General features: G+C 59.2%; 53 protein-coding genes and 4 pseudogenes. 34 read left to right on the forward strand and 23 right to left on the reverse strand.

What is annotated here, in order from left to right:
• Positions 1 to 225: 225 nt before the first annotated feature.
• From RID11_RS01165 to RID11_RS01180, 4 genes are all read left to right on the forward strand, one after another.
• Complete coding sequence (locus RID11_RS01165) at positions 226 to 942, forward strand: copper-binding protein (RefSeq protein ID WP_350135231.1); 717 nt, start codon at positions 226 to 228, stop codon at positions 940 to 942.
• Between the two features lie 107 nt (positions 943 to 1,049).
• On the forward strand, positions 1,050 to 1,583 hold the full coding sequence (locus tag RID11_RS01170; protein WP_350135233.1) for a cupredoxin domain-containing protein: 534 nt from the start codon (positions 1,050 to 1,052) through the stop codon (positions 1,581 to 1,583).
• Positions 1,584 to 1,591: 8 nt separating this feature from the next.
• Positions 1,592 to 1,960 (forward strand): hypothetical protein, encoded by a 369-nt coding sequence (locus tag RID11_RS01175; protein WP_350135236.1) that lies wholly within the window; start codon positions 1,592 to 1,594, stop codon positions 1,958 to 1,960.
• Positions 1,957 to 2,340: a hypothetical protein gene (locus tag RID11_RS01180; RefSeq protein ID WP_502949328.1), complete on the forward strand. Its 384-nt coding sequence runs from the start codon at positions 1,957 to 1,959 to the stop codon at positions 2,338 to 2,340. The genes RID11_RS01175 and RID11_RS01180 overlap by 4 nt, the downstream gene beginning before the upstream one ends.
• Before the next feature lie 62 nt (positions 2,341 to 2,402).
• Here RID11_RS01180 and RID11_RS01185 read toward each other — a convergent pair whose 3' ends face one another.
• A complete protein-coding gene (locus RID11_RS01185) occupies positions 2,403 to 3,245 on the reverse strand; it encodes a c-type cytochrome (protein WP_350135239.1) in 843 nt (280 codons plus the stop codon).
• Positions 3,246 to 3,522: 277 nt separating this feature from the next.
• Between RID11_RS01185 and RID11_RS01190 the strand changes: the two genes are divergently transcribed.
• From RID11_RS01190 to RID11_RS01210, 5 genes and pseudogenes are all read left to right on the forward strand, one after another.
• Positions 3,523 to 4,113, forward strand: coding sequence for a L,D-transpeptidase (locus RID11_RS01190; protein WP_151976384.1), 591 nt, complete (start codon positions 3,523 to 3,525; stop codon positions 4,111 to 4,113).
• An 83-nt stretch (positions 4,114 to 4,196) separates the two neighbouring features.
• Positions 4,197 to 4,772: a L,D-transpeptidase gene (locus RID11_RS01195; RefSeq protein ID WP_350135242.1), complete on the forward strand. Its 576-nt coding sequence runs from the start codon at positions 4,197 to 4,199 to the stop codon at positions 4,770 to 4,772.
• A gap of 111 nt (positions 4,773 to 4,883) precedes the next feature.
• On the forward strand, positions 4,884 to 5,618 hold the full coding sequence (locus tag RID11_RS01200) for a DsbA family protein (RefSeq protein WP_350135245.1): 735 nt from the start codon (positions 4,884 to 4,886) through the stop codon (positions 5,616 to 5,618).
• A 142-nt stretch (positions 5,619 to 5,760) separates the two neighbouring features.
• Positions 5,761 to 5,964, forward strand: a pseudogene (locus tag RID11_RS01205) (DUF411 domain-containing protein); the annotation flags it as partial.
• 269 nt (positions 5,965 to 6,233) lie between these two features.
• Positions 6,234 to 6,899 (forward strand): L,D-transpeptidase, encoded by a 666-nt coding sequence (locus RID11_RS01210; RefSeq protein ID WP_151976599.1) that lies wholly within the window; start codon positions 6,234 to 6,236, stop codon positions 6,897 to 6,899.
• 39 nt (positions 6,900 to 6,938) lie between these two features.
• Here RID11_RS01210 and RID11_RS01215 read toward each other — a convergent pair whose 3' ends face one another.
• Positions 6,939 to 7,208 carry a hypothetical protein gene (locus tag RID11_RS01215; protein WP_151976380.1) on the reverse strand — a complete coding sequence of 90 codons (270 nt, stop codon included), beginning with the start codon at positions 7,206 to 7,208 and terminating at the stop codon, positions 6,939 to 6,941.
• Positions 7,209 to 7,377: 169 nt separating this feature from the next.
• On the opposite strand from RID11_RS01215, the gene RID11_RS01220 reads away from it, so the two are divergent.
• On the forward strand, positions 7,378 to 9,774 hold the full coding sequence (locus RID11_RS01220; RefSeq protein ID WP_441347340.1) for a heavy metal translocating P-type ATPase: 2,397 nt from the start codon (positions 7,378 to 7,380) through the stop codon (positions 9,772 to 9,774).
• A gap of 100 nt (positions 9,775 to 9,874) precedes the next feature.
• On the forward strand, positions 9,875 to 10,351 hold the full coding sequence (locus RID11_RS01225; RefSeq protein ID WP_037929730.1) for a L,D-transpeptidase family protein: 477 nt from the start codon (positions 9,875 to 9,877) through the stop codon (positions 10,349 to 10,351).
• 3 nt (positions 10,352 to 10,354) lie between these two features.
• On the opposite strand, the gene phnE is transcribed toward RID11_RS01225, so the two are convergent.
• Genes phnE through RID11_RS01245 form a run of 4 tightly spaced genes read right to left on the reverse strand, consistent with a single transcriptional unit; the run spans position 10,355 to position 14,632 of the window.
• Positions 10,355 to 11,113 (reverse strand): phosphonate ABC transporter, permease protein PhnE, encoded by a 759-nt coding sequence (phnE, locus tag RID11_RS01230; protein WP_350135250.1) that lies wholly within the window; start codon positions 11,111 to 11,113, stop codon positions 10,355 to 10,357.
• Positions 11,113 to 11,895 carry a phosphonate ABC transporter ATP-binding protein gene (locus RID11_RS01235; protein ID WP_350135253.1) on the reverse strand — a complete coding sequence of 261 codons (783 nt, stop codon included), beginning with the start codon at positions 11,893 to 11,895 and terminating at the stop codon, positions 11,113 to 11,115. Before RID11_RS01235 ends, phnE begins: the two co-directional genes overlap by 1 nt.
• Positions 11,892 to 12,761, reverse strand: a complete 870-nt coding sequence (locus tag RID11_RS01240) for a phosphate/phosphite/phosphonate ABC transporter substrate-binding protein (protein ID WP_350135323.1) — start codon at positions 12,759 to 12,761, stop codon at positions 11,892 to 11,894. Before RID11_RS01240 ends, RID11_RS01235 begins: the two co-directional genes overlap by 4 nt.
• 5 nt (positions 12,762 to 12,766) lie before the next feature.
• Positions 12,767 to 14,632: a cytochrome c peroxidase gene (locus RID11_RS01245; RefSeq protein ID WP_350135256.1), complete on the reverse strand. Its 1,866-nt coding sequence runs from the start codon at positions 14,630 to 14,632 to the stop codon at positions 12,767 to 12,769.
• Positions 14,633 to 14,740: 108 nt separating this feature from the next.
• Here RID11_RS01245 and mntR point away from each other — a divergent pair, with 108 nt between their 5' ends.
• From mntR to xrtD, 3 genes and pseudogenes are all read left to right on the forward strand, one after another.
• Positions 14,741 to 15,211 carry a manganese-binding transcriptional regulator MntR gene (gene mntR / locus RID11_RS01250; RefSeq protein ID WP_350135259.1) on the forward strand — a complete coding sequence of 157 codons (471 nt, stop codon included), beginning with the start codon at positions 14,741 to 14,743 and terminating at the stop codon, positions 15,209 to 15,211.
• A 190-nt stretch (positions 15,212 to 15,401) separates the two neighbouring features.
• A pseudogene (locus RID11_RS01255) lies at positions 15,402 to 15,565 on the forward strand (IS1380 family transposase); the annotation flags it as partial.
• A gap of 393 nt (positions 15,566 to 15,958) precedes the next feature.
• Positions 15,959 to 17,554, forward strand: a complete 1,596-nt coding sequence (gene xrtD / locus RID11_RS01260) for a VPLPA-CTERM-specific exosortase XrtD (protein ID WP_350135263.1) — start codon at positions 15,959 to 15,961, stop codon at positions 17,552 to 17,554.
• Between the two features lie 90 nt (positions 17,555 to 17,644).
• On the opposite strand, the pseudogene RID11_RS01265 reads toward xrtD, so the two are convergent.
• From RID11_RS01265 to RID11_RS01335, 15 genes and pseudogenes are all read right to left on the reverse strand, one after another.
• Positions 17,645 to 17,755: pseudogene (locus RID11_RS01265) on the reverse strand (IS481 family transposase); the annotation flags it as partial.
• A 154-nt stretch (positions 17,756 to 17,909) separates the two neighbouring features.
• Positions 17,910 to 18,214 (reverse strand): annotated as a pseudogene (locus tag RID11_RS01270) (IS3 family transposase); the annotation flags it as partial.
• A 429-nt stretch (positions 18,215 to 18,643) separates the two neighbouring features.
• Complete coding sequence (locus tag RID11_RS01275) at positions 18,644 to 19,639, reverse strand: cytochrome c oxidase assembly protein (protein ID WP_350135265.1); 996 nt, start codon at positions 19,637 to 19,639, stop codon at positions 18,644 to 18,646.
• Positions 19,636 to 21,570, reverse strand: a complete 1,935-nt coding sequence (locus tag RID11_RS01280) for a penicillin acylase family protein (protein WP_350135267.1) — start codon at positions 21,568 to 21,570, stop codon at positions 19,636 to 19,638. The genes RID11_RS01275 and RID11_RS01280 overlap by 4 nt, the downstream gene beginning before the upstream one ends.
• A gap of 24 nt (positions 21,571 to 21,594) precedes the next feature.
• Entirely contained in the window at positions 21,595 to 21,762 is a 168-nt protein-coding gene (locus tag RID11_RS01285) for a hypothetical protein (RefSeq protein WP_350135269.1), read from the reverse strand.
• The gene (gene lnt / locus RID11_RS01290) at positions 21,762 to 23,333 is read right to left on the reverse strand and encodes an apolipoprotein N-acyltransferase (RefSeq protein ID WP_350135271.1); all 1,572 of its coding nucleotides are present in this window, start codon (positions 23,331 to 23,333) and stop codon (positions 21,762 to 21,764) included. The genes RID11_RS01285 and lnt overlap by 1 nt, the downstream gene beginning before the upstream one ends.
• Complete coding sequence (gene lspA / locus RID11_RS01295; protein ID WP_502949329.1) at positions 23,330 to 23,824, reverse strand: signal peptidase II; 495 nt, start codon at positions 23,822 to 23,824, stop codon at positions 23,330 to 23,332. The genes lnt and lspA overlap by 4 nt, the downstream gene beginning before the upstream one ends.
• Positions 23,805 to 24,590 carry a ZIP family metal transporter gene (locus RID11_RS01300; protein WP_350135275.1) on the reverse strand — a complete coding sequence of 262 codons (786 nt, stop codon included), beginning with the start codon at positions 24,588 to 24,590 and terminating at the stop codon, positions 23,805 to 23,807. The genes lspA and RID11_RS01300 overlap by 20 nt, the downstream gene beginning before the upstream one ends.
• A 26-nt stretch (positions 24,591 to 24,616) precedes the next feature.
• On the reverse strand, positions 24,617 to 25,072 hold the full coding sequence (locus RID11_RS01305) for a DUF411 domain-containing protein (protein ID WP_088652226.1): 456 nt from the start codon (positions 25,070 to 25,072) through the stop codon (positions 24,617 to 24,619).
• A 3-nt stretch (positions 25,073 to 25,075) separates the two neighbouring features.
• Positions 25,076 to 26,449, reverse strand: a complete 1,374-nt coding sequence (locus tag RID11_RS01310) for a peptidoglycan DD-metalloendopeptidase family protein (RefSeq protein ID WP_350135278.1) — start codon at positions 26,447 to 26,449, stop codon at positions 25,076 to 25,078.
• Positions 26,446 to 27,072, reverse strand: coding sequence for an SCO family protein (locus RID11_RS01315; protein WP_350135279.1), 627 nt, complete (start codon positions 27,070 to 27,072; stop codon positions 26,446 to 26,448). Before RID11_RS01315 ends, RID11_RS01310 begins: the two co-directional genes overlap by 4 nt.
• Positions 27,072 to 27,539 carry a copper chaperone PCu(A)C gene (locus RID11_RS01320; protein ID WP_502949330.1) on the reverse strand — a complete coding sequence of 156 codons (468 nt, stop codon included), beginning with the start codon at positions 27,537 to 27,539 and terminating at the stop codon, positions 27,072 to 27,074. The genes RID11_RS01315 and RID11_RS01320 overlap by 1 nt, the downstream gene beginning before the upstream one ends.
• 28 nt (positions 27,540 to 27,567) lie before the next feature.
• Positions 27,568 to 28,227, reverse strand: a complete 660-nt coding sequence (locus RID11_RS01325; protein WP_350135280.1) for a DsbA family protein — start codon at positions 28,225 to 28,227, stop codon at positions 27,568 to 27,570.
• The gene (locus tag RID11_RS01330) at positions 28,224 to 28,646 is read right to left on the reverse strand and encodes a disulfide bond formation protein B (protein ID WP_350135282.1); all 423 of its coding nucleotides are present in this window, start codon (positions 28,644 to 28,646) and stop codon (positions 28,224 to 28,226) included. The genes RID11_RS01325 and RID11_RS01330 overlap by 4 nt, the downstream gene beginning before the upstream one ends.
• A gap of 5 nt (positions 28,647 to 28,651) precedes the next feature.
• On the reverse strand, positions 28,652 to 29,227 hold the full coding sequence (locus RID11_RS01335) for an SCO family protein (protein ID WP_502949331.1): 576 nt from the start codon (positions 29,225 to 29,227) through the stop codon (positions 28,652 to 28,654).
• Positions 29,228 to 29,814: 587 nt separating this feature from the next.
• Here RID11_RS01335 and RID11_RS01340 point away from each other — a divergent pair.
• From RID11_RS01340 to ccmI, 4 genes are read left to right on the forward strand one after another with little or no spacing between them, the layout of a single operon-like run.
• Positions 29,815 to 31,806 carry a heme lyase CcmF/NrfE family subunit gene (locus RID11_RS01340; protein WP_350135286.1) on the forward strand — a complete coding sequence of 664 codons (1,992 nt, stop codon included), beginning with the start codon at positions 29,815 to 29,817 and terminating at the stop codon, positions 31,804 to 31,806.
• A 1-nt stretch (position 31,807) separates the two neighbouring features.
• The gene (locus RID11_RS01345) at positions 31,808 to 32,362 is read left to right on the forward strand and encodes a DsbE family thiol:disulfide interchange protein (protein WP_425441566.1); all 555 of its coding nucleotides are present in this window, start codon (positions 31,808 to 31,810) and stop codon (positions 32,360 to 32,362) included.
• Complete coding sequence (locus RID11_RS01350; RefSeq protein WP_092838934.1) at positions 32,359 to 32,850, forward strand: cytochrome c-type biogenesis protein; 492 nt, start codon at positions 32,359 to 32,361, stop codon at positions 32,848 to 32,850. Before RID11_RS01345 ends, RID11_RS01350 begins: the two co-directional genes overlap by 4 nt.
• Positions 32,847 to 33,998: a c-type cytochrome biogenesis protein CcmI gene (ccmI, locus tag RID11_RS01355; RefSeq protein WP_350135289.1), complete on the forward strand. Its 1,152-nt coding sequence runs from the start codon at positions 32,847 to 32,849 to the stop codon at positions 33,996 to 33,998. The genes RID11_RS01350 and ccmI overlap by 4 nt, the downstream gene beginning before the upstream one ends.
• A 99-nt stretch (positions 33,999 to 34,097) precedes the next feature.
• Here the strand turns inward: ccmI and RID11_RS01360 are convergent, their stop codons facing one another.
• Positions 34,098 to 36,191 carry a protein-disulfide reductase DsbD family protein gene (locus tag RID11_RS01360; protein ID WP_350135291.1) on the reverse strand — a complete coding sequence of 698 codons (2,094 nt, stop codon included), beginning with the start codon at positions 36,189 to 36,191 and terminating at the stop codon, positions 34,098 to 34,100.
• A 568-nt stretch (positions 36,192 to 36,759) separates the two neighbouring features.
• Between RID11_RS01360 and RID11_RS01365 the strand changes: the two genes are divergently transcribed.
• The 5 genes from RID11_RS01365 to RID11_RS01385 all read left to right on the forward strand — a co-directional run bounded on the left by RID11_RS01365 (position 36,760) and on the right by RID11_RS01385 (position 39,841).
• Positions 36,760 to 37,188 carry a MerR family transcriptional regulator gene (locus RID11_RS01365; RefSeq protein ID WP_009820106.1) on the forward strand — a complete coding sequence of 143 codons (429 nt, stop codon included), beginning with the start codon at positions 36,760 to 36,762 and terminating at the stop codon, positions 37,186 to 37,188.
• A gap of 83 nt (positions 37,189 to 37,271) precedes the next feature.
• Positions 37,272 to 37,892, forward strand: a complete 621-nt coding sequence (locus tag RID11_RS01370) for a cation efflux transmembrane domain-containing protein (RefSeq protein WP_092838943.1) — start codon at positions 37,272 to 37,274, stop codon at positions 37,890 to 37,892.
• Between the two features lie 69 nt (positions 37,893 to 37,961).
• Positions 37,962 to 38,732: a transglutaminase-like domain-containing protein gene (locus RID11_RS01375; RefSeq protein WP_350135294.1), complete on the forward strand. Its 771-nt coding sequence runs from the start codon at positions 37,962 to 37,964 to the stop codon at positions 38,730 to 38,732.
• A complete protein-coding gene (locus tag RID11_RS01380) occupies positions 38,722 to 39,684 on the forward strand; it encodes a cation diffusion facilitator family transporter (RefSeq protein WP_350135296.1) in 963 nt (320 codons plus the stop codon). The genes RID11_RS01375 and RID11_RS01380 overlap by 11 nt, the downstream gene beginning before the upstream one ends.
• Positions 39,656 to 39,841 carry a hypothetical protein gene (locus RID11_RS01385; RefSeq protein ID WP_350135298.1) on the forward strand — a complete coding sequence of 62 codons (186 nt, stop codon included), beginning with the start codon at positions 39,656 to 39,658 and terminating at the stop codon, positions 39,839 to 39,841. The genes RID11_RS01380 and RID11_RS01385 overlap by 29 nt, the downstream gene beginning before the upstream one ends.
• 258 nt (positions 39,842 to 40,099) lie before the next feature.
• Here the strand turns inward: RID11_RS01385 and RID11_RS01390 are convergent, their stop codons facing one another.
• Entirely contained in the window at positions 40,100 to 40,522 is a 423-nt protein-coding gene (locus tag RID11_RS01390) for a MerR family transcriptional regulator (protein ID WP_350135300.1), read from the reverse strand.
• A 75-nt stretch (positions 40,523 to 40,597) separates the two neighbouring features.
• On the opposite strand from RID11_RS01390, the gene RID11_RS01395 reads away from it, so the two are divergent.
• From RID11_RS01395 to RID11_RS01445, 11 genes are all read left to right on the forward strand, one after another.
• Entirely contained in the window at positions 40,598 to 40,987 is a 390-nt protein-coding gene (locus tag RID11_RS01395) for a mercuric transporter MerT family protein (RefSeq protein WP_350135302.1), read from the forward strand.
• Positions 40,988 to 41,005: 18 nt separating this feature from the next.
• Positions 41,006 to 41,311, forward strand: a complete 306-nt coding sequence (locus RID11_RS01400; RefSeq protein ID WP_350135304.1) for a heavy-metal-associated domain-containing protein — start codon at positions 41,006 to 41,008, stop codon at positions 41,309 to 41,311.
• 4 nt (positions 41,312 to 41,315) lie between these two features.
• Entirely contained in the window at positions 41,316 to 41,549 is a 234-nt protein-coding gene (merF, locus tag RID11_RS01405) for a mercury resistance system transport protein MerF (protein WP_350135306.1), read from the forward strand.
• Positions 41,550 to 41,553: 4 nt separating this feature from the next.
• On the forward strand, positions 41,554 to 42,978 hold the full coding sequence (gene merA / locus RID11_RS01410) for a mercury(II) reductase (protein ID WP_350135308.1): 1,425 nt from the start codon (positions 41,554 to 41,556) through the stop codon (positions 42,976 to 42,978).
• A 567-nt stretch (positions 42,979 to 43,545) separates the two neighbouring features.
• Positions 43,546 to 44,994: a multicopper oxidase family protein gene (locus tag RID11_RS01415; protein ID WP_350135310.1), complete on the forward strand. Its 1,449-nt coding sequence runs from the start codon at positions 43,546 to 43,548 to the stop codon at positions 44,992 to 44,994.
• 10 nt (positions 44,995 to 45,004) lie between these two features.
• On the forward strand, positions 45,005 to 45,940 hold the full coding sequence (locus RID11_RS01420) for a WD40/YVTN/BNR-like repeat-containing protein (RefSeq protein ID WP_350135312.1): 936 nt from the start codon (positions 45,005 to 45,007) through the stop codon (positions 45,938 to 45,940).
• A 16-nt stretch (positions 45,941 to 45,956) separates the two neighbouring features.
• Positions 45,957 to 46,430 (forward strand): DUF411 domain-containing protein, encoded by a 474-nt coding sequence (locus RID11_RS01425; RefSeq protein WP_350135314.1) that lies wholly within the window; start codon positions 45,957 to 45,959, stop codon positions 46,428 to 46,430.
• Between the two features lie 28 nt (positions 46,431 to 46,458).
• A complete protein-coding gene (locus tag RID11_RS01430) occupies positions 46,459 to 47,418 on the forward strand; it encodes an IS481 family transposase (RefSeq protein ID WP_350135316.1) in 960 nt (319 codons plus the stop codon).
• Between the two features lie 87 nt (positions 47,419 to 47,505).
• Positions 47,506 to 47,904 carry a hypothetical protein gene (locus tag RID11_RS01435; protein ID WP_350135318.1) on the forward strand — a complete coding sequence of 133 codons (399 nt, stop codon included), beginning with the start codon at positions 47,506 to 47,508 and terminating at the stop codon, positions 47,902 to 47,904.
• Positions 47,905 to 48,208: 304 nt separating this feature from the next.
• Entirely contained in the window at positions 48,209 to 49,669 is a 1,461-nt protein-coding gene (locus RID11_RS01440; protein WP_064260126.1) for a TolC family protein, read from the forward strand.
• A gap of 12 nt (positions 49,670 to 49,681) precedes the next feature.
• Positions 49,682 to 51,040 (forward strand): multicopper oxidase family protein, encoded by a 1,359-nt coding sequence (locus RID11_RS01445; RefSeq protein WP_350135320.1) that lies wholly within the window; start codon positions 49,682 to 49,684, stop codon positions 51,038 to 51,040.
• Positions 51,041 to 51,200: the final 160 nt, after the last annotated feature.

Consider the following 51,200-nt stretch of genomic DNA (forward strand, 5'->3'; position numbering starts at 1 on the left):
GCATGTTTTCGGTCGTGAAGGTGCGGGACGGCATCGACGCGGACGATTACTCCGATCCCGGCTGGTACGAGAATCCTCCGGGCGAGATGGCCTACGAATGGACCGGCGAATTACCCGAATTTGCCTCCAACAACAGCCCCAGGACCATTCTCACACCGAAACCAACCTCGAAGGGCTGAGCGGCCCTTCGTCATCTCCAACCAAACCAACCTACAGGACAATAAAATGAGAAATCTTCTTTTGACGATAAGCTTCGCGATCGCGCTATCCGCACCGGCCTTTGCTGCAGGTACACACGACGGCGGGCATGGGGAGACCAAGCCAGCCGCAATGATGGTCGGCATGCCGGGTGACGCCGCCAAGGTGGACCGCACAATCGACGTCACTTTGCTCGAAAACGATGAGGGCCAGATGCTGATCGAGAGTGAGCCAATGGATATCAAGGAGGGCGAAACCATCCGCTTCAACATCACCAACAAGGGTGAGCTGGAGCATGAATTCGTCCTCGACACGGTAGAGCGTAATGCCGAGCACAAGATCGAAATGGCAAAGATGGACATGGAACACGACGACCCGAACCGTATCCGTCTCGATGCGGGCGCGTCGGGTGAGGTTGTCTGGACTTTCGCGAATTCTGGTACGTTCGAAGCGGCGTGCCTGATCCCGGGCCACTACGAATCCGGCATGCACCGTGAGGTCTCAGTCGGTGACCAGATGGCACAAGCTGACGTGGAATACACGAGCGGCACCATCAAGAAAATCGACGCCAAGGCTGGCAAGGTCACAATCATCCACGGCCCTCTGGTCAACCTCGATATGCCCGCGATGACTATGGTGTTCCGCGCCGACGAAGCAATGATGACCAAGATGGCGGAAGGTCAGGACATCGAGTTCGTTGCCGACCGGGTCAAGGGTAAACTGACCGTCACACAGATCAAGTGATGAAAATCCATGGGGCCAGGGCAAACGCCTTGGCCCCATCGCTTTGAGGCTTGGCCCGAGCAAGCAAGAAGATCCCAAAAAATCAAGCGCTACGGAGGTAGCCGAGCATGACGAATTTCCTGAGAACCTGCACCATCGCGCTTGCGCTCGTCTTTCCGGCTTTTTCAGTGGGCGCTTCCAGTGGCAAGGGCCAGCAGCCTCACGCGCGTACATTCGAAGTGCCTGGCCATGATCCGATCGGGAAACCCGGTGATGGCTCCTCAATCGACACGACGATTGAATTGTCCATCAGGGAGACAGAAAGCGGCTACATGCTTTTCGAGCCGGACGCACTCCACATCGAGAGTAGTTCAGTTGTCCGCTTTTTGATCAGCAATCTGGACGGACTGGATCACGAGTTTTTTCTCGGCTCCTTTGACGAGGTTGCAGAACACCAGCAGTGGATGCGCGAACATCCCGATATGCAGCATGACAGCGCCAACTCGGTTTCGATCCCAAGTGGACAAAATGCCGAGTTAATCTGGGAGTTCTCCGATATGACCAACCTGGAGTTCGTATGCTTGATCCCCGGCCACCGGGAAGCGGGCATGTGGGGCGTCATCATCGTGCACGATCACCTTGCGCCAAAAAACAAGGGTTAGACTTTTCCATGTCACTCTTGGAAAGGTATCATGTGTTTGTACATAACGTATCGGCCGCGTTCGGATACGACTACAACGATGCCACGCCAGACTGGGTGCATCCGTTCATTCATCTCATATTGGTCTTGGCGCCCGCGCTGCTGATCAGTGTCGGCTCATATCTTGCTATTCGCGGCGTTCTGAAGCTTTGGAAGCATCGTCGCACTCCTGAGTTCCATCCTGAACCCATACGAGGGCTTGAAAGGAGCCTTTTCAGCACCGTCTTGCGCTACTCCAGAAGGCAGCAGGCGTTGATGATTCTGGTTAAGGGCCAACCGGGACGACGATGTGCTGGTCCGCTGGAAGCTAGGATCAAGGCGCTCAGATCGGCACGATGACCGCACACGGTCGGCGGTCCTTCGGCATCTTCGTATCTCTCTCCGAACTCGAGAGCAGGCTCATCCGGGAACGGATCATGGCTGGTGTCGCCGCCGCGCGCGTCAGGGGCCGGAAAGGTGGACGAAAGTTTGCGCTGACCAAGGCCTGGCAGCGCACGGCGCAGGCCGCGATGAGCAACCGCGATACCTCCGTCTTCGAGCTGTGCAAGGAACTGAAAGTCAAATCGGTGACGCTCTACCGGTACGTCGGCCCAAAGGGAGAGCTGCGCGAGACCGGGAAGCGAGTCCTCACTGCTTGGCGTAGGATTCCACACTCTCCCGTAAAGGCCCCCGGTTTCACGGCCACTCAAATCGCTACGGATCCGGGCAGCAAACGATGAGACAAGCAGCGGGCCGTTCCTCTCGGCAGAACCCGCCGTGAGCGCAGACTGTCACAGGAGCGTCACCGCGCGATCCGGGACCGTTGCGAATACCAGGCAGATACCGCCTCGATCTGTTCATTCGTCATGGTCCGGGCAATCGCCTCCATTACGGGCGAAAAGGCGGTGCCTCCGCGCTTGCCCTCACGCCAGAGCATAAGGCTCTCGGCGAGATACCACGTCGGCTGCCCGGCAAGCGTCGGAAAGTCAGGGCTTTGCGGCTGTGATCCCTGGCCATGGCAACTTTGGCAGGACGGGATCCCGGCCTCTGCGATGCCGTCGAGGGCAATGCGCTGGCCAAGGGCCAGCAGCGCCTCGGGCGTGGAGGGCGTCCCGCCGGGAGCGGCCATCGGTACCGTGGCATAGCCAAGATCGGTGTCGCCCTCGAGAATCCCGGCCGCGTCCTGTGGCGTGTCGAGCGGCAGGACCAGCGGGCCGGTCGCCCCCGGCGATGCCTCTGCGTCCCTGTCGGCACCCGCGTCGGGGCCGGGTTCCGGCACCGGGCCGGGCTGCCGGGCAAAGTATTCGGCAAGTTCAGCGAGCGTCTGCGCATCATAGCGGCTTGCGGGTGGCTGCATGAAGCCGCTTTCACGCCTGCCTTGCGCGAAGGCCTGTAAGGTCGCGGAGAGATAGGGCGCGGGCTGACCCGCGATGATTGGAAAGGCACCGCTGGCCGCGCCCTGCCCCTGGCCCAGCCCGTCCCGGCCATGGCAGCGGGCACAATTTTCCAATGCGTTCTCGAAAATGCCGTCCAGCGCCTGCCCGCCCGCCTTCAGGTCGTCGTCCACGGCGCCGCCACCGAGTGCAAGATCAGCATAGGCCGCGGCGGTCATGTCGGGCAGGGCGCGCAGAAAGGCCACCTGCATCTTCGCCCTTCAGCGCCTCTAATGCGACCTTGGTCTTAAATTCTGGGCGATGCTGCTTCCGTTTCGACATGTCAGATCTCCTTCGTGTTGAAGATCAGCAGACTACAAATCGCAGCTTACGCCAGTGTCCGAATTTCGGGGAGCATCTCAGACGCTATCACTCGCCTGTCGAAAATCTCAAAATTACTGACCTCACACTTTTGTGATAAAAAATTGGTTGAACCTCCAGTGGGTGAAGGTTGTAGAAACCGGAAAAGTTTAGTTTGAGGGTAGTGGAATGAAGTTTGTAAAAGATGCGGCTATCTCGCGGCGCAGTATCCTGCTTGGAGCAGCGGCGAGCGGCCTCACTCTGAAAGCGGGCACCGCATTTGCCCAAAACACGCCTCCGCTAGCATCACCGGTTGTACGTAGGAACTCGTCCGGTTTTGCTGTCGCGAATTGGGAGGATCACTTCGACAACCTGAAACATGGGGTAATACTCTGCGATATAGATTCCCGAGCGGTGCAGTATTGGTCCGAAGACCAAAGCGTTTATAAGCTTTATCCTTCCAGTGTGCCTGAGTCCGAAGATCTTACCAAACGCGGGTACACTAGCGTGATCAAGAAAGTGGAAGGTCCAAGCTGGCGCCCAACTCCTTCAATGAAAATCCGCAATCCTGAATGGCCCGACTACTTTCCACCTGGTCCTGATAATCCTTTGGGCACGCACGCTCTCTACCTGTCATGGCAGTATTATCGCGTCCACGGGACAGGAGACACGCGGAAGATTGGCCGCCGATCATCAAATGGGTGCATTGGTCTTTATAACGAACATATCAAAGAATTGTTCGCTTTGGCCGAAGTAGGAACACAAGTCAAGCTGTTTTGATCCCGCACTTCGCATGACTTGTTAAAGTCTGATCTCGTGTACCAGCGCTCATTCTACGTTCACTATTCGAAAGCCATAGTTTTATGAAACGAAGAAAATTTCTCCTTGCCACCGGGGCTGTCGGTGCTTTGTGCAGTCAGCCCGTTTCAGCTCATGTAGTGCTGCCAAAGTATGATTTGCCGCCGGAGTATTTGCCTCAAGTAGTAAGCATCCCAGGAGGCGCTGATCCCTACGAAATTCATGTTTTCCCAAGCCAGTTTGCCCTCTTCTGGACCCAACCTGACAACACTGCAATTCGCTATACCGTTGGGATCGGTCGCCCGGGTCTTTATGAGGCAGGCGAATTCTATGTTGGGGCAAAGAAGGAATGGCCCAGCTGGACACCGACCCCGGGCATGTTGCGTCGTGAGCCTCAGAAATATGGTCCCTTACGAAATGGAATGCCTGGCGGTCTGAGCAATCCTCTAGGTGCGCGGGCCCTCTACCTCTTTCAACCGGGTCGTGGCGATACCTTTTTGCGTGTGCATGGCACAAATGACCCAAGCACTATCGGCCGTGCAGTCTCGAACGGGTGCGCCAGATTGGTGAACGATCAGATTGTCCAATTTTATGATAAAGTCCCGCTGGACACCCGTGTGATCCTATACCCCGCAACTTAGAACACTGCCTTGGCGAGATCAGCGTGTTTTGGTAGCTTTTCAGCAGAAGATTTCCTAGGGAAGATAACTCAATCACCCCCGGATCTCTCTCAATCCTAGGAAGGATTCAAGATGTTATTAGCGCGACGCGGCCTGTCGAAAATTGTTCTTGCAACAGTATTAGCAGCATTTCCTGTTACTACTGTGGCCGCACAAGAGCTCAATGAAGCAGATATCAAGCGTCTCGCACTTGAAGCGATCTTGGAAAAACCCGAAATTCTGATCGAAGCGCTTTCAATCCTTCAGGAACGTGAAAATGTAGCGCTCGCCGAAGCGCAGACTGACGCCCTGTCTGAGTTGCGCGATGATTTCGAACAGAATGCTCCGATCTTCGGGAACTTGGATGGCAGCGTCACGCTAGTCGAATTTTTTGATTATAACTGCGGATATTGCCGCCGCGCGGCACCTGAGGTCAAAGCGGTACTGGAGGCAAGCAAGGATGTCCGCATTATTTATCGTGAATTCCCAATCCTAGGGCCCGGTTCCGAAGTTGCGGCGCGCGCGTCACTTGCCTCGAGAAATCAAGGTAAATATCAGCAGTTTCACGAGGCAATGATGGCATTGAACGCGCAAGCCGTTGAAGCAAGCGTTATGAAAATTGCAGGCGATGTGGGGCTCGATCTCGAAGTTTTGAAAACAGACATGCAATCAGAACTCGTGAACGAACACATTGCTGCCTCTCTGCGTTTCGCAGAAGCTTTGGGTATAACTGGAACGCCGACGTTCGTATTGGGTGAGGAAATAATCCCCGGTGTGATCGAGCGCAGCACACTTCTTGAAAAGATAGCAGAACTCGTCCCCGAGTGAAAGGGGCGACGATTATGAGATCGGACCTTATAGCCCTTGATCTTCATAGCCCTCGATCTTCCACCCGCTGGAACCCCTATCTCCGAAGTTATCTGGAGCAAGAGGTCTCACTATGGAAAACGAAAAGTCATTAACCTTCGGCGGCTATATGATCGAAGGCCACGTCCCGGTCGCCGACATTCGCCGTCTGTTGGATGAGCGCCCAAACGCTGTTGGCCTCGAAGTCCCCGGTGTGCCTTACGGATCGCCAGGGCATGGGCCAGAATCGGAACGTGAGGCCTATGTTGTACATTTGGTCAATCGAGAGGGGACCACGGAGCCGTTCACAAACTACGAGGCAGCCTGAACTCGAGACGGTGACAATGAAGGGCGGTTGAGGTCAGAGGTTTTTGAACTGACCTAGGCATTAAGGGTTGTCCATACGTAAGTTGCGAAAACACATGCCCGTGCGGGATCAATATTTTTCTTGAACCTCTAGTAACTTTAAGAGTTAAGGCATCGATAACGGTCGGCCCCATGGAGCATAGTCGTCTGTAATAACTTGACTCCTTCCTAGGCAAAAAAATTCGGGATGTGGGTTGGATCGCCGCCAATAGCGTGAAAGGAACAAGAAAGATGCTGACAAGACGACATTTCATCCAGACGACCGCTGCACTTTTCTCCGCGTCTATCTCAAGTCCGCTCCTCGCTGACACCTGGCCCACTGAAGCGGAAAAGGGTGCTTGGGATGCACAGGTAACACCGCCGGGCTATAACCCAGCCACATCAAACCCGTGGGGCCTACACCCGCGCTTTCTGCCGCAGCGGGTTGTAGCTAAAGATGGTCTTGTGGCCGGTGACATTCATGTCGACGCCGTGGCGCGCTATCTTTACCATATCGAGGAAGGCGGCACTGCGATGCGCTATGGCGTCGCGATCGCTCGCGGCAAACTTTATGAGCCGGGTGTCTACACGATCAAGCGCAAGGTCAGGTGGCCGCATTGGCAGCCAACTCAGAACATGATTAACCGCGACCCGGAGCTCTACGCCGACATCGCTGACGGTATGGAACCCGGACCTGAGAACGCGCTCGGGTCACGGGCGCTTTATCTCTATGTCGGGGACCGAGACACCTATCTGCGCATCCACGGTACACCACAGCCGCGAAGCATCGGCGGACGAGCAAGTTCCGGTTGCGTCCGGATGGTCATGGCGCACATAAACGATCTGTACCCAAACGTGGAGATTGGCTCGACGGCGTTCCTATATTCGGCCGAGGACAGCGTGACTCCGCAGAGTTGACCCAAGGCGCGTCGTCAGTCCGAAGCTCGAACGTGCCAATCAGGATTGGCGCGCGACGCAGATGGGATTGCCGCCCGGCGATCGCAACGGGACCAAGGTCGTTTCAACCGGCCCATTATGCTCATACCAATAGCAATTATCTTCGGGACGTAGCCGTGCCGCGTTAAGATCTTGGTCGGGTGCAGCGAGGGCTGCGACAGACTCTGGAATATTCCCGATCCTGAATGGATCGTTGTCTTCCTTCGGAGGCACCGCACAGCCAGCCAGGGCCAATGTTGCAACCATGATCACCGCATATTTTTGAAGCATATCTATCTCACTCTTTGGCAGGTCAGCCGCGTCTTCAGACTTAGCGGCGCGTTTGAAGGTTCCGCAGGCCGGTGTCCTTATTTGACCAAGTTTTGGTTTTAGCTCTTGAAGCTCTAGTTACTGTAGGGGCTATCTCAATGTGGAATGAACGAATCCCGAGGTCAATCCCATGTCTTCCAATGGCCAACGCCACGACCACAAGCACAGCTCTGACTGCAGTCACGATCATGGTGATGATCACAAACATGCGAGCGGAGTTTCCCACTCTAATGGAGAAGGTGCTGCGTGCTGCGGTGCTGGAGCCAACACGGGACCGGCACAACCCATCCCGTCGAATGGACGAAGTTTTCAAGTCTCCGGTCTGGATTGTGCCGAAGAGGTGGCGATTCTGAACAGGGTTGTCGGTCCAAAAGTTGGCGGAACCGAGCATCTTGCGTTCGACGTCATCAACGGACGGATGACCATCCTCGACAGCGCCGAGAGGATACCAGACGACGAAGTCACGCAGTTGGTCGCGACGACCGGCATGAGCGCGAAGCCGTGGGATGCCGACAACGCAGCAGAGGACCAGGCGGCGCATCTGGCACGTCAGAAGCGCTTTACCTCGTTGAGCGGCGGCTTCTGGGCAGCGGGATTCCTTTTCCACATTGTCGAGACCGGCATGGGCGGCGCGCTCGGGCTCTTTGCGGGGCATGGCGAGGTGCCGATGCCTATGGCGGAAGCAGGGCTCTTCGCCGTCGCAATTCTTTTTGGCGTCTGGCTTGTCGCGCCCAAGGCCTGGTCTTCGGCGCGAAGGCTTAGCCCCGACATGAACTTGCTCATGGTGGTGGCCGTAGCGGGCGCCATCGGCCTCGGCGAGTTCTTCGAGGCCGCGACGGTCGCCTTCTTCTTCTCGCTCTCGCTTTTTCTGGAGAGCTGGAGCGTGGGGCGGGCGCGTAATGCGGTTTCCGCGCTCCTCGATCTGGCGCCGCCAACGGCGCGGGTTCTTTACGACGACGGATCGGAAGCCGACGTTCCGGCCGCTGCCGTGGCAGTCAATGCAAGGTTTATCGTGCGCGGCGGCGACCGGATCCCCCTCGACGGTGAGGTCGTGGACGGGGCAGGGGCCGTCGATCAGGCCCCGATTACTGGGGAAAGCGCACTGGTACCAAAGGAACCCGGCGACGAGGTCTATGCCGGCACGATCAACGGCGAGGGCACACTGACGGTGCGGGCGACGAAGGCCGCCTCGGACACGGTGCTCGCAAAGATCATCCGAATGGTGGGCGATGCTCATGCCCGCCGAGCGCCGGTCGAGCAGTGGGTCGCGAAGTTCGCACGCATTTACACACCGATCGTGATGGCGATGGCGATCGCCATCGCGTTGGTTCCACCTCTCCTGTTGGGCGGTGCCTGGAACTACTGGTTCTACAATGCGCTGGTTCTGCTGGTCATCGCCTGCCCCTGTGCCCTTGTCATCTCGACACCGGTCTCCATCGTCGCGGCGCTCACCGCTTCGGCGCGTGCTGGCGTGCTCATCAAGGGAGGCGCCTATGTCGAAGCGCCAGGGCGCACCACGGCACTAGCGATGGACAAGACCGGAACGATCACCATGGGCGAGCCCGAGGTGGCGGCAGTTCACCCACTGGGCGGCACCTCCGCACGCGATCTCATGATGCTGGCAGCAAGTCTAGAGGCGCGGTCCTCGCACCCGCTTGCGCGCGCCATCCTCGCCCGCGCCGAAGCCGATGGTGTTTCTGTGTCTGCCGCAGAGGACACACGCACCGTGCCCGGGCGCGGGCTCGAAGGGCGCGCCGATGGGTGCGCTATCTGGCTCGGTTCGGATCGGTTCGCCGAGGAGAAAGGTTTCGGCAATTCCATTCCGTCGGATCTGCGGGAGCGGATCGAAGGGGCAGGGAACACCCTCGTTGCCGTGGGTGACGAGACCGGCGTGACCGGCGTACTAGAGCTTCGCGACCGCATCCGCCCCGATGCCAAGGGAATCGTGGCGCGGCTGCACGCGCAGGGAGTGAAAACGATTGTGATGCTGACAGGCGACAACGAACGCACCGCGCGTGCCGTGGCGGCCGAGGTCGGCATTGACGAGGTGCGCGCCGAGCTCTTGCCAGAAGACAAGGTGACAGCCATCGAAGAACTCGTCGCGAACCACGACATGGTCGCGATGATCGGTGACGGTGTGAACGACGCACCGGCCATGGCGCGGGCGCACTATGCCATCGCCATGGGGGCTGTAGGATCGGACGCGGCCATCGAGACGGCCGATATCGCGCTGATGACCGACGATATCGGCAAAGTGCCGTGGCTCATCGGCCACTCTCGCCGGACAATGACAATCATCCACCAGAATATCGGCATATCGTTGGCGACCAAGGCGCTGTTCGTCGGGCTGACCGCGTTTGGCATGGCCTCGATGTGGGGCGCCATCGCAGCGGATGTGGGCGTATCCCTGTTGGTGGTCGCCAATGCGCTGCGGCTTTTGAACGGCCATCGGATCAAGGACGGGCCCTCGGGCGGTGAACCGGTGGGCGAGCAAATAGCGAAGGAAGCACTGGCGCACGGTCATTGATCCGACGTCTTCGGTAGAGTAACGTCTGTTATCAAGCAGACCTCGCAAAAAGGGGCGTCGAGCAGTGACAAACACCAAATTTCCGCGGCGTGCCTTTCTGATGGGCGGATTGGTTGCCTTTCTATCAGGCTGTGCCAGCAAGTTCCGGTCGTACAACGGACCCGAAGTGACCCGGCTGCGCATGTATAAGGCACAGCGGTTTCTGGTTCTGGACGGAACGGATGACGTCTTGCGGACCTATCCCATCGGATTAGGCTTCGCGCCCGAAGGTCACAAGCAGTTCGAGGGGGATGGCCGTACGCCGGAGGGCTCCTACGTGATTGACCGGCGCAACCCGGACAGCCTTTTTCACCTCTCCATCGGCATCTCATATCCCAACGCCGCAGACATCGCTTTGGCGCAGGCTGAAGGAAAGTCGCCCGGTGGCGACATTTTCATCCACGGCGGACCGCGCAAGGGGATCGACCCAATAAATGTCCGCGACTGGACGGCAGGCTGCATCGCCGTCACTGACCGCCAGATCGAGGAAATCTATGCCATGGTCAGGGACGGGACGCCGATCGACATTTACGCCTAAGGATCAGGTGAAGCGGCGCCGCATCGCGACGTTGATCGCCTCAATGGCGATGACCATGACGACGACGGCAACCGTGACGCTGGCCGCCTTGTCATACTGGAAAGAGCGCACGTAGGTCTGGATGTAAAAGCCGATCCCGCCCGCGCCGACAATCCCGAGGATCAGCGACTCGCGCAGGTTCAGTTCGAACCGAAAGATCGTGTCGCGGGCGACGACCGGTGCCATCTGCGGCCAGATCGCATGTCTGAGCCGCACGAGCGGTCCAGCGCCCGCGCTTTCCAGTGCGGCGATAGGCGCGCGGGACACGCCGTCGATCGCCTCGGCATAGAATTTGGCGAGCATCCCCGTCGCATGAAACGCGACCGCGATGATGCCGGGCAGCGGCCCGAGCCCGACAGCGCCCACCATGAGCATGGCCACCAGGATCAGCGGAATCGCCCTGATGAAAGCAAGCAGCGTTCGAACCGGCCGAAAAACTGCACGCGCTACCATCGTCTCGGACGCCAGAATGCCGAGTGGGATTGACAGGATCACCGCGCCGAGAGTGCCGAGGATCGCGATCCTCAGCGTTTCCGCGCTGCCCTTCTTGATCTCGGCCATGACCGTCGGTTCAGGCGGAAACATCCTAACAAGAATATCGGCGTTCCGCGGACCGGCGGACATGTGACGCGACACCTCGCCGTTGGGCGTGGCGATGGAACACAGGATCGCGCCGGCGATCAGGGCGCTTGTCGCGTACCCGCCGAATTCGCGAAACCGCATCAGGACACCGCCCGGAGGCCGGTACCGGGCATTGGTTCTGTCTCCCTGTAGAGATCCGCTGTTGCAGCCTCGTTCAACTCGGGGGTCGGCACGTCAAAGACGATCCGCCCGCCGCGAATGCCGATGATACGCTGCGCGAAACGCCGCGCCAGGTCAGGCTGGTGCGAGGAAAACAGCGCCGTCGCTCCGCGCGCCCGCGCCGCCCCGGTCAGCAGCGAGAGGATTTCGCCGGCGCGGGCGGGGTCGAGACTGCTCACCGGCTCATCGGCGAGGATCAGACGCGGTTCCTGGGCCAGACAGCGCGCGATGGCCACACGCTGCCGCTGACCGCCGCTGAGACTGTCGACCCGGCGCCCGGCGAGATCACCAATGCCGCAATCGGCAAGGGCTGCGCGCGCAATCTCCAGATCATGCGCGGTTGGTGATCCCAGCAGGGCCCGTAGGGGGGGCATGCGTCCCAGGCGACCATTGAGGACGTTGCGCAGAACCGTGGAGCGTTCGACCAACGCAAACTCCTGAAACACGAAACCGCTATCCGGACGGCGCACACGCGGCGGCGGCTGGTCGGGATCGAGCGGTGCCCCCAGAACCGATACCCGCCCGCTCCAGCCCCGGAGCCGGCCGTTGAGCAGTGCCAGCAGGGTCGTTTTCCCTGCCCCGGATGGGCCCAGCAAAGCGACGCTTTCACCCGCCGGAATCGTAAGCGAAACCCGTTCCAGCGCCGGGAGGTCCGTTCCCGGATGGGTAAAGCTCAGGTCGTCGATTTGGGCGGCAATGCTCATTCCAACAGCCCGTATCGGCGCGCCATGTCGCGCACGCCGTCGTAGGCGGCGGAGTCGGACCTGACATAGCCGTCCGGGCCGTAGAGATAGCGCAGCTTTTTGCGGTTCTCTGGTGCGTTGAGCCGCAGCATCGCGTCGATGAACCGGTCCTGAAGGCCGGCGTCGAGCCCCGGGCGTGCGATCACGAGGTGACTCGGGATTGGCTCGCTTTCCACGATCCAGGTTACTTCTGCCTGCTGCCGCGGCGTCAGAAGCAGATCGGCGTATTGGCTGGCGCCTGCGGCATCGACCAGACCCTCGGCCATCGCTTGCATCGCCTGCTGGTAGCCGCCCGCGAAGAAGACGCGGCCGAAGAACGCATCCGCCGCGGTGGGGCCTTCGATCAGCCCGGCCTTAACGAATTCGGCGAGCGGATAGAGATAGCCCGATTCCGAGATTGGATCAGCGAAGGCAATGTTACGCCCGCGCAGGTCGGCGAGCGAGCCGATGCCGCTGTCGCGGCGCACGAAGATGCGGCCCGTGTAACTCGGCGCGTCGCGGTAGACCTCGGACAGAAGCGGCACGGCACCGATCTCGGCCTCGGCCAGAACGAAGGGCAGGGCGCCCATGAAGGAAATATCTGCATCGCCGTTTCTCAGTGCCTCGACCGCGGCGGCGTGGTCGATGGTGACGAACCCTTCGACGGGGACGCCGACCTCACTGGCCAGCCAGCCGGTGATGGCCTCGATATCGCCCAGCAGCTTTTCCGGGTTCTCTTGCGGGATGAAGGCTAGCCGCAACCTGACGTCCTGCGCGGTGAGCGGGGTCGCCAGAGACATAGCGCTCGCGCTGGCCAGAAGCAGGGCCGTTCTGCGGTTCACGTGCATCGCCATCAAAAGGCCCTCGCTTCGACTGTATCGGCCTCGGTCTGGAACGCGCTCCAGCTTGCTTCGGCGGCTGCCCAGTCGCCGTCACGCACGGCGGCGCCGACATCGGCCAACCGCCCGGCCAACGCGTAGACCTCGGGACGCGCAGCAAGGTTCGACATGGTACTGGCGTCGGCTGCAAGGTCGGCGGCCACGGTGTCGGTCAGCAGCAGGATATGCTCCGCGTCCCGCCGCGGAAGCAGCGTATCGAGTGTCGAGGCGAAGGTCGTCAGTTCGGAGAATGCCAGCCGGAAGGCGGTGTTCTCGGCGTCGAAAGCTTCATAGGGCTCGTCCGCCGCGCCCACGGTCTCCAGATAGGCGGTCAGGTCGGCGCGTTCCTCGTCGGTCAACTCAAGAGCTTTCGTCTCGTCGAACCAGTCTACGACTGCCGCCAGGGTCGGCAGCGATCCGTCATGGAAATAGGGCGCGGTATAGGCGGTGCCGAGCAGGGTGGGGGTGTCCAGCGCACCAGCACGGGCGCCTTCATAGGCCGGCGCAACGGAGCCGATGTCGTGCGCCTGTCGGTCCAGGAAGTTGGCGTCCGGCATATGGCAACTGGCACAGGAGCGGTCGCCGAGTCCCGCGAAGGGCGTGTTGAAGATCGCTTCGCCGCGTTGCGCGGCCTCTGGGGCCGACTCGGTCAGTTGGCCGTCCGGTGTCAGCATGGAGTTGGGTAGGAAGTCGAACTCGAGCATGTAGGCGACCAGCGCGTCCATCATGAAAGGCGTCGGCTCCGCGCCGCCGAACTCGTTGACGACAACGTTGCGGGTGAAGTCGCGCAGGGAGGCAAAACGACCGTCGCGGCCATAGGGCCCGGTGAAACGCAAGCCGCGAAGGCTCGGGATGTCGAGCGGGTCGCTACGCCGGTCGTTGAAGATTGGGTTGAAAAAGGCGCCGTCGACGTCGATCGCGCCCGGCTGGTGACTGGCACCCGGAATGAACAGCCGTTGGTTGACGTCCGAACGGTTGTGACAGGTCGAGCAGGCGAGACCGAGATCGCGCGCCGGGCTTCCGAAGATTTGCGCGCTGTCGAACAGCATGTCGCCGTAGGCCACGAGCGGCAGATCGGTCTCGTCAATGCCCTGTTCCTCGAAATTGAGAACAAGCCGAGGCAACGGATCCTGGTCGAATATGTCGGAGCCGGGCGGCAGGCTTGGCGGCACCTCGATGGCGCGACCGCTGAGTATCGCAGTTTCCGGCAAGGCGCTCAGTGTCTGGCGAGGAGCAAAATCGGCAATGAGGTAGTTCTCCGCAATGTAACCGGAGATGACCCTGCGCGCGGCTGCCATCGTGTCGCGGTCAGCGGATGTGACGCCCGCGCCCAGGACCCCTGCGGAACCCGTACTGCTGTTCAACTCCAGCCAGGCAAGGCCGATCTGCCGCGCAACATCAGGCTCGGCGGTGGCGATACCGTCCGCAAACGCGCGATAGAGTTCCCGAGCTGTCCGCACGGCCTGCTGCGCATGCGCCGGGTCTTCGGCCGCAACAGCCCGGTTCAGTTCCTCTTCGATCCTGAGCGCTATGAGCCGCGTCGCCTCTGCAAAGACCGCCTGCCGGTCTTCATGCGTGATCGCGTTCAGAAGCTGGGCAGCGTCAATGTCGCTTTCGCGATCCAGCCACGCCAGGGCACCGATGGAGAATTCCGAACCCCGGTAGGGTTCCCTCCAGGCGGTCTCAATATCATCCCAGGGCAACGGCTCGAGATTTCCAAGAAAGAGCGTCAGCCGGTAGGCCCCCGCCTCGGGAAGCCAGGGGGTCTCCTTAGCAGGTGTTGCGGCCGCAGGTCCGGACAGGACGAGCACACTGGCCAACGTGGCGAGCAGCACTCTCATAATATTTCGCATCACCACGGCCTCCAAGGCAAAAAGTTAGACATGGCTAACTTATCTACCCGAAACAAACAAGTTGTCAATCCCGCTGTTTCGCTGCAAAGTCCGGACATGACGAAGCTACAATCACATGGGCGGGAGCCATTCGAAGCGGTCGACCGGGCTCCCAAGGCGCAGGCCGATGGCTTTGCGACCGTGCGTCAGGCACATGAAAGCGAGATGGCGGAGGATTACGTCGAACTGATCGCGGAACTGATCGAGACGCGCGGGGAGGCCAGACCGGTCGAGATCGCCGAGCGACTTGGCGTGAAGCCGCCGACCGTGACTAAGAACATCTCGCGGCTCAAGGCTGCTGGCTTGGTGCGGCGGGAACCTTACCGCGCCATATTCCTCACCCAAGCAGGGCAGGATCTTGCGGAGATCTGTCGACGCCGCCACAGGGTCGTCGTCGCCTTTCTTATGAGCTTGGGAATCGACGAAGAGACCGCGGAACGCGATGCGGAGGGGATCGAGCATCACGTCAGCACGACCACGCTGGAGGCCTTCGAACAAGCGCTGAAGCAATTCCGGAACCACGAATAGCGACACAGCGGGCTCTCGCAACAATGAGGAGGTCGCGACGACTATGGAGGCGATGCCAGCGGTCAAACGCCGGGACGAGACTTGAGTGCTGGTTTCGAACTCTGGCGCCAAACGCCAATTGATCTTTCGTACCCAGGTGAGCCGGAGGTGGCAAGCATTTAACAGGCTGCTGGAAACACCGGGCTCGACGCGGTTCCGTGACAACGAGGTGCGGCTGAAACTGCACGCACTTGCCTATACACTGGCCACATTCCTGCGCTGCATCGAACTGCCCGAGGCTGCGGTGACCGGGCGATGGTGCTTGCCATCCTCGCCGCAACCCGACGATTGCGAGCGCCGCCGTCATGTGCGTAACCGCGATCCTAACAGCATCTGAACGAAAGTGGCATAGCAGGTCTGTCCGGCTTGCTGAAGACCGGCGAAGCTGGGCCGGAGTGATGCGGATTGGCGGTCCGATCCGGCCGCATTCGGCCGTCTTGGCGCACTCAAGCGCTGTCCAGGGGCCAAAACGCTTGGAGCAAGCCAGATCAGGCGATCCTGACATCAGAAGGCAGGCCACTTGGGGCAGTGCCGTTTAATATTGAGCCGCTGTACACAATTAGGAAGCAGATTATTCAATCTCTCTTGGTAAGGCTGACGAACACGTTTTGAATCGCTTTGGTGTGGGTTTTCCGGTAGATATCGCAAGAAGATAAATGCGGCTGGCATGGTGCAAGCGAGTGGAACGTTTAAGGGGAGTGTGACAGCATGTCCGTGACAGATCAGTCAGGCTCAGGTTTCTTTGCCCATCAACTCAATCCAACGGGGATCTTTTGGTTTGCGCTGCTTCTGGCCGGTTCGGTCCCGATTTTTTGGATTGGGTTCGTATCGCTGGCACAGGCTTGGTCCACTGCCGAATATAGCCATGGCCCGCTCATTCCGCTGATATCGCTTTATCTCTTCTTGCGCGAACTGCGGCGTTTGCCGCCGCCCAAACCCGTGGTGCACGATCGCGCGCCCGGGCTCATTATCATCACACTCGCGCTCTTGCTGGCAATCGCGGGTAACCTAACACGCATCCCGGATATTGTCACCTATGCCTTCATCATCTGGGTAGGTGGCGTCGTGATGACGATCTTTGGCTGGGAGCGCGGCAAGCTGCACCAGCTGGGGGTCGTGCATCTGATCTTCATGCTGCCCCTGCCGCAATTTGTCTATCTCAAGCTGACCATCGTTCTGCAGACGATCTCATCGGAAATCGGTGTGTGGTTTGTGGCGCTGATGGGGGTGCCAGTCTATCTAGAAGGCAATGTGATTGATCTCGGGGTCTATAAACTGCAGGTCGCCGAGGCCTGTTCGGGGCTGCGTTATCTCTTCCCGATCCTCAGCTTTTCCTATCTTTTCGCCATCCTTTACCGTGGGCCGATCTGGCACAAGGCGGTGCTGCTTCTGGCAGCCGCCCCCCTGACCGTGCTGATGAACTCCTTCCGCATCGGGGTGATTGGTGTCTTGGTCAACAGCTATGGGATCGAGCAAGCCGAAGGTTTTCTGCATTATTTCGAAGGCTGGGTCATCTTTGGAGCCTGTATTGCGATCCTTTTCCTGATGGCGGTGGCCCTGCAGCGGCTCACGTCGTATCCCAAGCCCCTGTCGGAGGCTATTGATCTTGATACCAGCGGGTTTGGGGCGATTGCGGGGCGTATCATGAGCATCCGTGCCTCGCGCGGGCTGATGGCAGGGGCGCTCCTTACGCTTGCCGTCTCTGCAGGATGGGCGCTGCAGCAGGGTAAAGAACCCACGCCGGTAGACCGTGATCCTTTCTCTCTCTATCCGCGGCAATTAGGAGAGTGGTCTGGGACCTTCTCCATGCTTGACCCGGATATCGAGCGGGTTCTGGGCGCCACCGACTATCTTGCATCTTCCTATCGCAACCCCGAAGAATCCGCGCCCGTCGAGCTTTTTATGGCCTTCTACGACAAGCAGACCGAGGGTGATGGAATCCATTCTCCTGAGGTTTGCCTGCCAGTCGGCGGATGGGAGGTCTACAGCTTCGAGACCGTCCCGGTCGATATGGGGGGTACGGGCTACGGCACCTTCGAGGTGAACCGGGCGATTATCCAGAAGGGACTGTCCGAACAGCTTGTCTATTACTGGTTTGAGCAGCGCGGCAAGCGCATGACCAATGATTTCAAGGCCAAGATGAGCGTGGTCTACGACGGCCTGACGATCGACCGCACCGATGGCGCCATCGTGCGCTACATCACCCCGATTCTGAAGGACGAGCCCGAAGGGTCTGCCGACGAGCGGTTGCAGAGGCTGATGCGGGAAAGCCTGCCCAAGCTACCGAGGTTCGTGCCGGAGTAAGCAGCGGTCTACAGGTCGTGCAGGACCCCGTGGGTTCTGTAGTCTTAAGGGTTGCCTTGCGGTCGTTCGACCAAGACGCTCCGTATTCGCGGGCGTTTGGTGCATCGAATTTAGGATGAATCGATCTGGTTCTGAAGTCCAGATCTTGCAGATGTATTCGTAGGGTCTGAGGCCGTTGAGGGTCTTTAGCGGGAGTGGAAAGACCCTCTCGCCGGTCGATAACGTGGATGTTCTGACGTTCAGTTCTACAACACAGTCAGACCGCACGGCGCCCACAATGGAAAGACGCCTTACGAAGCTCTCAGGGAAAAGCTATGATCAGCACACGCGATGTCCCACGGGTAACCGCATCTTACAGTTTCTTGTGGTTCATGATCATACCCTTGCGTTCGAGCAGAACGCCGATCCGGCGGCAGTCGAACTGACGCCGCTGGCCGGCAATCTCCTGCATCTCCCTGCGTATCTCAGGGCAGTCCGGCGGGCGTTCTCGCCGGACCGTCTTTAGATCAACACCGACAAGCCTACAGGCTCGATGCTGCGAGACTTCGTGATCCCGCAGCGCCCTGAGCGCTGCCTCCCGCCGCTTGCTCCATGTCGTCAGATCTTTCCCAGAAGATCCTTCAACACGACATTGTCGAGCATCGTATAGGCCAGCAGCCGATGACAATGGCAGCCTGCAATCTCGCGAGGCTGCCGAAACTATTGGCGACCTGACGAAAGGGGCAGCCCAGACCCGGGGTCCGCTGCCGCGAAGATCTGCATTCAAACCGTGACCGCAGGAGCAGCGTCCTTCCAACCCGACTTCTTCAGCAGCCTGTTAAAGCGAGGGATCTCGCGGGGGGGCAGGTCACGGGTTCTCGCGATAGTGATGAGGTCACGACGACCAGGGAAGCGACGCCGGCGATCAAAAGCCGGCACGAGACTTAAGTGCTGGTTTCGAACTCTGGCGCTAAAAGCCGATTGGGTCTTTCGTACCCAGGTAAGCCGGAGGTGGTGCGTACCTAATCCTCTCCTTAAGACTGACTGTTGGCCGAAGTTTCCGGTCGTTGGGACATGCCGTGGGCGCTACCCTGAATTTTTGTCGATCGTTCAGAGCGCGTAGACGATCGTCACGAGCGTGATCATGACAATCGAGAACATGGCGAATGCGCCCAGAGCGAGTGTTCGGCCCATGTCGCGATTTGGCTTTTCCACTTTCAGACGCAACTCCGCGGCGGTTTCCGGAAACTCGAGCGCCGCCACATTCGAACCCCGCATCAACTCGTATCGGGTGTTCCATCGGCGCACTTCCGCCGCGTTCCAGCCGTTCAGCACAAGGATAATTGCCGCAATCAAAACCATCGAGGACGGGACCCAGATTGTGTAGCCACCGATTGTCTCGTCAGCCAAGGCGCTAAGTCCGCTACTGTTCCTTGCCGTTTGGTAGGACGCATAGAGACCCACCTCTTTTAGCGTCGTGAGGGCGCCCAGAAAAATATTCGAAACGATTACTACAAAACCGGATATCAGCCGCGCCCCTCGCCGTGCACCATCAGGCGGATCCTTGGGGTTGAGCAGCATGCCGAAATACCAGATCCCTGCCAGCACCATCGACAGGTGCGCGAGCATCTCGATCGCCGGAACGCGCTGCGCCAGTCCGTAAAGGACAGGAACCTGCCAAACGTATAGCGCGGCAACAAGCAAGGCAGTGGCCATCGCGGGATGCGCCATGAACCGCACGATGCCACGATTGCCAAGCGCATTGAGGTGCCGTCGCCATTCTCTTGCCAGACCAGCTTGCAGTATGCGCCATGGTTGGGACACCGCGAAAAGCAGCGGTCCGGCAAGGCGGAGAAGAAGATGCTCCACTTGGTGCAGGGAGAAGAGACTGTGTCCCAACGGGGCCAGGGGCGCGTTCGTGGCGACGAGGAGGCAGGCAATGCCGGTGAAGAACTGAACCTGTCGCCAGACAGTAATCCTTCCGAGAATGCGAGAGGATCGCGCGAGGCCGCGCATGTAGACCCATGCGGCCAATCCGACGGAAACAAACGACACCGGTGAAATCGCATAGCCAAACGGATCGTAGTGGATGAGATACGTGATCATTGGCTCCTATCCTCTATCGTACTCGAGCTGTCCTCTGATTTGGGTGACAGTCGAGATGTTCCTGCGGCGCCACCGCGGGCCAAGGACAGATCCGTGCTCATCATTATGTATTCACCCTGCATCCACTTCGGAAAGAGGTTTTCGTAGAACTTTGAGAGAGGGTGCCCGGACTGACCGGCGGGCGTGATGAAATAGGAACCGCTTTCGTCCGAAAGCGACATGACCGCCTGAAAGTTGGTGCCCGCGTTGGAGACAAATGGCCGAGCATCGTCCGATGCAAATACTGTCGACATCAGAGTAAAGGGATCGCCCGGCGTTGGTGCTTCGAGAGACAACAAGTCGCTCACCATCCCGCCCGGTCTGATCGGCGACCACTGCATGTTCAAAGTATGCGCCTCACCCCAGGACCAGTCGGAGGGATCGGATCCGTAGCGGTCGACCAGCCAGCCGAGGGCATCATCCAGAGCCGCTCGAACCTGATCTTCGCAGGTTTCCATGCGTGCGGAAGGGCGGATGTCGCACCAGACAGCGCTCCCGCCGCGACCGGAAAGGACCGCGTAAAGGAAATCTGGATTCGGTCTGGTCCAAAACGCGTTCGCCGCCGGAAATTCGTCCTGAAGAATGCGTCGTTGCAAAGCACTGACCCATGCCCAGAACACGAGCGGCTCCTGTGAATAGCGATCCATGTCGCCATTCCATTGCGCAAGCTTGTCCAGTATTTCGTTGCGAAGCCTTTCGGTGCGGGTCTCTTCGATGCCGCTTGCGGACCTCACGAACCAAAGCTCTTTTGCCATCAGAGGAAGAAGGGCGCGTGCGGCTGCGCTGACAGTGTCGCGTTGAACCGCAATCGCGCCCTCGACCGAGATTATCAGCTGTCGATCATCAAGCACAGCCAAACGGGCGTCTCGAAACGATGCAGGGCGCTCGACCTCCCGTTCGGGCCAGCGGGCCAAGGTTTCACGGTCGATCGCTAGAACCTCCATTCCGGCCGATAACATTTCGGAGGTTCCGCTAAGGGCGTTGTTCGCATCGGTGGACCTCGCGAGACGGTCAAGCATCATCAGATAATCGCCAGCACCCCTGCCTGTAGGAGCTTCTGGCTCTCTGACGGCTTTTTGGGGAGTTGATCGAAACGCCCATGCGACGCGCTCGTTGCGGCCGATGACAACGAACGGCACGCCCGGCAACGTGGCGCCAATCGCGGCCCCTGTCGGAAGCTGAAGATCCGCCAGGTACCATTCAGAGGGGAGCGACAAAGGGCCAACGATGTCCGCGGCGAGAATTGGTGCCCCTGTGGCCGTTCGGTCACCGGACAGCGCCCAAGCATTGAGGCTGACTTCGGGCGGGGTCGCAAACAACTCGGGTGTGGCGGGCCGATCTGACGGGACCCGCAAATCTGACGAGACTGACAATTCTTGCCGGCTCTTGGGTCGAAGATCGCTCAAAAATGCATGGGCTATTCTGAGGCTATCGACGGGTGTCCAGGCTGCGACCATTCTCTGATCCGCGATCAACAGATCGGGTGAGCCTCTGCCGCGCCCGCCTTCGGACACCAGACCAAGCCACGCGTTGACACCGGCGGCGTATGCTTCGAGCGCATCGGATGTCGAAGAGTCAATTTCGCTCGTCGGCTCCAGTGGCAACAGGTCTTTCGTTGCACGCCTTGCCCTCAACAACTGACCGAGCCTGTCTTGCGCGTGAACGAAGCCGATGGCGAAATAGACATCCTCGGCGGACCCCGCCGTGATGTGCGGTAAGGCTGAAGAATCCCGCAGGATATCGACCGGGCTATCTATGCCTGCAACGCTGAAGTCCTCGTCATAGTCGGGAACGGAGGCACGCAGCAGAAAGTAGACGGTACCGGAAACGGCCAATCCCGCTGCGCAGGCCGCCAGGAAAGTGTAAAGCAATATGTTGAACAGTCGTTTCAATTCGTTGCCGATGCTGAAGCATTTTCAGGAGAGGATGCGCAAGAGGATCACCGATGCGAAAAAGGCGAGGAGGCCGAAGGCAATACCGAAGCTTGTTGCGTATTGAAGTATATCCAGGCGGTTCCCTTTCCGCCGTTGCGCCAGATAGCCACCCCAGAGCGCCCCTCCGACAAAGCCTGCGAGCACCAGCATCACGATCCCTCCGATCTTGAATTTTCTGAATTGAAACGTCGTCTGGCCAATCCGACGGAAAAGGCCAGGGCCCAGACCGCACAGATGAGCGCCAGCGATGTCCAATCACCGAAACGTGCGTAAGTTGTGGGCGCAAGCGCTGTCGGCAGGCTGGCATCTATGACTCCAGTTTGTCCGGTCTCGAGGCGCGCGATGATCTCTCCCTTGGCGTCGATGATCGCGGAAATCCCGGTGTTGGCCGCCCGGACTACAGGAAGCCCTTCTTCGACCGCGCGCATGCGCGCGGAGGCGAGGTGCTGCTCGGGTCCGATGCTGGTGCCGAACCAGGCATCATTTGTGGCGTTGAATATCCAGTCGGGGCGGAAAAGATCATCGACCACGTGGCCCGAAAAGATTATCTCGTAGCAGATCGCGACCGCGACCAGCGGCGCACCCGGGAGCGCGAGCGTGCGTGGTCCCGGTCCGGGCGTGAAATCGCCCAATCCCTCGGTCAGCCGTGCGAAAGGCAGCCAGCCCCGGAAGGGAACGTATTCCCCGAACGGCACGAGATGATGCTTTGCATATCCGGTCAGTATTTCCCCGCTGCTGTCATAGGCCTGGACCGTATTGAAATAGCGGGTACCCGCATCGCTCTCCACTCGATCGGGCACTCCCGTCAGAAGCAGCGTACCTTCGGGCAGAGAACCGGTGATCCGGGTACGGGCTGCCGCGTCCTCGTCGAGAAAACCGGGAACGGCCGTCTCCGGCCAAAGCAGAAGATCGACGTTGCCGGGACGAGATGAAAGGTCGAGGTAGAGCTCAAGGGTCGCGTCCCGGTTTCCGGGCACCCATTTCTCCCGTTGCGGCACGTTGCCTTGCACGATGCGCAGGTCGACGCGAGGCAAGGGCGCCTCTGATCCAAGGCGGAACGTACCGGCACCCCAGAGTCCTATGATGGCCATCGCGCACAACACCAGAACGGCTGACCGTTGACGTGGCACGGCGGAATACGCAGCTCCCGGCATGACGCCGACAAGGACGGTGAGAAAGCTCAACCCGTAGCTTCCGACCCAGGCTGCCGGCTGTCGCAGCGCGGCGTGATCGACCAGAGCATAAGCGGCCAGGTTCCACGGAAAACCTGTCAGGACATGACCTCGCAACCATTCCGTCGCCACCCAGCAGGTTGCGAGAAGCAGACTTGCGGCAATGCTCCCGAGGGGGCTGCGCTGCGCGATGACGGCATAGAGCGCCGCAGCCATTGCCGGGAAAATGGCTAGGCCCGCTGACAACCCCGCGACGGCCGGGATCGCCAGCGCGGCGAAACGTTCGGCATCGACGTAAAAACTCTCGGCAATCCAAGAGATTCCGAACCCGAACTGGCCAATTCCGAAGACCCAGCCGATAAAGAAAGCGTGCGCTGTGGAAACCTGTCGGAGTATGAGAAAGAGCGCCGAGAAGGCAACCGGAACGGCGATGAGCCATGAGAACGGCGGAAGGGCTAAAACCGTCAAACCGCCCGCCACAAAACTAATTCCGGAACGCAGAGGAATGTAATGGCCCCAGACAGACATGTGCGCCAAACCCGTCATCATGTGCCATTCTGAAACTTGGCGCTCAACCAAGGAGCTATGAGCAGTAGGCCCACCCCGCCGACCACGAAAACATCCGCCATGTTGAAGGCGGGCCAATGCGTGGATCCGGCGTAGAAATCGAGGAAGTCCGTCACACCCCGAAACAGGATGCGGTCGAGGACGTTGCCGAGCGCGCCACCGATAATCGCACCATAGGCGATAGCCTCAACCGGGCTGGCAGTGCGCACCAACATGACCGTCAACCAGCCACAGACAGCGAGGGCCAACACTGTAAGGCTCCACCATGGCGCTCCACCAAGTAGTCCGAATGTCACGCCATCGTTGCGCAAGTAGATGAGATTGAAACCGGGAAAGACCGGAATTCCGGCGCTCAAATCTGCCGCATTGGCGACGACAATTGCTTTTGTCACCTGATCGACAAGAAAAGCAGTTCCAGCCGCAATGAAACCTTGGAAATGGGACTGTTTCATCTCATCCTCCCAGCCATACATCGAGGAACAACATGATCACGAGGCCGACCGCGAGACCGAGTGTCGCCCTGTTTTGATGGCCGGAACGGTGGGTTTCGGGAATGATTTCGTGGCTGATGACGTAGAGCATCGCCCCGGCGGCGAAGGCGAGGCCCCATGGCAACAGCGGCTGCGAGATGCTGATGATCCCAGCCCCAAGAAGCCCGCCTACCGGCTCGACAAGACCTGTCAGTGCGGCAATCCCCCACGCACGGCTCCTGGAATATCCCTCACCAAGCAATGAAACCCCTACGGCGAGACCCTCGGGAGCGTTTTGCAGTCCGATACCGATCGCAAGTGGCAACCCGCCCGAGAATCCATCAGCCCCGAACCCGACACCAACGGCAAGCCCTTCGGGGAAATTGTGGATCGTGATCGCGATGATGAAGAGCCAGACGCGACGCAGAGAGTCTGCATCAGGGCCCTCGCGTCCGGACTTGAAATGCTCGTGCGGTAGCTTTTCGTTCATCAAAGCAACCGCGCCCATACCGAGCAGGATCGCAAGGCAAACAATGGCTGCGGGGGCGGCAGCATTCTCGAACTGCCCTTCGGCCGCGTCGAGGGCCGGGATTATCAGCGAGAAGAACGAGGCCGCGAGCATCACACCAGCCGCGAAGCCGAGCAAGAGATCGCGTGTGGACCGGGACGGGATGCGCCCGAAAAGAACGGGGATCGCCCCGACCGCGGTCAGCGATCCGGCTGCCAGGCTTCCAAGAAAGCCAAGCGCTATTGGAGAGAGGGGTTCCAATTGCTAAAGTCTTGCTGCGAGTTCAGTCAGGAACCGGGGTAGCTGGTGTAGACCTCGGTCGATCCATCGCCGCGGATCAGGAAGACGTCATAAGCCTCACGATCATCCTCCGGTCCCATGCCCGGCGAGCCATAGGGCATTCCCGGCACCGCCAGCCCCACGGCATCTGGACGCTCATCCAACAAACGCTGAATGTCTGATGCCGGTACATGACCTTCGATCACGTAGCCGTCGACCAAAGCCGAATGGCAGGAGACCATGCGCTGAGGCACGCCATTGTCGAGTTTGAAGCGCACAAGAGATCCCCCGAACATGTCCTCGCCTGTCGGCGCGAATCCGCTTTCCTTGAGGTGCTTCATCCAGGACAGACAACAGCCGCAGCCGTTTGTCTTCCGGACGTCAATCTGGATCGCATCGGCGACAGCTTGCGCCGCGGGAAACAAGGCCAGCGTGACTGCAAGGGCGGGAGCCAGTCGTTTCATGGATTAAAGCCTTTCGGTTGTCGTTTGCGCAAAATCACTGGCGAGCCTCTCAGCCAGAAGCGAGCGTGCCTCAGTCAGTCGCTTAATCGCGACCGTGTCGTCCGCTTCACGCTCAGCCGCCTCTGCCAATCGGTCGTCCGAGAGGGGATCGGTCGGGCGACCATTCACCAGAACTTCATAATGCAGATTTGGGCCGGTCGCGGTGCCGGTTGCACCGACGCGACCGATCATGTCTCCGGCCATCACGCGCTGCCCTTGTTCGAGTGTGTCCGGCACCTCGCTGAGATGTGCGTATCGTGTCAGGGTGTCGGACCCATGCGCTATCTCCACCACCCGGCCATATCCACCACGACGTCCGATGAAGCTCACGCGTCCTGGCGCCGTCGCTTTCACCGGCGTACCGCGGGCCGCAGCAAAGTCGACGCCGGTGTGCATGCGCACATTCCCATAGACCGGGTGTGTGCGACGGCCAAAGACGGAACTCAGCCGCGCTCCTTCCACCGGTTGGGCAAAGACACGCAGGACCTCTCCATCAACATAGATCGTCGCTTTACCGCTGCCATCATCCGGCCAGACGATCTCGTAGACCGTTTCACCAAGATTCAGTGCGGCAAAGGCAAGTTCGGGCTGACCGATCCTCTCGTTTCCGTCGCGCGCTTCGCGCCAAAGAAGACGCATCGTCTCGCCACCGGAAAGTTCGCGTCGAAAATCCACTGTGCCGCCCAGCATCTGCGCCATGTCGACCGCAAAGCGAGCAGGGATGCCCGCCTTGTCCAAAGCCGCGAAGACAGAGCTTTCGATCACTGCCTCGCCCGCGAACGTCACCATTTCAGGGTCTGGCTCCAACACGCGTGTGACAAGTTCTTGACCAAAGACCGTTTCAATCCGCACCCCATCGTCAACTGACAGTTGCACGCGGCTCGGATTTCCGTCCACCTTTGAGATCACAGTGATCTCATGGCCCGGGCGCAATCGGCGCAAGTCATATTCTGCACCAAGCGCGAGCGCGATTTCGGCACGCACAGGCGCAGCGATACCCGCGTTCGCCAGGAGCGCATCCAGCGTCTCGCCCGCCGCGATCTCACGCGACCAGGTGATCAAAGGCGGTTCAATCTCGGGCAAGGCGGTTTCAGTGAAGGCAGGCTGCACGAGAGGGGTAGGTCGAATTGAGCGTGCCACGTCGATCTGTATTGCTGTGGGCAGCGACACAACACTGTCGGCAAGTCGTGGTGCCGAGAGCGGATCGGGGGTCCAAAGCGTCGCTTTCGCAATCGCCAGGGGCACCGGCTCTTTGGACAGCATCCCAGAGATCGCGATGGCAGTAACCGAACATATGCCTGCGATGGCCACGGTCGCCAAAACAATTCTAATCTTCATGTTGCCCCCTCTACGTCTTCTGTCAGTGCACGCCGGATCTTCGGCACTGCGAATTCTCTTGGCTCGTGATAGTCGATCATGGTGACGAGCTCACCCTCGACATCGAACAGGAATACGCTTGCCGTATGGTTCATCGTATAGCCGCCGCCCTCAGTCGGGACGCGCTCATACGAGGCACGAAATCCTTCTGCAGCGCGGGCAACCTGGTTTGCCGGCCCAGTCCAGCCGCGAATAGCCGGATGAAAATAGCCGACATATTCGGCCATGGCCTCGACCGTGTCCCGCTCCGGATCGACTGTGATGAAGACCACGTTCATCCGCGCTGCGTCGTCCCCGAGATCTTCAAGCCAACCTGAGATATCCGATAACGTCGTGGGGCAGACATCCGGGCAGTAGGTGAACCCGAAAAACACCATGGTCGGGCGTCCGATCAGGGTTTCCGGGCCCACTTCATTGCCTTCGTGATCGGTCAGTCGGAAATCCATCGCCGACAGGGGGAGTGGCCTTTGGCCGACAGGTTTCGGAGCACCAGGACCGTCCACACGCCACCAGCCGACGCCAAGCATCAGAGCGAGTGCGCCTGCACCGGCTGCACCGTATTGGACCACATGCCGACGCTGCATCAGCTCTCCGGCCCGCGTGCGGCGATCCCAAGAATTGGGACCTCGACAGTCAGTTCGCCACCGCCCGAAAACGTCAGGGTCAACGGGAAGGTCTCGCCTTCGATCATCGGGTTTTGCAGCTTCATGAGCATGGCGTGCAATCCGCCCGGCTTCAACGCAACGCTTTGGCCCGGTTCAATCGTGATCTCGCCAGCAGGCGCCATTGAACTGACGCCTTCGGCGTTGGTTTTCGTCTCATGGATCTCGGGCATCATGGCCAGTGGTGTTGTAAGTCCGGTCAGCGTGACCGTGTCTTCACCAATGTTGCGCACAGTCATATAGGCGGCACCAGGGCGGTTGACGCCGATTGAAGCACGGGACCACGCGTTTTCGACGACCACATCCTCCGAACCGGCAAATACCGGAGTCGACATGCCCGAGAGCAGTAAGAGAAGGGTCAAGCCCTTGATATAGGGTAGTTTTTTCATGATGAATTCTCCTGTATCTGGCCGAGCGTCAACTTTGGCTGGCCGCAACTTCCGCCGCCACTAGTCGCCGCAGTTCGGCCTCACCGAACGGGTCTAATGGTTTGGCGTTGACGAAGAACGTGGGCGTTTGTCGCACGCCTACCGCTTCGACATCAGCGCGGTCCTGATTGAGCACGGCCACGACACCGGGGGCCAGCATCTGTGTCCGGGCAGCTTCGACATCCAGACCACCGCTTGCGGCAATCTCAAGGATCAAACCCGGTGCCGGAGTGCCGTGGGACGCCCATCGCGGCTGCTCGCGCAGGACCGCTTCCAGCACGGGTTCGAACACATCCTGCATCCGCGCAGCTTCGAGAACACGGATCGCTTCTACCGACGCGTCCCCGTGAAACGCGGTGTATCGAATGACGACACGGACCGCATCACCGTGCTCAGCCATGATCTCTTTGACCACGGGATAGAAGGCGCGGCAGGCCTCGCAAGCTGGATCGAAAAACTCGACAATCGTGACAGGTGCCGTTTCGGGGCCGAGGATCGGGGAATAAGGCCGGATCAGCACATCGTTCACTTCCGGCGCGACAGGGACTGCCTCTGCCATGGGTTGGGGGCGGGTGGCATACCAGGCCGCGCCGCCAAAACCTGCGGCACCAACAGCCAGAACGGATAGAATGAGGCCGCGTCGATTCATGTTTGTTTTTCCTTCAGTGAAAGGGCTGACAGCATCCCGATCATCGTGAAGGCGACAAGCGCCATCAGCGGAATCGGAATGCCGAAGATCACCTGGTTGTCGTCGGTACAAGAGGGGCCGGTCGCCGTGCAGGGCTGGATCGCCTCGGGGATCACCCCGACATAGAGGCCGATGTGATACAACGCCACTGCCGCCCCCCCAAGCGCCAGCGCAACGCCATAGCGCCCCACGCGGGGATCCTGCCACCACAGCCCGAGCCCAAGAACGATAGCCAGGGGGAACATGAAGGCGCGCTGGAACCAGCAAAGAACGCAAGGCGTTTGACCAAGAACCTCGCCAATGAAGAGCACGGCAAGCGATGCGATAAGCGCAACGCCCCACGCCAGGCCAAGTGCCGTTTCTCCATAAAGTCGGGTCATAACGATCAGATCCTCTCTCTCAGATCGGCGAGGATCTCTTCGGCGGGCGTGCCATAGGGCCAAGAGTCCGCGAAGCCTGCCTGCGTGTCGAAAAGGAAAAGGTGCGACGTGTGACCCATCGTGTATCCACCCGGCGCAGTGGCCTCCTCGATCCGCTCAAAGAAAATCGGGAAGGTCTCGGATGTTGCGGCGATCTGCTCCGGCGTGCCGGTCAGCCCGATGATCCCTGCGTCGAACAGGGGCACATACTCGGCAAGTGCCATCGGCGTATCCCGCTCCGGATCAATCGTTATGAAAATCGGCTGGACCTTTGCCGCCTCGTCGCCCAAGCCCTCCATCACGGCCGCGACTTCGGACAGTGTTGTCGGACATACGTCGGGGCAATTGGTGAAGCCGAAGAAGACCAACATCCAGCGACCTTTGAAATCTTCCTCCGTTTGGACCATGCCGCGATGATCGGTCATTTCGAAATCAGCGAAAAACGGTGGTTCATCCTCGGCTCGGGCAAGGTCGGCACGGTAGTCGGACCATAGCAACAGCCAGATGAAAGCGAACGCTGCCACGCTCGCAAACACCCACAATACCTTTTGAAGACCTGAAAGCCTCACGCCGCTCCGCCCGAAATTGATTCTATGATTTGTGTGTGGTTACATCCTCTAGCTACTGTAGGTTCAAGCATGATTCTGCATCTGCGACAGCGCGTCACGCACCTGTGAAGTCAATGTTCACTATTCAGCGCTTCAAAAGCTGCCAACACTCAGTTTTTCCCTATTTCGTCCGACTCTAAGGGTCGCCATCAAGGGAAGATCCGAGCAGATTCCACTGAGTCAGATGCTTGAGGGTCAGATGCTTGAGGAAAACGGTCCCGCAGACATTAAGCTGCCAATCAGATGCACTGCAAGCATGGGTCATTTTCAAAGTTATCAGTTCTAAATAATACTTGAACCTACAGCTACTGTAGGAGCTAGAAACGTTGCGAATCATTGATGGGGTCCTGCTCAAGGCATGCAAGCACGAAATACTTCAACCCGCTTGGTTTTCCGCCCGCTTTCACCCCATTTGCGATCCACCGAAGCGCAATGGGATAGTCGAAGATCATGCTGAATTCAGCCGATGCGGGAACTTTGTCCGGCTAGGATGCAGAAGCGCTACTCAGAGAGATAGAAAAATGACGCCTGAAATCGGACAATTCGCACTGATCTTGGCGCTTGCTGTCGCGATGGTCCAAAGCATCCTGCCGATTGCCGGGGCTAGCACTGGGCGCGTTCTTTGGATGGAAAGCGCCAAAACGACTGCCGCGCTTCAGGTGACGCTGGTTGCCATAGCGTTCGGCGCACTCATGCGATCTTTTGTTGTCAGTGACTTCACAATCCGCAACGTAGTGGAGAATTCCCACTCGCTGAAGCCGATGATCTTCAAGGTTGCGGGCACCTGGGGCAGCCACGAAGGGTCTCTACTTCTCTGGACCCTTATTCTCGTTATTTTCGGGGCTGGGGTCGCGCTGCTGGGCAGAAACATTCCGGCGGGTCTCAAGGCACGAACGTTGTCCGTTCAAGCCTGGATCAGCGTCGGCTTCCTGAGCTTCATGCTCTTCACGTCCAATCCGTTCGATCGGGTTTTCCCGCCGCCCCTAGATGGCACGGATCTCAACCCGCTTCTGCAGGACATCGGGTTGGCGATGCATCCCCCACTCTTATATTTTGGGTACGTCGGCTTCTCTATCGTATTCTCCTTCGCAGTCGCGGCTCTGATAGAGGGGCGAGTGGATCCTGCGTGGGCACGTTGGGTGCGGCCCTGGACATTGACGGCCTGGATCAGCCTCACTGCAGGGATAGCCCTCGTCTCTTGGTGGGCTTATTACGAACTTGGCTGGGGCGGCTGGTGGTTTTGGGATCCAGTTGAAAACGCATCCTTCATGCCATGGCTTCTGGGCACTGCACTTCTGCACTCGGCTATTGTTACGGAAAAGCGGGATACGTTCAAAAGTTGGACTATTCTTCTGGCGATCCTGACCTTTTCACTGTCACTTCTGGGGACATTTATCGTCCGGTCTGGCATTTTGACATCTGTTCACGCGTTTGCGGTTGACCCTGCGCGCGGCGTGTACATTCTCGGCCTTCTTGGTGTGACAATTGTGGGATCTCTGACGCTCTACGCATGGCGCGCGCCTCAGCTTGGATCGGGTGGCGTCTTTCGGCCAATCAGCCGCGAGGCTGGGCTTTTGCTCAACAACCTTCTGCTTGCGACCGCAACAGCGACGGTTCTTTTTGGAACACTCTATCCATTGTTTGTAGAAGCGGTGACTGAAGAAAAAATATCAGTTGGTCCACCATATTTCAACGCGACGTTTATTCCCTTCATGCTGCCCCTCGTCATCATCATGGGAGTTGGCCCGTTCCTTTCCTGGAAACGCGCTGATCTGCCCGGAATCTGGCAGCGGCTGCGTTGGGTTTTTGGTGTCGCGATTGGTGTTGCAGGGATCGTTTGGTACTTTCAAACAGACGGGCCACTGCTTGCTGTGGTCTCAATAGGGATTGCCGCCTGGGTTTTTGTTGCGACGTTGCGCGAATGGGCAATGCGCATCAAGCTCTTTGATCTACCGCTTTCTCAGTCTCTGCGTCGCGCGCGCAACCTGCCGCGCGCTGCGCACGGTATGACCCTCGCGCATCTTGGCGTTGCAATGCTTGTGCTTGGGTTCGTAGGTTCAACTGCCTGGAAGGAAGAACGTGTGCTATTCGCAAGACCGGGGACGACCGTGGAAATTGCCGGTTTTGAGGTGATATTCGACGGCGTCGAACAGTTGCGTGGTCCAAACTACATCGCACAACAAGGCCAGCTTCGCGTCTTGAAAGATGGGAGTGAGATTGCGACGCTGCATCCGGAGCGCAGAAGTTATCCGGTCGCGGGCACTTCCACGACCGAATCTGCAATCCGATCAACCCTCGTCGGAGATCTCTACGTCACCATCAGTGAGCCCGCGGCCGATACGGCGTCGGGCGAATGGAATTTGCGCATTCTCTACGAGCCACTGGTTAACTGGATATGGATCGGAGCCACGATGCTGGTGCTTGGCGGGTCCCTTTCGCTATCGGATCGCAGGTTGCGGGTGGGAGCGCCGTCGCCAAAGAGCCAGTCGTCTGCGCTTCAGCCGGCGGAATGATATGATGAAGAAAATCCTTCTCGCGATCCCTGCGCTGGTCGCAGTAGTCTTGGGTGGTTTTTTGTTCTGGGGACTCAACCCTGACCGAGATCCTAATGCAATTCCTTCTGCTTTAATCTCCGATCCAGTACCGAATTTTGAACTGCCACCAGTAGATGGCACGAAGACACCCGGCCTGTCAGCCGCAGCCCTTCGCAGCATTGGCGAGCCGTTTTTGGTCAATGTATTCGCTTCATGGTGCGTGCCATGCCGTGCTGAGCATGCGGTGCTCACCCGATTTGTCGAACAGGACGGTATCCGGCTGATGGGGATCAACTACATGGACAAACCAGCAGATGCAGCCAATTGGCTGGATGAGCTTGGCAACCCCTATGAAAGGATCGGATCAGACAGCGAAGGCCGCGTCGGGATTGAGTGGGGTATCTCCGGCGTGCCGGAGACTTTTGTGATCGATGGAATGGGGATCGTTGTCTATCGCTATGTTGGTCCCATCGTGACGCCAGAGGCACAGGCTGAAATTCGTGCTGCGTTGGCCGCAGCAGGTGGTCAATCATGAAAGGTTGGCTCGGTTCACTGGTGCTGGTGCTAGCGCTTTCCGCGACATCATCTGTGTGGGCGGTTGAACCCGATGAGCTGTTGGATGATCCGGTGCTGGAGATGCGCGCCCGGGAGCTTTCAAAGCAGCTGCGTTGCGTTGTCTGTCAAAATCAAGATATCGACAGCTCAAATGCAGGTGTTGCCAGAACAATGCGCACGTTGCTGCGCGAACGCCTGATTGCAGGTGATACAGATGGCGAGATCATCGCATTTTTCGTTGGTCGCTATGGTGATTTCGTCCTGTTCCGACCAAGGCTCAAACCCGCTACGTATCTGTTGTGGTTCGGACCTGCTGTTCTTTTTGCCGTTGGGATTGGGGTTGTTCTACTCACAATCCGGCGTGGAAGCATCGCGGTTCTTGATGGCACAGCTGATCCCCTGAGCGCTGATGAAGAACGTGAGTTCGAGGCCATTTTGCGTGAAGATAAAGGACAGAGAAATCCATGATTTGGTTCGTGTTTGGCGCGATGGCATCGATTACTGCGCTCCTGTTCTTGTCCGGTCTTTATCGAAAAGGTGAAGTCCTGAACAGAAAGGATGGGGCGTTGGCCATCCTCAAGGATCAGCTTTCCGAAATTGATGCTGATCAAGAGCGGAATCTGATATCCGGTACCGAGGCCGCCGCGGCCAAGGTAGAAATCAAACGGCGCATACTGACCGCCGGTCGGCTTGAGGCACGCAGGTCGTCGGGCGCAAGCGGGCGAAGCGCCATCCTCGCATCGGCCATTGCCGTGCCTTTGGTGACCTTCGTTCTGTATTCTCAAATCGGTTCACCGGACATAAAAAGCCAGCCTCTGGCGTCTCGCGGAGCGGAAACCCAGGAAGCCGCAAACCTCGCGGAGCTGACCCAGAAATTAAAAGCCCGTCTTGAAGCAGACGAGTCGGGTGGTCCAAGCGAAGGTTGGCGTCTGCTCGGTCGGACTTACATGCGCATGGGTCGCTACGACGCTGCTGTCGATGCATTCGAACACGTCGCTGTTCGCGATGATGCAGGTATCGCTACTCTATTACAATTTGCCGAGGCCTTGATCGCAGCCGAGAATGGGGTCGTGACGCCGCACGCGGAGCGAGTGATCGAACAGGCTTTTGAGATGGACTCAAATGATCCGGGGGCAATTTTCTTCAGGGCCCAAGCCCTCGAACAGAATGGGGTTCCAGATGAAGCTCGGGCGCTTTTGATCGATCGTCTCAAGAGAGCGGATCGCGCCTATCCGTGGATGGAGGTTTTCGTCTCTTTCGCCAACCGGTTGGGAGAACAGGTCGAGAAATATCCTGTAAATCTCGCTGACTTTCTGCCAGAACCGCAGGATGTGCGTGGTCCCAGTGCGGCCGACATCGAGGCGGCCCAGGATATGTCAGTCGAGGAGCGCAGGGCTTTTGTCCGCTCCATGGTTGACCGCTTGGCGGCGCGATTGTTGGATGACCCAGACAATCTTGAAGGATGGCTTCGGCTTGCGGAGGCGTACAGTGTATTGGGCAACATTGATGCTGCTCAGAACGCTGCCAACAAAGCGCGCAACTTGGCAGAAAGCCTTCCGGAAACCGATCCTACGCGTGCCGCTATCACGGCCCGATTGGATCAGATCAAAAAATAGATTTGGGCCACGAGGTCACCGATACAAGAGCACTTTCTCCTCTCCTAAAACCAAACCGTTGCAATTTCTGCCTCTCTTGAGCAATGCAACGGCGCCGTTTCATCGTTTTGGGACAGCGCTGAGATTAGCAGTCGACAGCGCTTCGAGAACGGCATCCACGGATAGCAATTCGGATAAAATGATACCTTCAGGCGCATCTGGACCGTAAACGATGTTGAACGGAATTGCGTATCGGCCGTGCGCCTCGAGATAGGATTGGACTGTCGCGTCCGGTCGCGTCCAATCCGCGCGCATCGCAATCACGCCTTCCCCGCCAAGTGCTCCAAAAACTGGTTCACGATCCAGGACCAGCGTCTTGTTTGCTTTGCAAGTAATGCACCAATCCGCAGTAACGTCCACGAATACAGTTTTGCCCTGCGACACTTCACGCGCGATCCGGGACCGATCGAACTCGACCCAGTAAGAAGCACTTGAGTTTGTTGCGTCAGCGGGCCTATTAGGCAGCAGTGCAGGGGCCGCCAATGTCATGCCTAAAATTGCGGTCATCCCCCACAGCAAACCTCTACGAGGCTGGACCTGATAGGCTCTTGCAGTCGGTACGATAAGCCCAAGGCCCAACAGCACCAAGCCTGTGAGGGTTGGCGACGTTACACCAATCAAGACCCAGCATAGCCATACAACGGTTCCGGCAAGCAACAATCCGAGAACAATCTTTAAGCTCATCATCCAGGGTCCCGGTTTGGGCAGTCGGGAGAGGAAACCAGGCCAAACGGCGGTCAGAATATATGGCAGTGCAAGCCCAATCCCCATCGCCGTGAAAACCGCAAGTATATCTCCTGCCGTGCCGGAAAGGGCGAAGGCAATGGCTGTTCCCAGCAAAGGGGCGGAACAAGGCGTTGCAAGTACCGCAGTCAGTGCGCCGGTGGAGAAGTCTTCGACATACCCCCGCCCAAAGCGGCCAGATAGCCTAGCCATCCAGCTACTTGGCAAGGACACTTCAAAAATTCCGAACAAGTTTGCTGAGAAGAGTCCGACAACGAGGATGAGTGCGATCAGAAAATATGCATTCTGAAATTGCATACCCCATCCAACGGCATATCCGAGCGTCTGAAGCGTTATGATCGAAAAGGCCAGCACCCACATGAAAGCAACAGTTCCGCCAGCCGTGGCGAGAAATCCGGCGCGCAATTGTGAGACGGAGCGATCCTCATTTCGGAGCGCCGATGCGAATTTAATCGATAGAACCGGCAAGACGCACGGCATTATGTTCAGGATCAAACCTCCCAGGAAAGACAGCAGTATAATAAGGAAGAACTTAACGTTATCCTGACTGGTTTCGGATACGTAGGGTGGAGAAGGCGCCAAGTCGGTGGTGTTCACATCATCGAATGTCACCGCGACGTCCTCGTCTACGACGGTAATTCGAAGGGAGGATTGTTCCTCGCTCAACGCAAGAATTGGGAAGCTTGCCCAAAGACCTGTTCGATCATCTGTGAGTCGGATATCGGGCGCGCCGAATACAGTGCCTGCACCAAATTCTGGAAAAACATCGGGATTGTTCCAGCCAGAAGGCCGCGTCATCTGAATAACCAAAGCTTGACCCTGCTTCAGCGCTGCGCCCGAGATCGCTATTGCACTTTCTGTTCCTGCGACAGGTACGCGAGCGGCCCATATCGCGATTTCGGTCGCGGCTTTAGCGTCGACGCCGGATCCCAATGGAACAGGGAGAGTCAGTTCAAACCTTTCCGGAACGCACACATTGGAGCAGATCAGCAGATTGACGATTGCCTTCAGCTCGGCTGACCTATCAGAGTTCACAAGCTGCAGTTGCAACGGAAATGTCACTTGCTTGGCGTAGCCGAAGTTTTCAATTCCGAAGGCTCGGAACCGCGTGGGTGCAGGCCAAAGGATTTCGACGTCTTCCAGGTTTGTGGACTCCTCCCAATCGATCTCCGGCGGCAGGCCAACCTCGCCCGGCGACCGCCAGTACGCTTTCCATCCTTCCTCCAGTTCAATCTTCAAACCCGCCGAAAGGAACCGCGACCCTGGGGCGATTCCCGCTTCCGCGACGATCAAGCGCGCAGTCAGTGCTTCGGAACGATATGCATTGGATTCCAAGGCGCGAACAGGGCTTGCCACTAAAACAAGAAAGAGTGCGAGACTGACAAGCAATCCTGACAAGGCTATACGCATATTCTGACCTCTTTTTTCTTCGCGCTCGGTCTCGGGAAGTTCCTGTAACGTGCTATTTCCTAATGCCTTTTGACGCCGTCAACCCCTTGTGCAGTGAGCCCATCCAAGAGTCCGAGTAACTGGGCAACAGCGCTGTTCGTTTGAACCTCCTGTACAACAGCCGTTCTTTTGAGAACAAATTTGATCCGCTCTCCATGTGGTCGCATTTGTAGGCTAGGGGCCCCTTAAAGTTCAGTCATCAACCAGCTGTTCACGGTACTTCCGATAGGGAGCCTGTCGAGAGTCGAAGCTGGGCGATACAATAGTCAGCCCACAGGAACAGCCAGATGGAAACGAACGCGGCCACGCCCGCAAGCACCCACAATACATTTTGAAGACCTGAAAGCCTCACACCGCTCCGCCCGAAATTGATTCTATGTTTCTGCGAGTCTACATCCTCTAGCTACTGTAGGTTCAAGCGCGATTGTCATCGATCGGCCAACAATCACCGATCTGTGAAACTCAGGTGAAGCTTGTGATGCGCACTGCATAAAGCTACACCCACTGTAGGTAATGTGGAGAGCCTGAAATGTTGACGATTGGGACGCTTGCGAAGAAGACCGGAACGAAAGTGCAGACCATCCGATATTACGAGCAGATCGGGCTCATGCCTGAGCCCGGCAGGACCGAGGGGGGCCAACGCCGCTATGGCAATGCCGAACTCGACCGTCTTTCGTTCGTGCGGCACGCACGGCAACTGGGGTTCTCGCTGGATGCGATCCGCGAACTGCTTGATCTCAGCGATCATCCAGGAAAGTCCTGCGCAGAGGCGGATGCAATTGCCCGTCGACAGCTTAAGCAAGTGGAGCAACGACTGGCTCGGCTAGAGGCGCTGCGCACGGAATTGAAGCGGATGGTGCATGAGTGCAGCGGCGGACAGACTTCTGATTGCCGTGTGCTCGAGGTGCTGCGCGACCATTCCGAATGCCTGACAGAGCATGAGGACATTGGCGCCTGAGCTATTTTGACCACCTTTGATCGGAACACAAAAAGCCCGGTGTTAGTTACTCATTGGCAATTCACTGAAATGGGACACCCGGCATGGCGGAGCAGAAGAACGCATCGGAAAGACGCACACTCTGGATCGTGCTGGGTCTCAACATCGGGCTGGCAATCGCTTTCTTCGCCTCGGGCGCATTCGGCGATTCAAGCGCGCTTATCGCCAATGGGCTCGACAATCTGTCGGATAGTTTTGTCTATGCAATCAGCCTCTTTGCACTGTCTCGTTCCGCCACATGGAAGCGCGGAGCGGCTAATGTTTCGGGCGGCCTGCTGATCCTCTTCGCCCTTGGCATCCTTTATGACGCCTGGCGCCGCTACGTTGGCGGATCGGATCCTATTGGCACTATCATGATCATCATGGCGCTGGTAGCGGCGGCGATCAACGCACTTTGCGTCTGGTTGTTGGCGCGGCTTCGCGATCCAGACGTGAACATCCGAGCGGCGAATACATTCAGCTGGAACGACTTCGCGGCCAATCTCGGAATCGTCGCCGCAGGAGGGCTCGTGGCCTGGCTCGGTACGAACTGGCCGGACCTTGTGGTGGGCGTGATTGTCGCCGGTATCGCGGCATGGGGTGGCGTCGGAATCCTGAAAGACGCGCATGGTGAACACCACAAGGCAAAGCACAATGACGACCAGGTGACCAAGGACATGACCTGAAATTGGGGCTTGAAGCTACAGTGACTGTAGCAACTACATTGTCTTGTGAACGATTCGAGGAGATATTCCGTGAACCCCGCCGACCCTCATTTGGCCAAAACCCGGCTGCTGGATTTTGACGCGCCTTCAATAGCAAAACTGATCGAAGAGCGCGGCTGGGCAGAACTTCACCGTTACAACCGAATTGGGGCCATCTACGATTTCGTCCGAAACGAGATTGCCTTCGGCTACAACCGCGCCGACGACATTCCTGCCTCTGCGGTACTGGCGGATGGTTACGGGCAGTGCAACACGAAAGGTACGCTTCTCATGGCACTGTTGCGCAGCTTGGGCATTCCCTGCCGACTGCACGGTTTCACCATCCACAAGGCGCTTCAGCGCGGCGTGGTGCCCGAATTGGTCTACCCCCTCGCACCGTCCGAAATCCTTCATTCATGGGTCGAAGTCGAAACCGATGAGGGATGGATCAATCTGGAAGGCTTCATTCTGGACGCGCGCTTCTTGCAGACGCTTCAGAAGGAGTTCAGCGACACAGAAAGCCTTTGCGGCTACGGGGCCGGAACGGATTGCCTGAGCGCGCCACCAGTCAGTTGGAGCGGCGGCAGCACTTACATTCAGAAAACAGGTATCATTAATGATTTCGGAACCTTCGATGCACCCGACGACTTTTATGTGAAATATCGCCAGAGCTTCGGATTCGCGCGTGACCTTCTCTATCGCCATGTCGTTCGGCAATGGATGAATGCACGGGTGCGTGCGATTCGCCGGGGAGTTTTGCCACGGGTTCCGGGTCTCAGTCGGCCCAATCATAGCCACGAGGAGAAAAATCGTGCCGCATGATCACGGCCACGCCCACATCGATCCTGAATCTGGTGATCAACGGGTCGCCATCGCCATCTGGGCCAACGGCCTTCTGACCGTCGCGCAGATCATTGGCGGCATCCTTTCCGGCAGCCTGGCGCTGATCGCGGATGCCCTGCATAATTTCTCGGACATGGCGTCACTGGTGATCGCGTTCGTTGCACGCAGAATCGCTAGACGACCCGCCGATGAACGCATGACCTTCGGCTATGGGCGAGTCGAAATCGTTGCAGCCCTCATCAACTACACGACCCTGATTCTGATTGGTTTCTACCTGATCTATGAGGGTGGCATGCGGATGATCGACCCGCCCGAGGTCGCTGGTTGGACGGTGGTGATCCTGGGCGGTGTGGCACTGGTCGTCGACACGTTGACGGCGCTACTTACCTATTCGATGCAGAAAGGCAGTGTGAACATCCGAGCGCTTTTTCTGCACAACCTGTCGGACGCTTTGGCCTCCGTGGCGGTTATCATTGGCGGCTCGCTCATCCTCCTCTATCACATGCAGTGGGTCGACCCGGCGATCACAATCGGCATCGCTCTCTACATCCTCTACCTCGCCTTTACAGAGATCGGCGGTCCGATTCGGACGCTGATGCTCGGCAGTCCACCGGACATCGACAACGAAGCCGTCGTTGATGCGATGCGGAATGTCGATGGTGTCGCGGACGTTCACCACGTGCATTTGTGGCAGATGCAGGAGCACAAGGCGGCGCTGGACTGCCACGTGGTGCTGACAGCTGACGGCTGGGGTGAAATCGAAAAGATCAAGGCAGCTATCAAGGACCGACTGAAGGAGGACTTCAACATTGGCCATTCCAGTCTTGAGTTCGAGCACGAAAACCGTGCACACGAAAACGCCGACCTCTACGGTCACGGCAAGCCGGAAGAAGAGGAGAATCATGTTCACCGGGATCATGACAGGTCATGACGACCTGATCGGCGTCGCCTGCGAGTGCAAGCTCAGCGAAAGCGACCTGAAACGAATGCAAGGCCTGCTTCAAGAGCGCCTGCAAGAGACAAGCGAGCCTGGCCTTGGTCCTCGAACTCACGAGGTTCGAAGCCTTCAAGGTTTCGTCTGCTTTTGAGCCGGTCCAGAACTGCTGAGAGCCCGAATGCACCCTATCCGCGACACAGATTTAGGCAGAACCGATTTAAGGGCAATTCGAGACTCATATGACGATCCAGATGGGCACCATTGAGGGTGAATGTGACAAGGGCGAAGTGAACGGCACGGCTTACGCGTTCTCGGTCATCCTGAGGATCGTGGCCTGACTCGACTGAGTCCGGCTGCGACCTGGTTTTTGTGGGCGACTGAAGGGGTGGGCAGGTAACGCAGCCCGGCTTCAACGGCCCAGCGATCCGATCGTGTCGAGAACCGGACAGTCGGGGACGTCGGCGCCGGAGCACCTGCCGGCTGTCTCGGCGAGAACCGATTCAATGCGCCTTAGGTCTGCGATCTTCGCATGCACATCAGCAAGGTGACGCTCTGTCCGTTCCTTGACCTCGGCGCAAGTCGGCGCGGCTCCGTCCTCCAGCCCCAAAAGCCCGCGAATGTCTTCCATGGAGAACCCGAGTTCCCGGGCACGCAGGATAAAACGCAGGCGTGTGGCGTGTGCGGCGGAATAGATGCGGTAGCCGGCGTCCGTGCGGGGTGGGTCGGGCAGAAGGCCGATTTTCTCGTAATAGCGGATCGTCTCGATGTTGCAGCCAGTCGCCCGGGCCAGATCTCCGCGTGTTAAGCCGCTCTCGCGTTCGTGATCGGACATGCGATTTTTCCTCTTGAGCCTGTAGTTGCTACAGACCCTACACCTCTCGTCAACCACAAGCGAGAGGTGCGCTACATGGCGCTGACAGACGACAGAACGGACAGCACGGGCGCGGATCGCCCGGCCCGAAAGGGCTGGCTCGCGGCGGGCGGTGTGGTGGGCGCCTTTCTCGCCTCGGCCTGCTGCGTGGGGCCGCTGGTGCTGCTGACCCTCGGCATCTCGGGGGCCTGGATCGGCAACCTGACGGCGCTGGAGCCTTACAAGCCGATCTTCGCCGTGATCGCGCTCGGCTTCGTCGGTGCCGGCTTCCGGCAAGTGTATTTCCGCAAGCCGACCGTCAGCGAAACCGGTTCCTACTGCGCTAGGCCAGCATCGGCGCGCATCACCAAGACCGCGCTCTGGGCCTACCTCATCCTCGTTGTCGCAGCACTCACCATCGACTGGTGGGCCCCGCTTCTCTACTGACCCCGAAAGGATATCCCCATGAAGAAGATCCTTGCCCTCGTCCTGTTCGGCCTGACCGCCGTCGCGCCCATCATTTCCATCCCAGCCGCTGCGCAGACCGTCGCCGCCGAGCAGACCGTCACCTTCGCGGTCGACAACATGACCTGCGCGCTCTGCCCAGTGACGGTGAAGCGCGCGATGGAAGGCGTCGAGGGCGTGCGCGCCGTCGAGATCGACTTCGAGGCCCGCACGGCCACGGTGATCTTCGACACCGCCGCGACGAGCGCCGACGCCATAGCGACCGCGTGGGCCAATGCAGGCTACCCGGCGCGCATCACGGGCTGACGGGATGACCGAGCAGTCCGACCGCAAGCTGATCGCGACAGGGATCGTAGGCACCGTCATCGCGGCGCTCTGCTGCTTCACGCCGGTGCTCGTGGTGCTTCTGGGCGCCATGGGCCTGTCGGTCTGGCTGGGTTGGCTCGACTACGTTCTGCTGCCCGCGCTCGCGTTTTTCGTCGCACTGACCGTGTACGCGGTCTGGAGACGGCAGCGGCGACTGAACACTCGAACGGATGGATGATGTGATGAAAGACGATTGCTGCGCGCCCAAGGGCAACTTCGACCTTGCCGTGATCGGCGCCGGATCGGCCGGCTTCTCGGCCGCGATCACCGCCGCGGAAGGAGGAAAGCGCGTCGCGCTCATCGGGCATGGCACCATCGGCGGCACCTGCGTGAACGTGGGTTGCGTACCCTCCAAGACGATGATCCGCTCAGCCGAGGCAGTGCACGGCGCGCGGGCGGCATCCCGGTTTCCTGGCCTCGTCGGCAAAGCGAAGGTCGCCGACTGGACCGCTCTCGTCGCGGCCAAGGACGATCTGGTCGCGACGCTGCGCCAGAAGAAGTACGCCGACCTGTTGCCGGGCTACGATGGCGTGACCTATATCGACGAGGGTCCGGCGCGGCTCGTCCCCGGCGGGGTCGAGGTCGGCGGGCGCAGGATCATGGTTCCCAAGGTCATTGTCGCCACCGGCAGCCGACCCGCCGCGCCCGGTATCCCCGGTATCCCGGACGTCCCAACGCTCGACAGCACATCGGTTCTGGAGCTGGACCGGTTGCCCGAAAGCCTGATCTTCCTCGGCGGCGGCTATATCGGCGTGGAGCTGGCACAGATGATGGCGCGGATGGGCACGCGGGTTACCATCGTCTGCCGCTCGCGCCTGTTGCCGCGCACCGAGCCGGAGGTGGCGCAGGCGCTCACCAAGGTCTTGCGCGCCGAGAGTGTCACGGTTCTTGACGGCGCAACCTATCACGCCGCGCGGCGCGACGGGGACCGTGCGGTGCTGACCGTGACGGTGAATGGCGCGGAGCGTGAACTGACGGCCGACCGCCTCGTCCTGACGACAGGACGCGCGCCCAACACCGAGGGGCTGGGCCTAGCCGAAATTGGCGTCGAGACCGACGCACGCGGTGCGATCCGGGTTGGCGTCGACATGCAGACCACGAAGCCCGGCATCTTTTCAGCGGGTGACGTCACGGATCGCGACCAGTTCGTCTACATGGCCGCCTACGGCGCGAAGATTGCCGCCCGCAACGCCGTGTTGGGCGGGGCGGAGCGCTACGACAACGCCGCGATGCCCTGGGTGGTGTTCACCGATCCGCAGGTCGCCGGCGTCGGCCTGACCGAACGCCACGCGCGAGCGGCGGGTCATGACGTCAAGACCAGCGTACTGACCCTCGACAACGTGCCCCGCGCGCGCGCAGCCCGCGACACGCGCGGGCTGATCAAGCTGGTCGCAGATGCGAAGACCGATCACCTGCTGGGCGGCGTGATCATGGCACCGGACGGGGCCGACTGCGTCCAGACTCTCGTCATGGCGTTGTCGTTCGGCATGACGACCAAGGCGCTCGGCGAGACGATCTTCCCCTATCTCACCACGGTCGAGGGATTGAAGCTCGCCGCGCAATCCTTCGACAAGGATGTCGCGAAGCTGTCGTGTTGCGCGGGGTGAGACCGATTTGCGTTGTGGGACTCGATCGTGGACGTTGGCCCCGGACCGTGAATGGACATTGAATAAACCCGGAAATATATATCTGACAAGCGGAAATTCGCTTCACTCATTACTGTGGTGTTTCTTGCGGTGTTCGCCGCGAGCACGGTCGTGCATGTGGTGAGTGCGAACGCGATGGCGTTGGACATGGCGACGTCTGCAGATGGCGCAATGTCGATGCCCGATTGCTAGGGCTGACCTGAGGGCGGCGACAGCGACGCGACTGCAAGTTGCGACCTGATTTGCACGGCACCGTTCTTCGCCATGGTAAAAGGGATGGCTGCTGCGCAATTTGCAATAGCCATTCCGATGCAGGAATGGCCTCTTGGCATGACGTTCCCGCGCGGGCTACAAGCGCCTCCAGACCCTTTCCCACCTCGAACCCTCATCTGATCCGACGGTTGGCAGGCACCAAAGGGGCGCGCTGCTGACTGTCTGCCCGCGACTGATGCGCTGACTGACGCATCGAGACGCGCAGTTCTCGCGCCAATGGCGCACCCAACGGCAAGATTCAGATGAGACAGACACATGAAATCGACATTCACACCGGCGCTGTCGCGCCGCGGCTTTCTGGCCGGTAGCGCCGCTGCCGGTGCAGCAGTTTCCCTGCGTTCCGCCTGGGCGGACACTCCAAAACCCTTCACCCTGCGCGCCGCGCCGGGACGGGCACGCCTTGTTCCCGAGCCCTGGGGCGAGACTGACATCTGGTGCTATGGCGGCGCTGTTCCGGGCTCCGAGATCCGGGTGCGGCAGGGTGACCGGCTGCGCATCGCGGTCGAGAATGCGCTGGACGAGGACACAACCGTGCACTGGCACGGGCTGCGGGTGCCCAATGCCATGGACGGCGTACCGCATCTGACCCAGGCCCCGATCGCGCCGGGCGAGACCTTTACCTACGCGTTCGACGCGGTCGATGCAGGCACATTCTGGTATCACCCCCATCAGCGCAGCTTCGAGCAGGTCGGGCGCGGGCTCTACGGTGCGTTGATCATCGAAGAGGCAAACCCGCCGCGCGTGGACCGCGAGATGGTCTGGGTTATGGACGACTGGCGGCTGACCCAGAAGGCCGGGATTGCCGAAGACTTCGGCGGGTTCCACGATATGAGCCACGGCGGACGACTGGGGAATACTGTCACGATCAATGGCCGCGTGCCGGATGCTGTGCCGGTGCGGGCGGGCGAACGGATTCGGCTGCGTCTGATCAACGCGGCCAACGCCCGCATCTTCGCGCTGGATTTCGGCAACCTCGAGCCGCAGGTTATCGCGCTCGACGGCCAGCCGGTCACGCCGCATGCGCCACAAGACGCGCGCGGATGGGTGGTGATAGGTCCCGCGATGCGGGTCGATCTGATGATCGACATGACGGGCGCGCCCGGTGAGACGCTGACAGTCACCGACCGGTTCTATTCGGACGGAAATTTCGAAGTGGTCGATCTGGCCTATTCGGAGACGCCCCTGCGTGATGCGCCGCCCGAATGGGACATGGCGCTCGCCCCCAACCCGCTGCCCGAACCCGACGTCAGCCGTGCCCACCGTCACGACGTGACCTTTACCGGTGGCATGATGGGCGGGATGGTCGAGCGCGAGATGGGCCTTTCCGGTAGTGGTGGCATGATGGGCGGCGGGATGATGAGCCGGATGCACGACGGCGGCATCTGGTTCGTCAACGGCGTGGCGGCCGAAGGGCATATCCTCGACCCGATGCTGGTACTGGAACGCGATATCTCTCACGTCATCGCCATGACCAACGCCACCGCGTTCCACCACCCGATCCACCTGCACGGCCATTCCTTCCGTGTGATCAGCCGCAACGGGACGCCCACGGCGCATCGTAAGTGGCAGGACACGGTTTTGATGGCCCCGCGTGAACGTGTCGAGATCGCGTTCGTCGCCGACAATCCGGGCGACTGGATGTTCCATTGCCACATCCTCGAGCATCAGGCGGGCGGGATGATGGGTGTGATCCGTGTGGCGTGAGGTGAAAGCAATGCTGAATGTAAGCTCAGAAAACACACGGACGTTCAGCCGGCGCGGCGTCCTTGCCATACTTGGCGGTGTGGCCGCCGCCGGGCTGTTACCAACGCCGCGGGCCTGGGCCGGAAGCACGTCACACTCTGTTCTGGCGTTCGACGGTGATGCGCTTGTCGTGGCTGGCGCGCAGGTGTGGCGGTTTGATCCGTCCGGCGATGTAACCCCTCTGTCTTCACCGCGCAGCCCGATCCGGGCGCTGACCTGTCACCCAGACCGGCCGGGGCGGCTTTTCGCGGCGCTGGAGGGCGGCGGGCTGGACCGGTCCGACGATGGGGGCCGAACATGGGCTGCGGCCTCAGGCGATTTGCCACTGGCGCAGGTCACCGCGCTCGCCATAGCGGCTGGCGCGCCCGACACGATCTATGCGGCGCTTGCGGGCGACGGGCTGTGGCGCTGCGAGGATGCGGGGACCAACTGGTCGTTCGTCATGGATCGCCCCTGGCTTGCCGAGGCCGAGCGCGAGGTGCTCGCGCTTGCTTCGGTCAATCTCGCCAGCGGTATGGGCGGTATCTGGATATACGCCGGGACCGATCAGGGCGTTACCCGAGTGCCCGACTGTTTCTGCCGCTGGCAGGACGTGGTGGCGGGTGACGCGATGGATGCGCTGGTCGCGGGAACGTCGCCCGCGCTGGAAGCCCCGTTGCCTGAAGGCGAGCCCGTCAGCGCGCTGGTCTCGACTCATGGCGCGCCGGAACGGCTCTACGCCGCCCTGCCTTCAGGACTTTGGGCCTCCGCAGATGGCGGCGCAGCCTGGGAGAACAGGGCCAACATGCACGCACAGGCGCTTGCCGTTGATCCGGCAGACCCCAACCACATCGCCGCCGTCTCCGCTACCAAACTGCAACACAGCCGGGACGGGGGCACCACTTGGGTGACCCTCGCGGCCATCTGAGAAAGGAACACCGACCATGAAAAAGATACTTGTCATCACGCTGGGGATCACCGGTGCCGCTGTGGCCGCCTACGTCGCGGCCGATCGCGATACCCGTCCGACCCTTGTCGCGTCCGTGGCTGCACAAAGTGCCGAGCCGGTGACAATCTGGCGCGATCCCGGCTGCGGCTGCTGCGACGCCTATGCCGAATATCTGCGTGCCGAAGGCTTTGCGGTCAATGTGATCGACGACCGGGATTTCGACCAAAGATCTGTCGAGATGGGCGTGCCCGAGCGGGGTATCGGCTGTCACCTCGCCATGATCGACGGCTATGTCGTCAGCGGTCTCGTCCCGTCTGAAATCATCGAACGGCTACTGGAGGAACGCCCCGACATCACCGGCATCACCCTCCCGGGTATGCCCGATAACGCGCCAGGGATGGCCCCCGCAACAACCGGCGCCCTGCGTACCTATGCCTTAGGTGTTCAATCCCACGGTTTGATGGTGTGATCCTTTCGCAGGAATGGAAGGAAGCACTATGGGCCAAGTTCGTCACGGGAGCGCCACGACCACGCACGCCATCAGAGCTGCAATACAGCGATCGCAGGCTTCGCTCTCGGAGTTGAGCCGGGTTTTGGGGACCAATCCGAAGACGGTTGCGAAATGGCGCAAGCGCCAGACGGTTGAGGACCCGAAGACCGGCCCGAGAACTCCGCGCTCTACCGTTCTCACTGAGCAAAAGCAGGCCATGATCGTTGCCTTCCGGCGGCACACACTGCTTCCGCTGGATGACTGTCTTTATGCCCTTCAGCCTTCGATCCCGAGTTTAACGCGGTCTTCTCTACATCGTTGTCTGCAGCGGCATGGCATCTCGCGCCTGCCGGACGTGGCCGGTGACAAGCCCAAGCGGCAGAAGTTCAAGCGCTACCCGATCGGCTTCTTACACATCAACATCGCTGAGGTGCAAACAGCCGAGGGCAAGCTTTATCTCTTCGTCGGCATTGACCGCACAAGCAAGTTCGCGGTGACCCAACTCGTCGAGAAGACCGACAGGCGCACCGCATGGGAGTTTCTTCAGCACATGCTTGAGGCCGTGCCCTACCAGGTCCACACGATCCTGACCGACAACGGCATTCAGTTCGCGGAGCAGCCGCGCAAAAGGAATACAGCCTATTCGCGGCCGATGCGCTTTGACATGATCTGTGAGGCCAACGGGATCGAGCACGGGTTGACCAACCCCAACCATCCTTGGACCAACGGTCAGGTCGAGCGGATGAATCGGACGATCAAGAACGCGACTGTCAAGCGTTTCCACTACGACAGTCACGATCAACTGCGCACACACCTCACAGACTTCATGGCAGCCTACAATTTCGCCCAGCGTCTCAAGACCCTCGGTGACCTGACGCCAAACGAATACATCTGCAAGGTCTGGACCTCAGAGCCGGATCGTTTCATCCTCGACTCGATCCACCAAATGCCTGGACTGAACGCCTAATAAGCAAACAAGAACTAATAAGAGTGAACTGTTTTTCAAAGGATGGAAACGTTGACAGAACGGTTTCCATGATACATTTAACTTATTATGAGGAGCGAACTCACCATTTCCAGATTGCGTCAGATGATGCTTGGTATCATCTGTGTGCTTGCATTGGCTACAGTTCCGCCGTCTGCGCTACATGCTCAGATGGGCGGACATGGCGGGTCCATTGGCATTGAGCATACCGCCGAAACAATGTCTAAATTAGGCGGTATTGGCCACGAGCATTCCGTTGCAACTCATTGTGATGAACGCGGAGGTGTTTCCAACGCGGATGACGACCATGGCGGCATTCAATGCTGCAGCGGCATATGTTTCTCGGGTGTTCTTGATGAAAGCGACGTGATCCGATCGCGCGACAAACCAAACGCGCGTTACACGGCTATCGACCGCCTGATCATATCGTTTGATCCGGACAGCCCACAACGCCCACCACGAGTCTGACTTAGTCGCCGATCCGTAATGCGGATCATCTGAGTGTGCCTGTATTGCATGCTCGAATTGATCAATAAGTCAGGTCCAAAATAATGAAAATTCATATCTCTATGGGCGCTTCTGCGCTCCTGCTTGGGGCGTGCGCCTCTGAGCCCACGCCGCTTCCGAGCGTTGCCAGCCAACAGGATACGGTCAATGGCGCCATCTCGTCTCCATTGTCTTACAGCAATCCTCTGACCGGGTACACGTATCGCGGCCCGACAGGGCCCCGCGACTGGCGCAAGGTCAACGAAGAGCAATCGGAGGCAAACTGATGGTTATGTCGAAACTTTCACTCGCGCTCGGCCTCCCGCTGACGCTGGCGGCCTGCGCTACGGCTGTTCCAGAGTCCTACAGAGATCAGAAGGCCGGGTTTGCGAACGTATCAAGCCAGACCGCGGCAACGATCGGCAAGAGAACGGCCTTCGCTCAGACCCAAGCCGAGAACGCGGAGCTGAAAAAGCAAGTTCACGCAATGGTCCACCAACGGACGATTTCTGCAGACACCGCCGTCCAAGTCGCGCTCTTGAACAACAAGGGGTTGCAAGCCTCTTACGCTAATGTCGGGCTTTCGGCGGCAGACGCATGGCAAGAAGCTACGCCTGAAAACCCGATCGTGGCGATCGGGGTGCTGGGTATAGGCGCTGCGGAGTTGGGTGCCTACCGAGCAATCGAGGGGTTGTTTCGCACGAACATCCTCGATGCGCAAACGCGCCAGCAGCGAGTTGCGCTTGCCGACGTCAACTTCCGTGCAGCACAAATGAACGCGGTGAACGATACTCTTGCGCTTGCCAACCAAACCCGAACAGCGTGGATCAACGCCGTGGCCGCGTTCGAGACCGTTTCGTATCTTAAACGTGCAAAAGCCACTTCCGACGCCGGGTCAGAACTTGCGGCCCGGCTGGGCGAGACCGGCGCGCTGAACAAGGCCGGTCAGGCGCGGGAACAAGCGTTCAATGCCGAGCTGGCTGGACAGCTGGCACAGGCCCGACTGAATGCGACCCAAGCCAAGGAGGATCTGACGCGGTTAATGGGGCTGTGGGGCACCGAAGTGAACTACTACGTGCCTGATGCTTTGCCGACACTGCCGCGGTCGGTCGGGCCTATTACCAACCTCGAAGCAAAGGCGTTGCGCAACCGGTTCGATCTCAGGGTCGCAAAACTCGGGCTTGAAGCGCAGGCGGCGGCGTTCGGACTGACCGATCAAACACGACTGGTAACCGATCTCGAGTTCATCGCAGGCTTCGAAGCCGAACGGGAGAGAGAAAACGGAAACCTTGAAACCGAAACGACCCCGCAGATTGAACTAGAGTTCGCCATACCAATCTATGACACTGGCAAAGCGAGGATGCGCAAGGCCGAATTGATGTATCTTCAGGCGGCAAATGTCCTCGCCGAACGCGCGGTCAACGTAAGGTCCGAGGCACGTGCTGCCGAGACCGCCTATCACGCATCCTACAAGATTGCGCGTCACTATCGCGACGTTCTGGTGCCGCTGCGCAAGACCATCGAGGAAGAGGGCCTGCTGTCCTATAACGGCATGATTACCAACACATTCGAGTTGCTTACGGATGTGCGCGAAAAGCTTGGTTCCTCACTCGAGGCGGCCAATGCCAAGCGCGACTTCTACCTGGCTCAGGCGAACCTGACAGCGGCAATCTATGGCGGTGGCGCAGGCAGACTGGGCGAGGGAGAGGGCGTATCACTAGCCGCCGGTGGCGGCGCAGGACACTGAAAGGAATATGACATGATCAATCGACGTCAATTACTCGGGGCCGGCGCCGCAGGAGCGGCGCTCGTCTCCTCTCAAGCTTGGGGCAAGACCACCAACATGGGTCTGCCAGAAGCGGCCCAGATGGATAGTGCCAAGACAGCGATCACTCCGCGGCCCTCGTCCGGACCGGAATACAATCCCGTCGTGACGCTCAACGGCTGGACGCTCCCGCACCGCATGAATGGCGGGGTCAAGGAGTTCCATCTCGTTGCCGAGCCTGTCGAGCGTGAATTGGCCGATGGCATGGTCGCGCATCTGTGGGGTTACAACGGCCAATCCACCGGTCCGACCATCGAGGCGGTCGAAGGCGACCGAGTACGCATTTACGTGACCAACAAGCTGCCGGAAGCGACGACGATCCACTGGCACGGTATGATCCTGCCTTCCGGCATGGACGGCGTGAGCGGTCTGAGTCACCCCGGTATCCCACCAGGAAAGACCTTCATCTACGAGTTCGACTTGGTGAAGTCCGGCACGTTCATGTACCATCCTCACGGCGATGAAATGGTCCAGATGGCCATGGGCATGATGGGGATGTTTGTTGTTCATCCAAAGGATCCTTCGTTCATGCCGGTTGACCGTGATTTCCTGATCATGCTCAACGCCTTCGACATAGATCCGGGCACCTATGTGCCACGGATCATGACGATGACAGATTTCAATCTATGGACCTGGAACAGCCGCATCTTCCCCGACATCGACCCGCTGGTTGTCAACAAAGGGGACCGGGTGCGGGTGCGCGTCGGCAACTTGACGATGACCAATCACCCTATTCACATGCACGGCTATGACTTCAAGGTCACCTGCACAGATGGTGGCTGGGTGCCGCCCGAAGCTCAATGGCCGGAGGTCAGCATCGACATACCCGTTGGCGCCATGCGCGCATACGAGTTCACAGCCGATCATCTGGGCGACTGGGCGATCCATTGTCACAAGTCTCATCATACCATGAACGCAATGGGCCACGATGTGCCGACCTTCATCGGTGTGAACAAGAAACCACTGACCCAGAAAATCCGTCAGTTTCAGCCGGAGTACATGCCGATGGGAACGAGCGGCATGGGGGAAATGGCAAAAATGGAAATGCCGCTACCTGACAATACCATCCCGATGATGACGGGTTGGGGGCCGTATGGACCCATCGAGATGGGCGGCATGTTTTCGGTCGTAAAGGTGCGAGACGGCATCGACCCGGACGATTATTCCGATCCCGGCTGGTACGAGAACCCCCCGGGCGAGATGGCCTACGAATGGACCGGCGAGTTGCCTGAATTCGCCTCCAACAACAGCCCCAGGACCATTCTCACACCGAAACCAACCTCGAAGGGCTGAGCAGCCCTTCGTCATCTCCAACCAAACCAACCTACAGGAAAATGAAATGAGAAATCTTCTTCTGACGACAAGCTTCGCAATCGCGCTTTCCGCACCGGCCTATGCTGCAGGCACGCACGGCGGTGGACATGATGAAAACCAGTCTACCGAACAGGCAAAA

The organism is Roseovarius sp. (genome assembly GCF_040219995.1).
Lineage (GTDB): Bacteria > Pseudomonadota > Alphaproteobacteria > Rhodobacterales > Rhodobacteraceae > Roseovarius.

Bases quoted from the DNA above. Each gene is read 5' to 3' on its own strand.
- RID11_RS01285 (WP_350135269.1), bottom strand. From the start codon at position 21,762: ATGCTGGTGCTCGCAGGCTTTGTCGGAGGGGCGCTCTGGGGTGGCTAT.
- RID11_RS01210 (WP_151976599.1), top strand. From the start codon at position 6,234: ATGCTGACAAGACGACATTTCATCCAGACGACCGCTGCACTTTTCTCC.
- xrtD (WP_350135263.1), top strand. From the start codon at position 15,959: ATGTCCGTGACAGATCAGTCAGGCTCAGGTTTCTTTGCCCATCAACTC.
- RID11_RS01170 (WP_350135233.1), top strand. From the start codon at position 1,050: ATGACGAATTTCCTGAGAACCTGCACCATCGCGCTTGCGCTCGTCTTT.
- RID11_RS01425 (WP_350135314.1), top strand. From the start codon at position 45,957: ATGAAAAAGATACTTGTCATCACGCTGGGGATCACCGGTGCCGCTGTG.
- RID11_RS01345 (WP_425441566.1), top strand. From the start codon at position 31,808: ATGATGAAGAAAATCCTTCTCGCGATCCCTGCGCTGGTCGCAGTAGTC.
- RID11_RS01325 (WP_350135280.1), bottom strand. From the start codon at position 28,227: ATGAATCGACGCGGCCTCATTCTATCCGTTCTGGCTGTTGGTGCCGCA.
- RID11_RS01220 (WP_441347340.1), top strand. From the start codon at position 7,378: ATGTCTTCCAATGGCCAACGCCACGACCACAAGCACAGCTCTGACTGC.
- RID11_RS01370 (WP_092838943.1), top strand. From the start codon at position 37,272: ATGGCGGAGCAGAAGAACGCATCGGAAAGACGCACACTCTGGATCGTG.
- ccmI (WP_350135289.1), top strand. From the start codon at position 32,847: ATGATTTGGTTCGTGTTTGGCGCGATGGCATCGATTACTGCGCTCCTG.
- RID11_RS01415 (WP_350135310.1), top strand. From the start codon at position 43,546: ATGAAATCGACATTCACACCGGCGCTGTCGCGCCGCGGCTTTCTGGCC.
- lspA (WP_502949329.1), bottom strand. From the start codon at position 23,824: ATGTATGGCTGGGAGGATGAGATGAAACAGTCCCATTTCCAAGGTTTC.
- RID11_RS01430 (WP_350135316.1), top strand. From the start codon at position 46,459: ATGGGCCAAGTTCGTCACGGGAGCGCCACGACCACGCACGCCATCAGA.
- lnt (WP_350135271.1), bottom strand. From the start codon at position 23,333: ATGATGACGGGTTTGGCGCACATGTCTGTCTGGGGCCATTACATTCCT.
- RID11_RS01275 (WP_350135265.1), bottom strand. From the start codon at position 19,639: ATGATCACGTATCTCATCCACTACGATCCGTTTGGCTATGCGATTTCA.
- RID11_RS01315 (WP_350135279.1), bottom strand. From the start codon at position 27,072: ATGCAGCGTCGGCATGTGGTCCAATACGGTGCAGCCGGTGCAGGCGCA.
- RID11_RS01385 (WP_350135298.1), top strand. From the start codon at position 39,656: ATGTTCACCGGGATCATGACAGGTCATGACGACCTGATCGGCGTCGCC.
- RID11_RS01435 (WP_350135318.1), top strand. From the start codon at position 47,506: ATGAGGAGCGAACTCACCATTTCCAGATTGCGTCAGATGATGCTTGGT.
- RID11_RS01390 (WP_350135300.1), bottom strand. From the start codon at position 40,522: ATGTCCGATCACGAACGCGAGAGCGGCTTAACACGCGGAGATCTGGCC.
- mntR (WP_350135259.1), top strand. From the start codon at position 14,741: ATGACGAAGCTACAATCACATGGGCGGGAGCCATTCGAAGCGGTCGAC.
- RID11_RS01320 (WP_502949330.1), bottom strand. From the start codon at position 27,539: ATGAAAAAACTACCCTATATCAAGGGCTTGACCCTTCTCTTACTGCTC.
- RID11_RS01395 (WP_350135302.1), top strand. From the start codon at position 40,598: ATGGCGCTGACAGACGACAGAACGGACAGCACGGGCGCGGATCGCCCG.
- RID11_RS01200 (WP_350135245.1), top strand. From the start codon at position 4,884: ATGTTATTAGCGCGACGCGGCCTGTCGAAAATTGTTCTTGCAACAGTA.
- RID11_RS01365 (WP_009820106.1), top strand. From the start codon at position 36,760: ATGTTGACGATTGGGACGCTTGCGAAGAAGACCGGAACGAAAGTGCAG.
- RID11_RS01245 (WP_350135256.1), bottom strand. From the start codon at position 14,632: ATGAGAGTGCTGCTCGCCACGTTGGCCAGTGTGCTCGTCCTGTCCGGA.
- merF (WP_350135306.1), top strand. From the start codon at position 41,316: ATGACCGAGCAGTCCGACCGCAAGCTGATCGCGACAGGGATCGTAGGC.
- RID11_RS01340 (WP_350135286.1), top strand. From the start codon at position 29,815: ATGACGCCTGAAATCGGACAATTCGCACTGATCTTGGCGCTTGCTGTC.
- RID11_RS01445 (WP_350135320.1), top strand. From the start codon at position 49,682: ATGATCAATCGACGTCAATTACTCGGGGCCGGCGCCGCAGGAGCGGCG.
- RID11_RS01185 (WP_350135239.1), bottom strand. From the start codon at position 3,245: ATGCAGGTGGCCTTTCTGCGCGCCCTGCCCGACATGACCGCCGCGGCC.
- RID11_RS01165 (WP_350135231.1), top strand. From the start codon at position 226: ATGAGAAATCTTCTTTTGACGATAAGCTTCGCGATCGCGCTATCCGCA.
- phnE (WP_350135250.1), bottom strand. From the start codon at position 11,113: ATGCGGTTTCGCGAATTCGGCGGGTACGCGACAAGCGCCCTGATCGCC.
- RID11_RS01215 (WP_151976380.1), bottom strand. From the start codon at position 7,208: ATGCTTCAAAAATATGCGGTGATCATGGTTGCAACATTGGCCCTGGCT.
- RID11_RS01440 (WP_064260126.1), top strand. From the start codon at position 48,209: ATGGTTATGTCGAAACTTTCACTCGCGCTCGGCCTCCCGCTGACGCTG.
- merA (WP_350135308.1), top strand. From the start codon at position 41,554: ATGAAAGACGATTGCTGCGCGCCCAAGGGCAACTTCGACCTTGCCGTG.
- RID11_RS01310 (WP_350135278.1), bottom strand. From the start codon at position 26,449: ATGAAGATTAGAATTGTTTTGGCGACCGTGGCCATCGCAGGCATATGT.
- RID11_RS01175 (WP_350135236.1), top strand. From the start codon at position 1,592: ATGTCACTCTTGGAAAGGTATCATGTGTTTGTACATAACGTATCGGCC.
- RID11_RS01360 (WP_350135291.1), bottom strand. From the start codon at position 36,191: ATGCGTATAGCCTTGTCAGGATTGCTTGTCAGTCTCGCACTCTTTCTT.
- RID11_RS01225 (WP_037929730.1), top strand. From the start codon at position 9,875: ATGGGCGGATTGGTTGCCTTTCTATCAGGCTGTGCCAGCAAGTTCCGG.
- RID11_RS01190 (WP_151976384.1), top strand. From the start codon at position 3,523: ATGAAGTTTGTAAAAGATGCGGCTATCTCGCGGCGCAGTATCCTGCTT.
- RID11_RS01240 (WP_350135323.1), bottom strand. From the start codon at position 12,761: ATGCACGTGAACCGCAGAACGGCCCTGCTTCTGGCCAGCGCGAGCGCT.
- RID11_RS01195 (WP_350135242.1), top strand. From the start codon at position 4,197: ATGAAACGAAGAAAATTTCTCCTTGCCACCGGGGCTGTCGGTGCTTTG.
- RID11_RS01330 (WP_350135282.1), bottom strand. From the start codon at position 28,646: ATGACCCGACTTTATGGAGAAACGGCACTTGGCCTGGCGTGGGGCGTT.
- RID11_RS01305 (WP_088652226.1), bottom strand. From the start codon at position 25,072: ATGAAACGACTGGCTCCCGCCCTTGCAGTCACGCTGGCCTTGTTTCCC.
- RID11_RS01400 (WP_350135304.1), top strand. From the start codon at position 41,006: ATGAAGAAGATCCTTGCCCTCGTCCTGTTCGGCCTGACCGCCGTCGCG.
- RID11_RS01180 (WP_502949328.1), top strand. From the start codon at position 1,957: ATGACCGCACACGGTCGGCGGTCCTTCGGCATCTTCGTATCTCTCTCC.
- RID11_RS01235 (WP_350135253.1), bottom strand. From the start codon at position 11,895: ATGAGCATTGCCGCCCAAATCGACGACCTGAGCTTTACCCATCCGGGA.
- RID11_RS01350 (WP_092838934.1), top strand. From the start codon at position 32,359: ATGAAAGGTTGGCTCGGTTCACTGGTGCTGGTGCTAGCGCTTTCCGCG.
- RID11_RS01420 (WP_350135312.1), top strand. From the start codon at position 45,005: ATGCTGAATGTAAGCTCAGAAAACACACGGACGTTCAGCCGGCGCGGC.